Annotated in this window: 49 protein-coding genes (2 of these 49 running past the window's edge); 21 read left to right on the forward strand and 28 right to left on the reverse strand. The window is 68.1% G+C overall.

The genetic code is table 11. The annotated features are described in order from the left end of the window. Positions 1-2,124, reverse strand: partial view of a Tex family protein gene (locus K6142_RS12355; RefSeq protein ID WP_263284405.1) — the 5' portion only. Its footprint begins 96 nt before the window's first position; 2,124 of the gene's 2,220 nt are visible here — the first part of the coding sequence; its start codon is at positions 2,122-2,124; its stop codon lies beyond the left edge, outside the window. Between the two features lie 159 nt (positions 2,125-2,283). Here K6142_RS12355 and K6142_RS12360 point away from each other — a divergent pair, with 159 nt between their 5' ends. Beyond that, positions 2,284-2,520 carry a hypothetical protein gene (locus tag K6142_RS12360; RefSeq protein ID WP_012612017.1) on the forward strand — a complete coding sequence of 79 codons (237 nt, stop codon included), beginning with the start codon at positions 2,284-2,286 and terminating at the stop codon, positions 2,518-2,520. A 126-nt stretch (positions 2,521-2,646) separates the two neighbouring features. Here the strand turns inward: K6142_RS12360 and K6142_RS12365 are convergent, their stop codons facing one another. Further along, positions 2,647-3,120 carry a hypothetical protein gene (locus K6142_RS12365; protein ID WP_190244848.1) on the reverse strand — a complete coding sequence of 158 codons (474 nt, stop codon included), beginning with the start codon at positions 3,118-3,120 and terminating at the stop codon, positions 2,647-2,649. A gap of 560 nt (positions 3,121-3,680) precedes the next feature. Next, the gene (gene tpx / locus K6142_RS12370; protein ID WP_190244849.1) at positions 3,681-4,193 is read right to left on the reverse strand and encodes a thiol peroxidase; all 513 of its coding nucleotides are present in this window, start codon (positions 4,191-4,193) and stop codon (positions 3,681-3,683) included. A 429-nt stretch (positions 4,194-4,622) separates the two neighbouring features. Between tpx and K6142_RS12375 the strand changes: the two genes are divergently transcribed. The 4 genes from K6142_RS12375 (at position 4,623) to K6142_RS12390 (ending at position 10,329) form a co-directional block, all read left to right on the forward strand. Beyond that, on the forward strand, positions 4,623-5,831 hold the full coding sequence (locus K6142_RS12375; protein WP_190244850.1) for an ammonium transporter: 1,209 nt from the start codon (positions 4,623-4,625) through the stop codon (positions 5,829-5,831). Positions 5,832-5,915: 84 nt separating this feature from the next. Continuing rightward, positions 5,916-6,254: a P-II family nitrogen regulator gene (locus K6142_RS12380; RefSeq protein WP_012612013.1), complete on the forward strand. Its 339-nt coding sequence runs from the start codon at positions 5,916-5,918 to the stop codon at positions 6,252-6,254. Between the two features lie 91 nt (positions 6,255-6,345). Continuing rightward, entirely contained in the window at positions 6,346-9,249 is a 2,904-nt protein-coding gene (locus K6142_RS12385; protein ID WP_190244851.1) for a bifunctional uridylyltransferase/uridylyl-removing protein GlnD, read from the forward strand. Between the two features lie 399 nt (positions 9,250-9,648). After that, positions 9,649-10,329 (forward strand): hypothetical protein, encoded by a 681-nt coding sequence (locus tag K6142_RS12390; protein WP_190244852.1) that lies wholly within the window; start codon positions 9,649-9,651, stop codon positions 10,327-10,329. 240 nt (positions 10,330-10,569) lie between these two features. Here the strand turns inward: K6142_RS12390 and K6142_RS12395 are convergent, their stop codons facing one another. From K6142_RS12395 to K6142_RS12415, 5 genes are all read right to left on the reverse strand, one after another. Next, entirely contained in the window at positions 10,570-11,316 is a 747-nt protein-coding gene (locus K6142_RS12395) for an amino acid ABC transporter ATP-binding protein (protein WP_012612010.1), read from the reverse strand. Further along, complete coding sequence (locus tag K6142_RS12400; protein WP_190244853.1) at positions 11,303-12,094, reverse strand: amino acid ABC transporter permease; 792 nt, start codon at positions 12,092-12,094, stop codon at positions 11,303-11,305. The genes K6142_RS12395 and K6142_RS12400 overlap by 14 nt, the downstream gene beginning before the upstream one ends. A gap of 89 nt (positions 12,095-12,183) precedes the next feature. After that, positions 12,184-12,924 carry a basic amino acid ABC transporter substrate-binding protein gene (locus K6142_RS12405; RefSeq protein ID WP_190244854.1) on the reverse strand — a complete coding sequence of 247 codons (741 nt, stop codon included), beginning with the start codon at positions 12,922-12,924 and terminating at the stop codon, positions 12,184-12,186. Between the two features lie 191 nt (positions 12,925-13,115). After that, on the reverse strand, positions 13,116-13,721 hold the full coding sequence (locus K6142_RS12410) for a lysine exporter LysO family protein (RefSeq protein ID WP_190244855.1): 606 nt from the start codon (positions 13,719-13,721) through the stop codon (positions 13,116-13,118). Then, a complete protein-coding gene (locus tag K6142_RS12415) occupies positions 13,718-14,089 on the reverse strand; it encodes a LysO family transporter (RefSeq protein ID WP_190244856.1) in 372 nt (123 codons plus the stop codon). Before K6142_RS12415 ends, K6142_RS12410 begins: the two co-directional genes overlap by 4 nt. A 471-nt stretch (positions 14,090-14,560) precedes the next feature. Here K6142_RS12415 and K6142_RS12420 point away from each other — a divergent pair, with 471 nt between their 5' ends. Continuing rightward, positions 14,561-14,878, forward strand: a complete 318-nt coding sequence (locus K6142_RS12420; protein ID WP_190244857.1) for a cupin domain-containing protein — start codon at positions 14,561-14,563, stop codon at positions 14,876-14,878. Positions 14,879-15,156: 278 nt separating this feature from the next. Here the strand turns inward: K6142_RS12420 and K6142_RS12425 are convergent, their stop codons facing one another. From K6142_RS12425 to K6142_RS12460, 8 genes are all read right to left on the reverse strand, one after another. Beyond that, complete coding sequence (locus K6142_RS12425) at positions 15,157-15,936, reverse strand: VacJ family lipoprotein (RefSeq protein WP_190244858.1); 780 nt, start codon at positions 15,934-15,936, stop codon at positions 15,157-15,159. A gap of 40 nt (positions 15,937-15,976) precedes the next feature. Next, on the reverse strand, positions 15,977-16,690 hold the full coding sequence (locus K6142_RS12430; RefSeq protein WP_190244859.1) for an ABC transporter substrate-binding protein: 714 nt from the start codon (positions 16,688-16,690) through the stop codon (positions 15,977-15,979). Positions 16,691-16,692: 2 nt separating this feature from the next. After that, positions 16,693-17,139, reverse strand: coding sequence for an outer membrane lipid asymmetry maintenance protein MlaD (mlaD, locus tag K6142_RS12435; RefSeq protein WP_012612002.1), 447 nt, complete (start codon positions 17,137-17,139; stop codon positions 16,693-16,695). A gap of 127 nt (positions 17,140-17,266) precedes the next feature. Then, positions 17,267-18,088: an ABC transporter ATP-binding protein gene (locus K6142_RS12440; protein WP_190244860.1), complete on the reverse strand. Its 822-nt coding sequence runs from the start codon at positions 18,086-18,088 to the stop codon at positions 17,267-17,269. Positions 18,089-18,100: 12 nt separating this feature from the next. Continuing rightward, on the reverse strand, positions 18,101-18,904 hold the full coding sequence (locus tag K6142_RS12445) for an MlaE family ABC transporter permease (RefSeq protein WP_012612000.1): 804 nt from the start codon (positions 18,902-18,904) through the stop codon (positions 18,101-18,103). 160 nt (positions 18,905-19,064) lie between these two features. After that, positions 19,065-20,003 carry an SPOR domain-containing protein gene (locus tag K6142_RS12450; protein ID WP_190244861.1) on the reverse strand — a complete coding sequence of 313 codons (939 nt, stop codon included), beginning with the start codon at positions 20,001-20,003 and terminating at the stop codon, positions 19,065-19,067. A 24-nt stretch (positions 20,004-20,027) separates the two neighbouring features. Next, positions 20,028-21,683, reverse strand: coding sequence for an arginine--tRNA ligase (argS, locus tag K6142_RS12455; RefSeq protein ID WP_190244862.1), 1,656 nt, complete (start codon positions 21,681-21,683; stop codon positions 20,028-20,030). A 547-nt stretch (positions 21,684-22,230) separates the two neighbouring features. Continuing rightward, on the reverse strand, positions 22,231-23,193 hold the full coding sequence (locus K6142_RS12460) for an ACP S-malonyltransferase (protein ID WP_190244863.1): 963 nt from the start codon (positions 23,191-23,193) through the stop codon (positions 22,231-22,233). 515 nt (positions 23,194-23,708) lie between these two features. Here K6142_RS12460 and K6142_RS12465 point away from each other — a divergent pair. Beyond that, a complete protein-coding gene (locus K6142_RS12465; RefSeq protein ID WP_190244864.1) occupies positions 23,709-24,485 on the forward strand; it encodes a 16S rRNA (guanine(527)-N(7))-methyltransferase RsmG in 777 nt (258 codons plus the stop codon). 130 nt (positions 24,486-24,615) lie between these two features. Here the strand turns inward: K6142_RS12465 and K6142_RS12470 are convergent, their stop codons facing one another. Beyond that, positions 24,616-24,834: a hypothetical protein gene (locus K6142_RS12470; protein WP_012611995.1), complete on the reverse strand. Its 219-nt coding sequence runs from the start codon at positions 24,832-24,834 to the stop codon at positions 24,616-24,618. Between the two features lie 476 nt (positions 24,835-25,310). Between K6142_RS12470 and K6142_RS16585 the strand changes: the two genes are divergently transcribed. After that, positions 25,311-27,668 carry an STT3 domain-containing protein gene (locus K6142_RS16585; RefSeq protein WP_190244865.1) on the forward strand — a complete coding sequence of 786 codons (2,358 nt, stop codon included), beginning with the start codon at positions 25,311-25,313 and terminating at the stop codon, positions 27,666-27,668. Positions 27,669-27,681: 13 nt separating this feature from the next. Here K6142_RS16585 and K6142_RS12480 read toward each other — a convergent pair whose 3' ends face one another. Further along, positions 27,682-28,149: a 23S rRNA (pseudouridine(1915)-N(3))-methyltransferase RlmH gene (locus K6142_RS12480; RefSeq protein WP_190244866.1), complete on the reverse strand. Its 468-nt coding sequence runs from the start codon at positions 28,147-28,149 to the stop codon at positions 27,682-27,684. Between the two features lie 138 nt (positions 28,150-28,287). Here K6142_RS12480 and K6142_RS12485 point away from each other — a divergent pair, with 138 nt between their 5' ends. After that, entirely contained in the window at positions 28,288-28,935 is a 648-nt protein-coding gene (locus tag K6142_RS12485) for an L-threonylcarbamoyladenylate synthase (protein WP_223290346.1), read from the forward strand. A gap of 440 nt (positions 28,936-29,375) precedes the next feature. On the opposite strand, the gene K6142_RS12490 is transcribed toward K6142_RS12485, so the two are convergent. Then, positions 29,376-30,728 carry a glycosyltransferase family 9 protein gene (locus tag K6142_RS12490; protein WP_190244868.1) on the reverse strand — a complete coding sequence of 451 codons (1,353 nt, stop codon included), beginning with the start codon at positions 30,726-30,728 and terminating at the stop codon, positions 29,376-29,378. A 154-nt stretch (positions 30,729-30,882) separates the two neighbouring features. Between K6142_RS12490 and K6142_RS12495 the strand changes: the two genes are divergently transcribed. The 9 genes from K6142_RS12495 (at position 30,883) to K6142_RS12535 (ending at position 42,817) form a co-directional block, all read left to right on the forward strand. Then, positions 30,883-31,413 (forward strand): NUDIX domain-containing protein, encoded by a 531-nt coding sequence (locus K6142_RS12495; protein WP_190244869.1) that lies wholly within the window; start codon positions 30,883-30,885, stop codon positions 31,411-31,413. A gap of 165 nt (positions 31,414-31,578) precedes the next feature. Further along, entirely contained in the window at positions 31,579-33,063 is a 1,485-nt protein-coding gene (glgA, locus tag K6142_RS12500) for a glycogen synthase GlgA (RefSeq protein ID WP_190244870.1), read from the forward strand. Between the two features lie 75 nt (positions 33,064-33,138). After that, positions 33,139-35,070: a 1,4-alpha-glucan branching protein GlgB gene (glgB, locus tag K6142_RS12505; RefSeq protein ID WP_190244871.1), complete on the forward strand. Its 1,932-nt coding sequence runs from the start codon at positions 33,139-33,141 to the stop codon at positions 35,068-35,070. Positions 35,071-35,278: 208 nt separating this feature from the next. Further along, positions 35,279-36,268, forward strand: a complete 990-nt coding sequence (locus tag K6142_RS12510; protein ID WP_190244872.1) for an isoaspartyl peptidase/L-asparaginase family protein — start codon at positions 35,279-35,281, stop codon at positions 36,266-36,268. Between the two features lie 181 nt (positions 36,269-36,449). After that, the gene (gene pdxA, locus K6142_RS12515) at positions 36,450-37,526 is read left to right on the forward strand and encodes a 4-hydroxythreonine-4-phosphate dehydrogenase PdxA (protein WP_190244873.1); all 1,077 of its coding nucleotides are present in this window, start codon (positions 36,450-36,452) and stop codon (positions 37,524-37,526) included. Positions 37,527-37,529: 3 nt separating this feature from the next. Beyond that, positions 37,530-39,281 (forward strand): hydantoinase/oxoprolinase family protein, encoded by a 1,752-nt coding sequence (locus K6142_RS12520; protein ID WP_190244874.1) that lies wholly within the window; start codon positions 37,530-37,532, stop codon positions 39,279-39,281. Continuing rightward, positions 39,278-41,101, forward strand: a complete 1,824-nt coding sequence (locus K6142_RS12525; RefSeq protein WP_223290347.1) for a glycoside hydrolase family 3 protein — start codon at positions 39,278-39,280, stop codon at positions 41,099-41,101. Before K6142_RS12520 ends, K6142_RS12525 begins: the two co-directional genes overlap by 4 nt. Positions 41,102-41,234: 133 nt before the next feature. Further along, positions 41,235-41,693: a tRNA (cytidine(34)-2'-O)-methyltransferase gene (locus K6142_RS12530; protein WP_190244875.1), complete on the forward strand. Its 459-nt coding sequence runs from the start codon at positions 41,235-41,237 to the stop codon at positions 41,691-41,693. Further along, positions 41,693-42,817, forward strand: a complete 1,125-nt coding sequence (locus tag K6142_RS12535) for a CobD/CbiB family cobalamin biosynthesis protein (protein WP_223380867.1) — start codon at positions 41,693-41,695, stop codon at positions 42,815-42,817. Before K6142_RS12530 ends, K6142_RS12535 begins: the two co-directional genes overlap by 1 nt. A gap of 209 nt (positions 42,818-43,026) precedes the next feature. Here K6142_RS12535 and K6142_RS12540 read toward each other — a convergent pair whose 3' ends face one another. The 3 genes from K6142_RS12540 to K6142_RS12550 all read right to left on the reverse strand — a co-directional run bounded on the left by K6142_RS12540 (position 43,027) and on the right by K6142_RS12550 (position 46,309). After that, positions 43,027-43,293: a DksA/TraR family C4-type zinc finger protein gene (locus K6142_RS12540; protein ID WP_012611980.1), complete on the reverse strand. Its 267-nt coding sequence runs from the start codon at positions 43,291-43,293 to the stop codon at positions 43,027-43,029. 153 nt (positions 43,294-43,446) lie between these two features. Further along, entirely contained in the window at positions 43,447-44,805 is a 1,359-nt protein-coding gene (locus K6142_RS12545) for a hemolysin family protein (protein WP_190244973.1), read from the reverse strand. 238 nt (positions 44,806-45,043) lie between these two features. Next, positions 45,044-46,309, reverse strand: a complete 1,266-nt coding sequence (locus tag K6142_RS12550; protein ID WP_190244972.1) for an NAD(P)/FAD-dependent oxidoreductase — start codon at positions 46,307-46,309, stop codon at positions 45,044-45,046. A 452-nt stretch (positions 46,310-46,761) separates the two neighbouring features. On the opposite strand from K6142_RS12550, the gene K6142_RS12555 reads away from it, so the two are divergent. Continuing rightward, entirely contained in the window at positions 46,762-47,754 is a 993-nt protein-coding gene (locus K6142_RS12555; protein ID WP_190244971.1) for a YheT family hydrolase, read from the forward strand. A 222-nt stretch (positions 47,755-47,976) separates the two neighbouring features. Here K6142_RS12555 and K6142_RS12560 read toward each other — a convergent pair whose 3' ends face one another. The 5 genes from K6142_RS12560 to K6142_RS12580 form a co-directional block, all read right to left on the reverse strand. Continuing rightward, on the reverse strand, positions 47,977-48,342 hold the full coding sequence (locus tag K6142_RS12560; protein WP_012611976.1) for a hypothetical protein: 366 nt from the start codon (positions 48,340-48,342) through the stop codon (positions 47,977-47,979). 225 nt (positions 48,343-48,567) lie between these two features. Continuing rightward, positions 48,568-49,140 carry a hypothetical protein gene (locus K6142_RS12565; RefSeq protein WP_190244970.1) on the reverse strand — a complete coding sequence of 191 codons (573 nt, stop codon included), beginning with the start codon at positions 49,138-49,140 and terminating at the stop codon, positions 48,568-48,570. After that, positions 49,133-51,031 carry a heme lyase CcmF/NrfE family subunit gene (locus K6142_RS12570; protein ID WP_190244969.1) on the reverse strand — a complete coding sequence of 633 codons (1,899 nt, stop codon included), beginning with the start codon at positions 51,029-51,031 and terminating at the stop codon, positions 49,133-49,135. The genes K6142_RS12565 and K6142_RS12570 overlap by 8 nt, the downstream gene beginning before the upstream one ends. A 245-nt stretch (positions 51,032-51,276) precedes the next feature. Beyond that, on the reverse strand, positions 51,277-51,489 hold the full coding sequence (locus K6142_RS12575; RefSeq protein ID WP_190244968.1) for a hypothetical protein: 213 nt from the start codon (positions 51,487-51,489) through the stop codon (positions 51,277-51,279). A gap of 28 nt (positions 51,490-51,517) precedes the next feature. Next, the gene (locus tag K6142_RS12580; protein WP_012611973.1) at positions 51,518-51,754 is read right to left on the reverse strand and encodes an SHOCT domain-containing protein; all 237 of its coding nucleotides are present in this window, start codon (positions 51,752-51,754) and stop codon (positions 51,518-51,520) included. Positions 51,755-52,048: 294 nt separating this feature from the next. On the opposite strand from K6142_RS12580, the gene K6142_RS12585 reads away from it, so the two are divergent. Further along, positions 52,049-53,899 (forward strand): ATP-binding protein, encoded by a 1,851-nt coding sequence (locus tag K6142_RS12585; RefSeq protein ID WP_190244967.1) that lies wholly within the window; start codon positions 52,049-52,051, stop codon positions 53,897-53,899. A 7-nt stretch (positions 53,900-53,906) separates the two neighbouring features. Continuing rightward, entirely contained in the window at positions 53,907-55,277 is a 1,371-nt protein-coding gene (locus K6142_RS12590) for a sigma 54-interacting transcriptional regulator (protein WP_190244966.1), read from the forward strand. 325 nt (positions 55,278-55,602) lie between these two features. Here K6142_RS12590 and typA read toward each other — a convergent pair whose 3' ends face one another. Continuing rightward, positions 55,603-56,882 carry the 3' portion of a translational GTPase TypA gene (typA, locus tag K6142_RS12595; RefSeq protein ID WP_190244965.1) on the reverse strand. It continues 559 nt past the right edge of the window, so 1,280 of the gene's 1,839 nt are visible here — the last part of the coding sequence; its start codon lies off the right edge, out of view — the gene reads right to left on this strand; its stop codon occupies positions 55,603-55,605.

The following is a 56,882-nucleotide window of genomic DNA, read 5'->3' on the forward strand; positions in this document are numbered from 1 at the left end:
CACTTCCGCCGGGTCGCGCACGAAGTGGTCGGACAGCTGGCTGACATGCACCAGCCCGTCGCGGTGCACGCCTATGTCCACGAATGCCCCGAAGGCGGTGACGTTGGTGACGATGCCCGGCAATACCATGCCCGGCTCCAGGTCGTCGGGAGAATGCACCCCTTCGGCGAAGCGGAAGGGGGTGAACGACGGGCGCGGGTCGCGCCCCGGTCGTGCCAGTTCGGCCAGTATGTCGCCAAGCGTGGGCAGGCCCACGCCGTCGGCAACATACTGTTCGGGTCGGATGCGCCCGCGCAGGTCGTCGCGGCGCAGCAGGTCGGCCAGGGCGCAGCCGAGGTCCGCCGCCATGCGGGCCACAAGGGCGTAGCGTTCCGGGTGCACCGCGCTGGCGTCCAGCGGGTTGTCGCCGCGCACGCGCAGAAAGCCCGCCGCCTGCTCGAAGGCCTTGGGGCCGAGGCGCGGCACCTTCAGCAGATCCCTGCGGCTGCGGAAGGGGCCGTTTTCCGCCCGGTGGGCCACGATGTTGCGCGCCAGCACCGGGCCGATGCCGGAAACATGGGCCAGCAGTTCCGGGCTGGCGGTATTGGCGTCCACCCCGACTGCGTTGACGCACGAGGCCACCACCTCGTCCAGAGAGCGGCGCAGGGCGGCCTGGTCCACGTCGTGCTGGTACTGGCCAACGCCCAGCGAACGCGGGTCGATCTTCACCAGTTCCGCCAGCGGGTCCATCAGCCGCCGCCCGATGGAAACGGCCCCGCGCACGGTCAGGTCGTGGTCCGGAAATTCGCGGCGGGCCACGTCGGATGCGGAATACACCGAGGCCCCGGTTTCGTTCACCAGCACCACGTCCACCCCGGCGGGCAGGCCCGCGTTGCGCACGAAGGCTTCCGTCTCGCGCCCGGCGGTGCCGTTGCCCACGGCCACCACCTCCATGGCGTACCTGGCGCAGCAGTCGCGCAGGGTGCGCGCGGCGCGTTCCGCACCGGCATCGCCCGTAAGCGGGTGGATGACCTCGTGGTGCAGCAGGGTGCCTTGCGCGTCCAGGCAGACCAGCTTGGATCCGGTGCGCCAGCCGGGGTCCAGCGCCAGCACGCGGCGCCCGCCCAGGGGCGGGGCCATGATAAGTTCGCGCAGGTTGGCGGCAAACACCCCGATGGCCTGCGCCTCTGCCCGCTCGCGCAGGGCGGTGCGCAGTTCGTTTTCCAGCGATGGGGCCAGCAGCCGCTTCCAGGCATCAGCAAGGGCCGCTTCCACCTGCCCGGCGGCGGTTTCGGGCCGTGGGGCGGTGCCGGGGGCGGCGATGCCCGCCCGGCGGTGGAGGGTGTCCAGGGCCTCGGCGTCGTCGGGGCGCACGGATACGGAAAGAAAGCCTTCGCGCTCGCCGCGCAGCATGGCCAGCAGGCGGTGCGAGGGCATGGCGGCGGCGCGTTCCTCGTGGCCGAACCAGTCGGCGTAGGTGGCGCCCTCCGTCTCCTTGCCGGGCACGGCCCTGGCGCGCAGCACGGCGCGCCGCACGAACAGGTCGCGCAGGGCGCCGCGCAGGGGGGCGGATTCCGCGCAGTTTTCGGCCAGGATGTCCCGGGCACCGGCCAGGGCGGCCTGCACATCGGGCACGGCCAGTTCCGGGTCGGCGCCTTCCGGGGTGGCATGGGACGTTACATGGGGCGCGGCAAGCGCAAGGGCGTCCGCCGTGGGCCGCGCGGTGCGCAGGGCTTCCGCCAGCGGTGCCAGCCCGCGCCGCCGGGCCTTTTCCGCGCGGGTGACGCGCTTTGGCCGGTAGGGCAGGTACACGTCCTCCAGCGCGGTGAGGGTGGATGCTCCGGCCACTGCCCCCGCCAGTTGCGGGGTGAGCAGGCCGCGTTCCTCCAGCGATGCCAGCACCGCCGCCCGCCGCTTGTCCAGTTCGCGCGCCTTTTCCAGGGCATCGCGCACGGCGGCCACCTGCACCTCGTCCAGGCTGCCCGTGGCTTCCTTGCGGTAACGGGCGATGAAGGGAATGGTGGCCCCTTCGTCCAGCAGGGCCATGACGGCGGAAACGCCGGATACCGGCAGGGACAGCGCGGCGGCCAGGGCAGCCGGAGCTGCGGAGATCGGTGCGGCTGGCGCAACCGCAAGAGCGGTCAGACCGGTCGGGGTTGCCGGGGCGGAAGCGGAGGCCTGAAGTTCTGGCGTCACGGGATATTCCTGTTGTTGTCCGGTGCCGGACGATGTAAGCATGTGATTACGTCAAAGGATTGGTTTTCTGCCACAGTCCTGCCATCCGCAACCGTGAGGAGGCCTGCCATGAGCCATACCGAAGCCGACCTGCCCGCCGTCATCCACGAGGCGGAGTTCGTCATCCTGGCCGATGGAACCCAGGTGCGCTACGAGGAAAGCGGCGGCGCGCGCGACGTGTTCGTCAACGACGAATGGACCGCCCGCTCCACGCTGTTTCCCGGTTCGGACTACTGTCTCGAAACCGGGGGCTGCACCTATCTGCTCACCGCCACCGACGACGGGCTCAAGGTCGAGAAGCAGTAGCAGCCGGTGCCCGGCATTCATGCCGAAAAATTGCGGGGCCGCGCATGTGCGCGGCCCTTGGCGTTTGCGGCGCCGGGCTGCGGCCCGTGCGCGCGGCTGCGCCCTGGGCGCCGATGCATGTCCCGCCTACTGGGTTGGCCCCTGCCCGCGCCCGGTAAGCCGGGCGCGCAGGTATGCGCCCAGCAGTGCGCCCGCGTCGCCGGGGTCATTCTCGCCGCCCTGCGCGAGGCCAAGGGCGTGCAGATCTTCCGCCACCTGGCGTTCCATCTTTTCCGATTCCATGAACATCACGTAAACCAGGGCGATGGTGGCGTCGTTGTCGTCGCTGCCGTCGCACAGGGCCGTCAGGTGTTCGTGGGGCACGGTTTCCTGCAGGCGGTCCACGAACATGGAGGCCCACTTGCCATACAACGATTCGGGCAATCGGGGCACCATGGCCGACAGCACCCGCGTGCCCCGTTCATCCATATCGGGCATGGTTACGGCCAGGAAATCCTCCAGGGCCTCGGTGCGGCGCCCGGCATCGCGCGACAGGTGGCGCAGCACGGTGGCGACAAGGTGGTCGCGGGCCTGGTCGGGGGTAAGCGGGGATGCGGACATGCGGACTGCTCCTGCGGCGTGGTGATATCCGGCCTGTGCCTTGTTCGGCCCGCGCGCGGCGCGGCAATGATGCACGGCATGACGAGGTGCGCAGCCTAGCCCAGGCCGGGCCGCCGTGCAAGGCTGGCAGGTCGGCGGGGCCGGTCCGGTCTGCGCGGCGATGGGGACGGTGCGGATGCGCCCCGGCCCGGCCCGGTCCCGTGCGAAGCGGAACGAACCCGCACGCCCCCTGATGAACCCGAACGAGTTGGCGTCACAGGGAATGCCCCCTGCACGCGCCGGACAGTGTCGGACAATGTCGGACAGTGTCGGACAATGTGGACTAGTGCGGGGCAGGGCCGGACAGTCCGGGGCAGTTCGGGACAGTGCGGAGCAGGGCTGGGGCAGGGGCAGGGGACAGGGCGTGGAACATGCCAAAAGAACAATGCGGTTTCGCGTGGGCGAAACCGCATTGTCATTTTCGTAAAAAAGCCTGTTTTCGGGCGTCCTGCGCCACTCCAACCCGTCGGCGCGCATGCCCCGACGGGGGGGGATGGCGTGCGTCGGCCCGTCGCAGGTCGCTACAGGGCGGCGCGTACGGCGGCCAGGGCTGCCTCGTAGTTGGGCTCGTGGCTCACTTCGGGCACGATTTCGGTGTAGGTGACCGTTCCGGACCGGTCCACCACGAAAATGGCGCGGGTCAGCAGGCGCAGTTCCTTGATGACCACGCCGTAGGCGCTGCCGAAGGACAGGTCGCGGTGGTCGGACAGGGTTTCCAGCGCGTCCACGCCAGCGGCGCCGCACCAGCGGGCCTGGGCGAACGGCAGGTCGCAGCTGATGGTCAGGATGCGCACGTCCGCACCAAGGCGGGTGGCTTCCTGGTTGAAACGCCGGGTTTCCATGTCGCACACGCCGGTATCCAGCGAGGGCACGGCAGAGATGAGCAGCACCTTGCCCGCGTAGTCGGCCAGGGAGCGCGGGGACAGGTCGTTGGCCAGTGCGGAGAAGCCGGGGGCCTTGTCGCCCTTGGCCACCGGGGTGCCGGTGAGGGTGAGGGGGGTGCCTCTGAAGGTGATGATGCCGGTACGATCCATGGGTATCCGCCTCCTGCGGAAGGGGGTTCAAAAGGTCCGCCTCGCGAAAGCGAGGAGCCTTGGCGGTGATCCGCGCCTCCTGCGCGGCGCGGCGGCTTCGTGCCCTGGGCATATCCGTGGCGGATGTTGGGCACGGCGGTTCGAAAAGCCATACCACAATGGTTGCGGCATGCAAACCGGAGCGGGATGCTTTTTCAGTGGGTGCTGCAAAAATGTCTATTTTTACAAAAAAGAAACTATAAGATCATCATCTGTTACCAAAATGGAAAAATATAAAAAACCCTGATTTGCGCAATATGCCGAATTCATTGGAAGCGACCTTTTTGTAGCAAATGGCACGCTCCTTGCCTTTACCATGGCATCGTTCGGGTTTGCCCCTGTCCTTTCGGTCCGGCAGGGGGTGTACGTCAACATTTCGAGGAGGTTCACATGAACGCGGCGGATACCGCCTTCATCCTGGTCTGCTCCGCTCTGGTCATGTTCATGACCCCGGGGCTCGCCCTGTTCTACGGGGGGCTCGTGCGTGCGCGCAACGTGCTGTCCACTACCATGCACAGCTTCATTCTTCTGGGCGTGGCCAGCATCGTCTGGGCGGTCATCGGCTACACGCTGGCGTTCGGCCCCGACATCGGCGGGGTCATCGGCGGGCTTGATTTCGCCTTCCTGAACGGCGTGGGCATGGAACCCAGCGAATCGGTCACCAACATCCCGCACCTTCTGTTCATGGTGTTCCAGTGCATGTTTGCTGTGATCACCCCGGCCCTCATTTCCGGCGCCTACGCCGAACGCATCCGCTTCCGTGCCATGCTGCTGTTCTCGGTGCTGTGGCTGGTGGTGGTGTACGCCCCCATGGCCCACTGGGTGTGGGGTGGCGGCTGGATGTTCGGCCTTGGCGCGCTTGACTTTGCCGGTGGCGCCGTGGTGCACATGAGCTCCGCCGCCGCCGCCCTGGCCGCCGCCCATGTGCTGGGCCGCCGCCATGGTTATGGCCGCGAGCCCTTCGTGCCCCACAACCTGCCCATGACCGTTCTTGGCGCGGGCATCCTGTGGTTCGGCTGGTTCGGCTTCAACGCTGGCAGCGCCCTTGCCGCCAACGGCCTTGCCGCCAACGCCTTCGTCACCACGCACCTGTGCGCTGCTGCCGCCGTCATCAGCTGGGTGGCCGCAGAATGGCTGCACACCGGCAAGCCCACCACCCTTGGTGCCGCTTCCGGCGCCGTGGCCGGCCTTGTGGTCATCACGCCCGCCGCTGGCTTCGTGGCGCCCATGCCCGCCATCATCATGGGCCTCATCGGCGGCGCCCTGTGCTACGGCGGCGTGCTGATGAAGCATGTCTTCAAGTACGACGACGCCCTGGACGTGGTGGGCGTGCACGGCGTGGGCGGCACCTTCGGCGCCCTGGCCACCGGCATCTTCGCCACCAGCGCCGTGAACACCGCCTCCGGCCTGCTCGAAGGCAACCCCTCGCAGCTCTGGATCCAGTTCATCTCCGTGGTCGCCACCTGGCTGTTCTGCTACGTGGCCAGCCGCATCCTCTTCCATGTGGTTGACGCCCTTGTCGGCCTGCGCGCGGATACGGAATCGGAGATCGCGGGCCTCGACGTCAGCGAGCACAACGAGACGGGTTACCAGCTCTAAGCTTGCCGCTGCCGCCGTTGTCGCCTACAAGGCGGAAGGGGTCATCCCTTCCCTGAACACGAACCGAGCTTCAGGATGGACATCATGAAGAAACTTGAGATCATCATCCGCCCCTTCAAGCTGGACGAGGTCAAGGAAACGCTGGCTGGCCTCGACGTGAAGGGCATGACCGTCACGGAAGTAAAGGGCTTCGGTCGCCAGCGCGGCCACAAGGAAGTGTACCGCGGTGCCGAATACCAGGTGGACTTCATGCCCAAGGTCAAGATCGAAGTCGTCGTCGACGACGCGCAGGTGAAGCCGCTGGTCGATGCGGTGGTCAAGGCCGCTCGCACCGGCAAGGTGGGCGACGGCAAGATCTTCATCTCGCCGGTGGAAGACGTGCTGCGCATCCGTACCGGTGAAACCGGCGTGGAAGCCATCTAGCCGCAACATACAGCAATCCATGGGCGGCGCCTCGGCAGCGAACGGGGCGCCGCCCGTCCATACCCACCCTCCAGCCACCCCCGATTCTTCCATGACGCAGGCACACGGGCCATCTTCCTCCGCTCCCGCCGGCAGTTCCGGCACGCCGCGCGATGCCGCATCGGTGCTGCGCGAAGGGCGCGCCGCGCTGCTCGAAGGCCTGGACGCCTCCCTGCCCCCCACGGACGCGGCACCGCAGGAAAATGCCTGCGCGGCCCGACCCGACGCGTACTGCCGCGACACCGCGCCCCCGTTCTCGTCCATGAGCGCGTCGCGTTTCGAGCGGGCCTACAGCCGCCTGCTGGACGACTATTTTCGCCTTCGCTTCGCCGAACTGCGCGGCGGCCACGACAAGGTGGCCCTGGTGGCCGTGGGCGGCTACGGCCGCGAGGAGCTGTGCCTGGGGTCGGACATCGACATCCTGATCCTGTGCGGTCGTTCCATCCCGCCGCAGGCCATCGACCTGGCCCAGCCGCTGTTTCTGCCCCTGTGGGACGCGGGCTACACCCTTGGGCACGGGTTTCGCACCATAGGCGACTGCGTGAAGCTGGCCGCCAAGGATCACAAGGTGCTGGCCAGCCTGCTGGACGCGCGGCTGATTACCGGCAACGAGGCCCTGTTCCGCGAGATGGTGGACCGCCTGAACGACAAGGTGCTGCCGCGCCGGGGGGCCTCGTTCCTGTCATGGAACGACGAGGAGCACGAACGCAGGCGCGCCTCGCACGGCGACGGCGCCGTGCTGCTGGAGCCCAACCTGAAGGAAGGGTTGGGCGGCCTGCGCGACTACCACCGCATCCTGTGGCTGGGCCGCATCCGCAACGAGGCGGGCACGGTGGAGGAAATCCTGGCCCAGGCCGGGTTTTCCGCGTCCGATGCCGCCCTGCTGCGCGAAAGCGTGGGCTTTCTGCACGACGTGCGCAACCTGCTGCACCATCTTTCGCACCGCAAGAACGACCAGCTGTTCCTGGACCTGCAACCGGAAATCGCCGCGCGCCTCGGCTTTCGCGAATGCGGCAACCTGCTGGCCGTGGAATGCTTTCTGGGCCGCCTGCACCGGTGCATGTCGCACATCAAGGCCCTGTCCGCCGCCTTCCGGGGCATCCCCGGCGGGCCGGTGCATCCCGACCAGCCCTGTCCCGAGGTGGAAGGCCCCGTGGTCATGGCGGGCGGCACGCTGCACATCTGCCTGCCCGACCCGGCGGTGGTCACCCCCGGCCTGGCCCTTTCCGCCTTCGTGCGTGCCGCCCAATGGCCCGGTCCCGATGCCCCCGCCCCAGACTGGAATACCCGCAAGGCCATGGAGCAGGCGCTGCAACAGGCCCTGTCCGGCAAGGAGGGCGCCCTGTCCGGGCCCGAGGTGGGCGCGGCGCTGATGCGCATCCTGGGGTCCGGCAAGGCGTTTCCCGTGCTGGGGCACATGGACGAGACGGGTCTTTTGCCCGCCATCCTGCCCGCCTATGCCGAAGCGCGCGACCGGGTGCAGTTCGACGGGTTTCACACCTATCCCGTGGGCATGCACACCCTGTTCGTTATCCGCCAGCTGGAATCGCTGGCAAGTGAAGATTTCGAGCCGTTTTCCGGCTTCTGGCGCGGCGGTTGTCTGAGCGTTCCGGAAGGGCAGACCGGCATGGGCGAAGGCGCCGCCCGCATGCCCGCGCAGCCGTCCGGGCATGACGCGGATGCCGCGCGCGACAGGCTGTGCCTGCTGCTGGCCGCACTGCTGCACGACCTTGGCAAGGGCGGGGCCGACGCCTCGCACCATTCCGAGGTGGGGGCCGAGATGGCCATGCGCCTGTTGTCCGAGTGGGGCGCGCCGCCCGAGATCATCGACGATGTGGTCTTTCTGGTGCTGCACCACCTGCTGCTCATCCGCACCGCCCAGCGCCGCGACCTCAACGATGAATCCGTGGTTGCCCAGTGCGCGGGCACCGTGGGCAGCCTGCGCCGCCTGAACATGCTCTACCTGCTCACCCACGCCGATTCCATGGCCACGGGCCACAAGGCGTGGAACCGCTGGACCGCCAGCCTGCTGTACGAACTGCACGGCAAGGTGGCCAACATGCTGCGCGACGGGCAACTTGCGGGCACGCAGACCGCCCAGGCCATCGCGCGCACGCGCGACATGGCGCGGGCCCTGGTGCGCGAGCGGCAGTCGGCGCTGCACTACACGCTGGAAACGGCGGGGCTGTATCTGGATGCCATGCCCTCGCGCTATCTGCTGGCCATGCCGCCGGAAGACATCGTGCGGCACATGTCGCTGGTCTATCAGCTGAACCGCGACGTGGCCGAATCCCGCCGCCGCCTGCCCGAGGACAGGGCCGAGCGGGGCGTGGTGGTGCTGGAGGGCAGGCCGCTGCACGGCGGGCGCGACAGCGAGCTGTGGGAGGTGCTGGTGGCCGCGCGCGACCAGTCCGGGCTGTTCGCCACCATTGCCGGGGTGCTTTCGCTGCACGGTTTGAACGTGTTCGGGGCCGATGCCTATGTGTGGAGCGACGGCACCGTGCTGGACATCTTTCATGTTACCGCGCCGCCGGACCCGCTGTATGCCAGGGATTTCTGGGGCAAGGTGCGCGGGGCCGTCCATTTCGCGCTGACGGGCAAGCTGTCGCTGGATTACCGGCTGGAGCAGGCCCGCGCGTCCAACGCGCTGAAGCACAAGGTGCCCAGTGTGCTGCTGGATGCGGTGCGTCGTCCGCCAGAGGTGCGCATCGACAACGAGTTGTCGGACTTCCACACCGTGGTGGAGGTGTTTGCGCCGGACCGGCCCGCGCTGCTGTATGATGTCGCCCGGGTGTTGCAGGCGTTGCAGCTGGACATCCTGTTCGCCAAGATCGCCACCTTGGGCAACCGCACGTCGGACAGTTTTTCGGTGCGCACGGTGTACGGCCAGAAGATCACCGACGAGCAGCAGATGGACGAGGTGCGCGCGGCCCTGCTGCACGTGGTGTCGCAGTAGGGACTGCATTTCTTCCTGCGGAGCGGTCGCCTTGCGGGAGCAGTTCGTCCGCAGCCATCTTCGTTTTTTTAAGCCTCCGGCGGGCAGGGGGCCTTGTGCGCGTTGCGATCAGTATCCGCGCTTTGCGGTCCCTATCCGCAAGGTTCGCTGCACTCACCTAACGGCTAGGGCAATGCTCGAAGACTCGCATAACGGCGACCGTCCCCTGTACCCTCGTTTCGTGCGTTCCTGATGCCGGTGCATCCCTTGGGAACGCACGTTTTTTTTGTTATCCAGCGTGGGCGACGCGACAATGCGGGGCAGGGCGAAGGTGCAATGCCCCGCGAACTGATTTGCGCGGCGGTCGCGCGGATGGGAACAGGGCCGGGCAGGCGGATTTTCACGGCACACGGAGGCAGCATGTTCGAGCGGTATGCCGCGCAGGTGGACGAGTGGCGCGACGTTCATTCCGGGGTGGACTTCATCAACAGCCGCAGGCAGGGCGAGGCCGAGGCGCGCGCGCTGCTGGATGCGGCCTATGGTCCGGGCGGCAGCGGGGTCATGTCTGCCGAAGACTTCCGGGCCCTGTGCATGGCCGTGAACCGCGAATGCATCGAGGGCAGCGTGCCCAAGCGCATCACCTGCACCCGATTCGGGGCGGGGCTGGCCAGCCTGTTGCGGCTTGCGCCGCGCATGGGCGAGCTTGGCCCGTGGCTGTCCGGGCTGTGGGCGCTGCCCGTTGCCGGTAGCGTGGACGCGGTATTGGGCGAGGCCTTTCGCCTGCACGAGGCGCGCAGGGTTGCGGGCGTGGGCGTCCTTGCGCTGTCGCTGCTGCTGTACCTGAAGTCGGGCGCGAATATGGGCACGGACAACGAGACCGACGACGCGGATTTCTTTCTGCCGTGCACCCCGGCCCTGTGGCGGGGGCTGGCCTTCCTGAAGGGGCAGGCGGTGCGTGAGGGCTCCGGCCCGCGCACGCAGGCCGACTACCGGCGTTTTTTGCTCGACGCTCATGCCCTGCGCGAGCGGTTCTGCCTGCTGCCGCTGGAGGTGGACTTCGCGCTGGCCCGCGCCGAGGCCTTGCGCGTCGCCGGTCGTTGAGGCGGGCCGCTGCCCGTCATCGCGGACCATTCCTGTTTTTGCGGAGTAATCCGGGCCGGGGCCACGTTCCGGCCCGGTGGCATTTCCGCTCCGGTAGATTGCGCAGCCTTGTCTGGCGGCCAGCCATCAGGCCGGGTATTCCCTGACTGCCGGACAATGCGGCAGGCACGCAAAAACGGGCCGCCCCTTGTGGAGCGGCCCGTTCGCATTCGTCCCGTTGCCTGCGGCGCGGCGGGCGCGCTACAGAATCTGGTTCAGGAACTTCTGGAGGCGCGGGTGCTTGGGCGCGCCGAAGAAATCCTGCGGCGCGTTTTCTTCCAGCACCTGGCCGTGGTCCATGAAGATGATGCGGTCGGCCACTTCGCGGGCAAAGCCCATTTCGTGGGTCACGCAGACCATGGTCATGCCTTCGCGGGCCAGGGTGACCATGACGTCCAGCACTTCGCCGATCATTTCCGGGTCCAGCGCGCTGGTGGGTTCGTCGAACAGCATGATCTTGGGGTTCATGGCCAGGGCGCGGGCAATGGCCACGCGCTGCTGCTGCCCGCCCGAAAGCATGGCCGGAAACACGTTGGCCTTGTCGCTGATGCCCACCTTCTTCAGCAGTTCCAGCGCCCGGCTTTCCGCCTCGGCGCGCGGGGTCTTGCGCAGCCGCATGGGGGCCATGGTCAGGTTCTGCAGCACGGTCTTGTGCGGAAAGAGGTTGAAGCTCTGGAAGACCATGCCCAGTTCCTGGCGGATCTTGTTGATGTCGTTGTCGGGCGAGTTCACGTCCTGCCCGTCCACGATGATGGTGCCCTTGTCCACCGTTTCCAGCCGGTTGATGGAGCGCAGCAGGGTGGACTTGCCCGAGCCGGACGGACCGCAGATGACCACCTTTTCGCCGGGCATCACGTCAAGGCTGACGTCGTTGAGGGCCGTCAGCTCGCCGAAGAACTTCCAGGCGTGGCTGATGCGGATGATGGGTTCGACGCTATCGGCGGTCATAGTAGTTCAACCTCGATTCCATGATGCTGACGCCCTTGGACAGGAACAGCGTGATCAACAGGTAGATGAGGGCGACCATGGTGTACGTCTCGAAGTACAGGAAGCTCTCCGAGGCGAATTCGCGCCCGCGACGCAGGATGTCGGCCACGGCGATGATGGACACCAGCGAGGTGTCCTTCAGCATGGCGATGAATTCGTTGCCCACCGGCGGCAGGATGGTGCGCCACGCCTGCGGCAGGATGACCATGAACATGGTCTCCGCCCGGTTGAAGCCCAGCGAGCGGGCGGCTTCGGTCTGGCCCTTGGAGATGGAGTCGATGCCCGCGCGGAACACCTCGCCCATGTAGGCGCCGTAGCACACGCTGAGGGCGATGATGGCGGCCAGCAGGTCCGGCACCTTCAGGAACCGGCCAAGGGCGTAGTAGATGTAGAAAAGCTGCACCAGCAGGGGAATGCCCCGCACCACTTCCACGTAGGTGGAGGCCACCAGGTTGATCAGCCGGTTGCGCGACAGGCGGCCAAGCCCGGTGATGAGCCCGATGGGGATGGAGCACAGGATGGACAGCACGGTCACCTTGAAGGTGACGGCAATGCCGTCGGGCAGGAATTGCAGCAACCGCCAGTAGGGTTCGGGCCTGCTCGTGCACAGGTAGACGAGCGCGGCCAGCGCGCCCACGAAGGAGATGGACCATGCGGTTATGATCCGCCGTTCCTTCGGGTCCGGTATGATCGCGCCGTCGGTGATGACGATGCGGACGTTCTGGGGTTCGTTGGTCATGGCGTCTCTGAGGCTTTGGCGTTGAAAAACGGGGGACCGGCGTAATACCGCCAGTCCCCCATGGTGCGCAAGTATCTAGCCGGGCACGGCTAGCGGCCGATCCACTTTTCGCGGAGCTGCTTGTCGATGCCCTTGGCCTTCACGGCGGCGATGCCCTTGTTCAGAAGGTCCAGAACTTCCTTGTTCCCCTTCTTCACGGCGATGCCGTAGAATTCCTTTTCCTGGGTTTCGATGACGAAGGCGATCTTCATCTTGGCGGCGTACTGTTCCTGCTGCAGGGCGTAGCTGGCGGCAACGGGGTCGTCGCACACCACGCCGTCGATGCGGCCGTTGAACAGGTCTTCCATGGCCAGGCCGATTTCGTCGTACGACTTGGGGGTGACGCCGGCGGTCTTCTTGATGGTGAAGTAGCCGGTGGTGCTGATCTGGCCGCCAAGGGTCTTGCCCTTCATTTCGTCCAGCTTGGTGACGTTGGTGGTCTTGGGCACCACGAGGGCCTGGCGCACTTCGTAGTAGGGGGCGGTGAAGTCCATGGCGTTCTTGCGTTCGTCGGTGATGGACACCGAGGAGACGATGGCGTCGTAGCTGCCGGATTCGAGCCCGGCGAAGATGCCGTCCCAGGCCACGTTCTTGTGCACTATCTTGAAGCCTGCTTCCTTGGCCATGGCGTCGGTGTAATCGACGGAGAAGCCGACGAGGTTCTTGTTCGCGTCAACGAATTCCATGGGCGGCCAGGTGGCGTCCTGGGCAACGACAATGGTCTTCTCGGCAAAGGCCACGTTGGCGGTGACCAGCAGGGCCGCAAGGGTGAGGACGATCTTCTTCAGCATCCCGGATTCTCCTCTGGACATGTGGTTGGTGTGACGGACGGACTTCCCTTTCTGGAGTATAAGTGGGCAAATTGTCAATGAATGAGTGAGGAAACGCCAGCCCCTGGCGGCTTGATTGACACATTTGTCACCACTTCGCAGGGGCGACCCGCCGGGAGGGCGCGCATTCACGCGGCCTCGTGCGGGCATCCCTACAGCCAGGTGAAGATGGCCGTCACCAGGATGGGCACGGCCACGGTCAGCACCATGCCGCTGAATACGGCGATGATGCCGTAACGCTCACCGGCGTAGCGGGCGATGATGGGCAGGCTGGTGTCCATGCTGGTGGCCCCGCCCGCCATGACCGGGGCCAGCCCGCCGAACAGGCGCACCAGCAGGGGGGCGGACAGCAGGGTGACCAGCTCGCGCGAGATGTTGGCGATGAGCGCCATGGAGCCGAGGGCCGCGTCGCCCATTTTCGTTATCATGATGCTGGACAGGCTGTAGTAGCCAAAGCCCGCGCCCACGCCCAGCACGTCGCGCAAGGGCATGTCGCCCAGCAGGGCCCACGCCGCCAGCGAGCCGCCAAGGGTGCCGATGCCCACGAACAGCGGCACCAGCGCCACCTTCACGTGCAGTTCGCGCAGGATGCGGAACGAGCGGGTATCGAACCCGATGCCCATGCCCACCACGAACAGCAGCATGTACAGCGCCCACGAGGCCAGGTCGCCCGCCTGGTCGGCCCTGGGGATGATGTCCAGCTTGCCCAGCAGCACGCCGGACAGGAAGAAGCCGAGAATGATCAGGCTGCCCTTCATGGCCGGTTCTCCGAATGGTCATCCGCGCGCGTTGTGGCTGATGGCGTGGCCGCACCCGTGTCCGGCGAGGCCGGGTGGGCGGCACCGGGGCCGTCCAGGGCGCCGCGCAGCAGCACATGTTGCAGCAGCCACCCAGCCGCCACGCTGCCCGCCAGCGACGCCATGCTGATGACCACGGCCCGCAGGCCGATGTCGCCCGCCTTTGCCACCAGCGCGTCGTCCGACCCCAACGACAGGCCCAGCAGAAACAGCAACGTGTAAATGGACCAGGTGGTCAGCCGGTCCACGGCGCCGACAACGGCGGGACGCGTGCGCAGCAGGTAGCCTGCGGGCACGCCCACGACGATGCAGCCAATTTCGACGATCATGAAAACTGTCCTTGCGCGGCGTTGCCTGGGCACGCCGCCATGATGCGCGGCAACGGGCCGCCGATTCAGGGAAAGGCCAGCGGTAGCCTGCCCGTACCGGACTGTCAACCCGGCGCCCGGCAAGGCCGGACGGGTAGAGCCGAGCCGAAGGAGGCGGGACGAGCCGTGATGCGTTGGGCCGAGTTGGGCCGAGCCGGGGGGCGGATCGTACGGAAAGACGGGAACGTACAGGAACGGGCGGGGTGGCGGCGGGGCGTCATCCGCCGGGTCGATGCAAAAAAAAGCGAAAAAGCCCATCACCCGTGATGTGCGTCACGCATGGCCCGCACGGAGAACCTATTGTATGGGCGAGGGCGGAGGCAACCACTCCGCCCCGCAACAGGACCGCACCGGGCGCATACCGCCGCCCGCTACAAACCAGGCCCGCTACAAACCAAGCCGACAATGAACCACGACGAAAAGGAGCCCACCATGCGCCACATCCGTCTCGACGACATGCGCACCTTCAAGGACGCCGGGTTCGCCATGAACCTGGTGCACGACTCGGAAAACTTCAAGATCATCAATTTCAATTTCAGGGCCGGGCAGGAACTGCCCGTGCACAGCCATGACATCGACGGCGAACTGGCCATCACCGTCATCGAGGGCGAAGGCGAATTCCTGGGCGCGGACGGCGCTGCCATCCCCGCCAGGCAGGGCGACATGCTGGTCTCGGAAATCCGCGTGCCCCACGGGGTGCGGGCAAAGACCGAGATGCGGGTTGTTGTCGTTATCGCCCCTCCCATCTAGGGCAAACCGTCGTTTTGCACGCTGGCATCATCAAACAGCGCCTGCCATGACGGTCGAATACCAGAAAAGTATACTCCCGCCATGGCAGGCGCGTTTTCCTTGCCAGCGCACAAAAATCCTGGTTTGCCCTATGCGTCGCGCAGGTGGGGTCGTCTCCTCGCCATCTGCATTTTTCGGATAAGCAGTAGGAACGCCGATTCCCTATTCCCGCGAACGACAAAGGGAGGCCCCATGGGGCCTCCCTTTGTCGTTCGCGGATTGAATTGGCGCCTGCCTGACTACTTGGCCACCTTGGCGCGGCGCATCTGGATGTAGGCGTTGCGCACCGAGGTGTACGGCTCCACCGCGCTCTTGGTCACGGCTTCGTAGCTGTTGATGGTCTCGTCCGCCTTGTTGAATTCGCCGTAGGCGCGAGCAGAGAAGTAGGTCAGGTCGTCGTCCACCATGTAGCCGAACGGTTCGGCGAAGTAGTCGCCCGCAAGGCCCACGCTGTCGCGCAGGGTGCTGGGGCCGATCAGCGGCCAGACGATGTAGAAGCCTTCGCCCGCGCCCCATACGCCCAGGGTCTGGCCGAAGTCTTCCTTGTCCGGTTCCACGATGGGCTTGTCCTTCTTGGCCACGTCGATGAACCCGGCCATGCCCACGGTGGAATTGATGATGAACCGTCCCATTTCCACACCGGCCTCCCTGGGCTTGCCCTGCAACAGGCAGTTCAGGAAGCGGATGGGAAAGGCGATGTTGTGGAAGAAATTGCGGACGCCGCTGCGCAGTTCGTCCGGCGTCACCGCCACGTAGCCCTGGTGCGCCGGCTTGATGACCTTGAGCAGCAGCACGTCGTTGACGGCGAACCACATGCGGTTCCAGCCTTCCAGCGGATCGGCCACCATGTCTTCGTTGTTGGTGTCGTAGTCGTCCAGGTCCGCCGTGACCGTGGGCGGGGCATGGGGCGTGCCTTCGTCGGGCGTGTCGGCTCTGGCGGCCGCCGGGGCCAGCAGCAGGGCACAGGCAAGGCACGCCGTACACAGCGCGATGTTGATGCGGAACGAACCTGCGGCCATGTGCATTCCTCCGAAGGCGGGTTCTTGTTCGTGCGGCGGACTACTTGCCGGGCTGGCCCGGCTGGCCCGATTGGCCCGATTGGGCAGGCTGCTTGCGCACTTCGTCGGCCTTGATCCGCACCCTTTCGATGAGCTGGTCGGCGGTGCCCTTTTCCAGCAGGTCCTGGAACTGGGTGCGGTAGTTCTTCACCATGCTCACGCCCTCGATGATCACGTCGTACACCACCCAGTTCTGCTGGCGATTCTGGAGCATGCGGTAGGCCACGGGCACCTGCTTGTCCTTGATCACCACGGTGGTCTGCACTTCGACCTTGTCGCCCTTGCCGCTGACAAGCTCGCCGGTGAACAGCACCTGCTGGCCGGTGTAGCCGTCGAACTTTTCAAGGTAGGTGGCCCGCAGCAACGAGGCGAACGCCTCGGCAAAGCGGTCCTGCTGGTCGGGAGTGAACGAGGGCCAGTTCATGCCCACGGTGCGGGCCGAGAATTCGCGAAAATCGAAGATGTGGCGGATTTCGTTCTCCACCTTGTCCATGAGCGCGGGGCGCTGGGCGGGGTCGGTGTAGCCCGGCTGCTTCACGATGTCGAGAATGCGGTCCACCGAGGTCTTCAGGGCCTCGCGGGCGGCACCCGCGCTGTCTGCGGCGGCAAGGGCAGGGGCGGACCAGCCGAGCAGGATGCACAGCAGGCCGCAGGACAGGGTCTTGAAAAGCGGCGCGGCAAAAAGGGCCCCGCGCCGGAAAGCGTGCATGAACATGCCTAGACTCCTCCGAACACGTACTTGCTGATCAGCGATTCGATGTCGATTGCCGATTCGGTTTCCGTGATTTCGTCGCCTTCGCCAAGCTGGTCCGGAGAACCGCCGGGCGAAAGCTTGATGTACTTGTCGCCAATGAGGCCGCTGGTCTTTACCGAAGCGATGACATCGTCGGTCAGGTGCACGCCTTCGCGCATGCGCAGGCTGACCACAGCCACCGGCTTGTCCGGCGCCAGGTTGATGCCCGCCACGCGCCCCACGGGCACGCCCGCGATTTCCACCTCCGCCCCCACGCGCAGGCCGGTGATGGAGGTGAACCGGGCGTGCACGGTGTAGCCCTTGTCGGACAACAGTTCCATGCGCCCCAGCTTGATGGTGAGGTAGCCGACGCACAGCAGCCCGATAAGCACGAAGATGCCGACCGATGTTTCTCGCGAATACTTTTTCATGCTGCCCTTCCCGTATCCGTTGGGGGCTTTGGTTGACAGTATTTGTCGCGCCTGCCGCAGCGGCCAGGCGTCACCGGCTCTGCCAGGCGTTAGCGGCTCTGCCAGACGCCAGCGGTTTCGCCAGGCGTCAGCGGTCCAGCCAGGCGTCGAGGGCCTGCTGCACCTCCGGCGCCAGCGATACCTCGGCCCGCTGGTCCTCGTCGGCCCGCCGGTCCAGAAAGCTGCGCACGTACGGATCGTTGGACGCGCGCAGCGCATCCACCGGCCCCGCGAAGGCCGCCGTGCCGTCGTGCAGCATGAGCACGTAGTCGGCGATGGCGTCCAGGCTGCGCAGGTCGTGGCTGACCACAACAATGGTCATGCCGGGAAAATTGGCCTGCATGTCCAGCAGCAGATGGTCCATGCGCGCGGCGTTGACCGGGTCCAGACCCGATGTGGGCTCGTCGCACAGCAGGATGGGCGGGTCCATGACGATGGCCCGCGCCAGGCCCGCGCGCTTGCGCATGCCGCCGGAAAGCTGGTTGGGGTAGTAGTCCGCGTAGTCGGCCAGGCCCACCAGAGCCAGCTTGTGCAGCACGATCTGGCGGATGGTGGCCTTGGGCAGGCCGGTGTGCTCGCGCAGGGGCAGGGCCACGTTGTCGCCCAGCGTCAGCGAACCCAGCAGCGCCCCGTCCTGGAACAGCACGCCCATGCGCCGCCGCACCTTGCGAAAGTCGCGCCCGGCAAGGGCGAACAGGTCGCGTCCGCCCACCGAAAGGGTGCCCGCCATGGGGCGTTGCAGGCCCAGCACGTGGCGCAGCAGGGTGGACTTGCCGCAGCCCGAGCCGCCGATGATCATGGAAATTTTGCCCGCGGGCAGCAGCGCGTTCACGTCGCGCAGCACCACGTGGTCGCCGTAGCCCACCGCAAGGCCGTCAAGCCGTATGTCCCATCCGGTAGTCGCGCGCATGGACATGGCCTCTTACAGCAGGAACGAGGTCAGCACGTAGTCGGCCACAAGCACGAACACGCACGAAAGGACCACGGCGGAAGTGGTGGAGTTGCTGACACCCTCGGGCCCCACGCCGTCGCGGCGCATGTGGGTGAAATAGCCCTGGTAGCAGCTTACCGTGGCCACGATGACGGCGAACAGCACAGACTTCATGAAGCCGCCGGTGATGTCGGCCATCTCGACGCTGGTCTGGATGCGGTAGAAGTACACGCCCTCGTTGATGCCCAGCAGGGTTACGCCGGTGACGTACCCGCCAAGGATGCCCACCACGTCGAAAATGGCCGTCAGCAAAGGGAAGGAAATCAGCGAGGCGGCGATGCGCGGGGCCACCAGGTAGGCCATGGGGTTGATGTCCATGACGTCCAGCGCGTCGATCTGGTCGGTGATGCGCATGACCCCGATTTCGGCGGCCATGGACGACCCCGCCCGGCCCGTGACCATGATGGCCGTCAGCACCGGCCCCAGCTCGCGGATCAGCGAAAGGGCCACGGCGGCGCCCAGCAGCCCTTCGGACCCGAACTTGACCAGCGTGTAGTACCCCTGCAGGCCCAGCACCATGCCGGTGAATACCCCGATGAGCAGGATGACGAACAGCGACTTGGAGCCGATGACGAACACCTGGTTCAGGATCTTGGGGATCTGCTTGGGCGAGGCGAAGATGAGGCGCAGGCCGTCCGCCAGGAACAGGAACATGGCCCCCATCTCGCCCAGCAGGCGCAGGGTTGCGGCGCCAAGGGCGGTAACGGGGGCGAGTATGCCGGGGCCTGTGCTCATGCTGTCCTCTTCCGGTGGCGCGGCGGTGGCCGCGCCGGGCCCGTGTGATTCGCGGGCGGTTTGAAGCGCTGCGGGCAGGGGGCGGGAGTGGTCTCGTCCGATCCTGACGCCTTTACATCATGCCAAGGTAGTCCTGTCGCAACATGCCGTCAAGGCTGCCCTATCGGGAAACCGGCGTCTTGCTGCGCAGGATGACCTTGTCGATGCCGTGCTTGGACAGCGCGGCGCGCAACTGGCGCGTGTCCTCGGGCGTGCCCCGGAACAGCGCATTCAGGCGGTACCACGATACGCCGTTTTCCACCGAGGAATCCATGCGCACCTTGATGCCGGAGGCCTCAAGCTTGGCCTTCAGGGCGTTGGCGGGGTCCGCCGCCTTGTAGGCCGCCACCTGGTACACGTAGTCGAAGCGGTCGCCGTCGGCGGGCTTGGCCTCCGTTGCCTTGGTATCCTTGGTGTCCTTGGAATCCTTGGACTCCCGGGCGTCTTTCGGCGCGGCGGTGGACGTCGCGGTCTTTCTGGTGTCCTTTTGGGCGTCCTTTTTGGTGTCCGCCTTGGTATCGGGCTTGGCCTCGGTCTTCTGGGCGGCCCTGGAATCCGTCTTGGTATCGGCCTTGGCGGTCTTGGTGTCCTTTTTGGCGTCCGCTTTCGTGTCAGTCTTGGTATCGGGCTTGGTATCGGGCTTCTGGTCCTTCTTCCCGTTTTTGGCCACGATTTCCGAAGCGTTCACCGACACCCCCGCGTTGCCGGAAACCGGGGCGGGCTTGGCGCGCAGCGAATCCATGAACTGAAGCTCTTCCGGCTTGATCACGCCGCCGGGCATGGGGGTGGGGCTTGCCCCGGCGCTCGCGTTGGCGGCGGGCTTGGGCATGATGCGGTCTATGCCCAGGCGTTCTTCCGGGTTGTAGCCGCGCCCCACGATGACCCCGAGCACGAACACCCAGCCGAAGCCGATGATGGCCACGATGCCCGCCGAAATGAGCGAGGGCAGGGTGACGTTGATGGTGTAGACGCCCTTCTTGCGTCCGCCATCCTTCGTCCCCTGGCCGCCACGCCCGTTTTGCGGGCCCGGTCCGTTCTGCCCTTGTCTGGGTGCTGCCATGCCTTGTTCCCGCGCTGCGGCGCGCTACATGGCCTCTGGCGCTTCGACGCCAAGCAGGTTCAGGCCGTTGGCCACGGCCTGGCCCACGACGCGCAGCAGGGCAAGGCGGGCCACGATGGTTTCCGCGTCGGCGGCGTTCAGCACCGGCACCTTGGCGTAGTAGCTGTGCAGGGCGCCCGCCACTTCCATCAGATAGAAGCTGACGTGGTGCGGGGCCAGCCCTTCGGCGGCAGCGGAAAGGGTGTCGGGCATGCGGTCCACAAGGCGCAGCAGGTCCAGTTCCTCCGGCAGGGTCAGCGGGGCCAGCGCCGCCGCGTCCAGCCGCGCGGGCAGGACGATGGAGCGTTCCGCCGCCTTGCGCAGCACCGCGCACACGCGGGCGTGGGCGTACTGCACGTAGTACACCGGGTTGTCCATGGAGCGCTGCTTCACCAGTTCCAGGTCGAAGTCGAGGTGGCTGTCGCTCTTGCGCGAAAGGAACATGAACCGCGCGGCGTCGGCGCCCACTTCCCTGACCACGTCGTGCAGGGTCTCGAATTGCCCGGCGCGGGTGGACATGGCGATCTGCTCGCCGTTCTGCAACAGGTTCACCAGTTGCACCAGGATCACGTCGAACTGCTCGGGCCGCTTGCCCAGCGCGGCCACGGCGGCGCGCATGCGCGGCACGTAGCCGTGATGGTCGGCGCCCCAGATGTCCACCACGAGGTCGAAGCCCCGGTCGTACTTGTTGTCATGGTAGGCGATGTCCGAGGCGAAGTAGGTCAGGGTGCCGTCGGACTTGCGCAGCACCCGGTCCTTGTCGTCGCCGAGGGTGGTGGTGCGGAACCACAGCGCGCCGTCCTGCTCGAAGGCAAGGCCGGCGGCCTTCAGCCGCTCGAAGGTCTTTTCCACCGCGCCCTCGCGCACCAGCGAAAGCTCGGAGAACCACACCTGGTGCTCCACGCGGAAGTCGGCGAGGTCCTGCTTGATGCCGTCCATGATGGAGCTCATGGCGTATTCGAAGCAGCGGTCCTGGCCCTCGGCTTCGGGCAGGTCCACAAGGCCGGGGTCTTTGGCCAGCATCTCGGCGGCGATGTCCTTGATGTAGTCGCCGCGATAGAAATCTTCGGGCAGGGTGAACGGACGACCGGAAAGCTCCAGCGCGCGCAGCCAGACGGAAAGGCCCAGCAGGCGCATCTGCCGACCGGCGTCGTTGATGTAGTATTCGGTGGTCACGTCGTACCCGGCAAAGCGCAGCACGCGCGCCAGGCAATCGCCAAGGGCGGCTCCGCGCCCGTGGCCGATGTGCAGCGGCCCGGTGGGGTTGGCGGACACGTACTCCACCTGCGCCTTGCGGCCCGCGCCCACGGTGGTGGCGCCGTAGCGGTCGCCCGCGGCTTCAACGTGCAGCACGGTTTCGCGCCAGAAATCGGGCGAGTAGGTGACGTTCAGGAAGCCCGGCCCGGCGATGTCCACGGAGGCGATGGCCGGGTCGGAATCGCGCAGGGCACCGGCAAGGCGCGAGGCCAGCTCGCGCGGGGGAACCCCCGCGTCTTTGGAAAGCACCAGGGCGATGTTGGCGGCAAGGTCTCCGAACGACTTGTCGCGGGGCGGTTCAAGGGTGGCCTTTTCGGGCCAGGAAAGCCCCATGTCCTTCACGATGGCCTGAAGGGAGGCCAGCAGCTGCTGACGTGCGCGCATGGATGTATGGTGTCCTGTTGGCTTGTGGGATTGTGCCGTCTGTGTGGGCGGCGGCTGGCCGCTGTTCGCTGGCTGCCGTACGAAAAATGTGCGGATTCCGCCGTGCGGAAGTGCCGAAGCGCACCGGACTTTGCCGGACATCACTGGATATCGCCGGATATCACCGGACCTCGCCGGACTCCGCCGCAGATCGCCGGATGGCCCGAGGTTGTCCGCACCGGCCTGCAAAGGCCCGCAAGCGGCCTGTCGCGCGGGTGGGCGGGTACGGAGCCGCAAGGGCGGGGCGCTTGTCCGAAGTGGGTCGTGTACCAGAAAACGGCGCGACTGCAAAGCCGTCGGCACGCGCGGCAGCGGCGGGGTGCACGCGGCGCCGGGGCGGGGAACATGGCGGTGACGCGCTGCGTGTTTGCCGCGATGCAGGCAGGGCCAGCCGGGGTGCCGCAACCGGGAAGGGGGCCGCGCATGCAAGGGGCCGGGTGCGCATGCGCACCCGGCCCGTGGAATGTCTGCCTGTTCACCCGCGCAAGCGGGGAGCGGTGGTACGCAGCTAGAACGACAGCGCGTCGGCCTGTTGCAGGCTGCCCGCGCCCTCCGCCGTCCAGCCGCCTTCCTCGGCGGCGGGCACGCCCGACGCGGCAAGTATGGGGCCCACCATCTTGGTCAGCACGCCCTTGGGGCCGGATTCCACCCAGCGGCGCACTCCGGCGTTCCACTGGTTGGTCACGGTGGCGATCCACTGCACGGAGGACGTCATCTGCCGGGTCATGACCTCGTGCAGCGATTCGCCGTCGGTGACGGCCTGGCCGGTCACGTTGCAGTACACGGCAAAGCGCGGGCGCGACCAGGTGACCGTGCGCATGGCCTTGGCCAGTTCCTTCGCCGCCTCGTCCATGAGCGGGCTGTGAAAGGCCCCGCTGACGGGCAGGACGAGCGCGCGGCCCTTGCGGTCCTTTACCCTGGCGGCGGCATCGGCGATGGCGTCGCGCGTGCCGGACAGCACCAGCTGGCCCGGCGTGTTGTAGTTGGCGATGCGGATCATCTGGCCGGTGGCTTCGGCGGCCTCCGCCACCACGGCGTCCACGTCGGCCTGCGAAAGCTTGAGCACGGCGGCCATGGCCCCCTTGCCGTCGGGGTCGGCCTCGGCCATCAGGCGTCCGCGCAGGGCCACCAGTTCCAGGGTGCTGTCCACGGAAAGCGCGCCGGAGGCGGCGGCAGCCGCGTATTCACCCAGGCTGTGCCCGGCGGCGCAGGCCGGGCTGACGCGCCCGGCAAGGCGCAGCCACAGGGACAGGTTGACCACGGTCAGCGCGGGTTGCAGATTGCGGGTATCGGCCATGGCCTTGTCGTCGCCGCCGTCCCAGTAGATTTCGCGCAGGGGCAGGCCGCTTGCGCGTTCGGCCTTCTTCCACAGGTCCATGGCCTCGGGCATGGCGTCGGCCACGTCGCGGCCCATGCCGGGTTCCTGCGAGCCCTGGCCGGGGAAAAGGATGGCGATGTCGGTACGGTTCATTGGGTGTCGCTCCAGACGTGGGAATGGTGCCGGGTGCATGCCGGCGATGCGGTGTGCGGTATGGTGCGCGGGCGGACGCGGTGGCCGTCCCCCTCAGGACGGTGCCCGGCGGTGCCGGGCGCGTTGCCCGTTCGCTGCCCGTTCGCTGCATAGTCAAACACGCGCGCGGACGCAAGTGGTGCTGCCGTTTTCGCCCGCGCGGCCCAATGCGCGAGGGAGAGGACGGGTGCGGAAGCACAGGAAAGCTGCCCCGTTGCGTATAGTTGCCCGACGCCGTTCCGGCGCCATTGCGCCATTGCGCCATTCGCCCGGCGGGCCCTGTCGGGACTGGTCGGGCCCTGTCGGGACAGGTCGGGACAGGACGGGCCAGTCGGGACCGGTCGAACACGTCGGCCTCTGTCGGGTCCATTGCCTGACTCTTGCCGGTGCTTGCCAGCGCGCGCCGGGGCGGCTACAAGGCCGCCAACTCCCGCATCCGGCGCGCCGCGCCGACAGGGTCACCATCAGGAGACGCCATGCCCCCCGCAGATGTCCACGTATCGTTAAAAGAGCTGACCCGGCTGTGCGCCGAGGCCGGGTTCGGTCCCGACAGCGTGCCCGAGGCCGCGCAGAAGTCCCTGGCGGGCTATCTGGAACTGCTGATGAAGTGGAACCGGGTCATGAACCTGGTGGGCACGCACACCTGGCAAGCCACCTTCCGCACCCTGATCGTGGACAGCCTGCACCTGGCGCGCTTTCTGCGCACGCTGCCCCTGCCCGAGGCGCCGGAAACGTGGGATCTGGGCGCGGGGGCCGGGCTGCCGGGCATTCCCCTGCGTGCGGTATGGCAGGCGGGCATCTACCATCTTGTTGATGCGCGCGAGAAACGCACCCTGTTCCTGTCCAACGTGCTGGCCCGCCACCCCCTGCCGGGCACCGTGGTGTTCCGGGGTAGGGTGGAGGAGTTCATGCCCACGCGTCCCAAGGCGGATTGCGTGGTGAGCCGCGCCTTTCTGCCCTGGCCGGCGGTGCTGGAACTGGTGCGCGGCCACATGGCCCCCGGCGGCATGGTGGTGTTTCTGGCCAACGAAGGCGCGCCCGCAAGCCTGCCCCCCGGCTGGAGAGTGGCTGTGCGGGCGGAATACGGGGTGCAGGCCCCGCCGCCGCACGGTGCGGGCGGGATGTCCGGACGGGCCGGGCACAACGGCCATAGTGGGCGGATCGGGCGGAACGTGACCGGCGGTGCGGCCGGGAAGGGCGGCACGGAGCCCGCCTTCACCACGCGCCATCTGTGGGCGCTGGCTTTGGAGTGATGCCGACGCCGGGGCGGGTGGCCCTGGGCTGAACCCGGAAGGTGCGGCGGCTGCCTGCACGCTGCCATTGCCCGGGCGGTGCGTTCGCGCAATGGCCTGCGCGTGCCCCCGGCGGGGAATGGCGGACGGGCTATTTTTCGGGCGGGGTGCCCATCAGCGCACCCAGCTGCGACTTGCGGAAGATCAGCCGGGTGGCGGCGGCGTCGGCCTTGTCCGCCACGTCCATGAGGCGTTCGAGGAATTCGAGGATTTCGTGCCGCCGTTCTTCGGGCGAATATTCGAATTCGTCATCCAGGCGTTCCGACGACAGGTATTCCTCGATTTCGTCGAGATACTTCATGTTCAGCATGGCGGCGTCTCCATGGGCCGACGGGGCTGACCCGGCGGTGCAGTGTGGTGGCGGCGCGCGGTCCGGCGCATGGGCGTCCGGCGGCGTGCCCGTGCGCATGGACCTGGCGGTTCGGGCGGGTTGTTGCCCGCGCGGCTGTTTGGTTCGCGCAGTGCTCTAACGTATTTCGCGGCGCAGGTGAAGCGGTTGCTCGCACCCTGTGTCGCCCCCCTGTCACCTCATTGTCGGACGCAGCCCCGGCGTGCCCGTTCGGTCAGGCTTGCCCGTTCGGTCAGGTTTACCCGTCAGGTCAGTTTCCTGTCCGGCCCGGGTTTACCTGTTCGGCCCGGGTTTACCTGTTCGGCCATGACGTTGCCGCGTTCGGGTGGCACCGGTTTTCACGCGGGCGCCCCGGCCCGCTGGCGATGCGCCACCGTTTCGCGTATATCCCCCCTGCGCGGTCCATTGGCCGCAACCCTTTTTCACGGCAGGAAGCCATGAGCGTGCACACGCCCGAAACATCTCCCCTTGCCTCCTCCAGCGCCGGGCACCCGGAAGCCGGGGGCAACGGCGAATCCCATACCCTGCCGGACGGCGGGCAGCGTCCCCCGGTGGGGCGGTCCCCGCGAACCCCGCAAGCTGGGCTGCGCGCCGCCGCCGTGGCGCTGTGTTCACCGGGCGGACGCGCCGTGCTGCTGGCCCTGCTGGCCTTTGGCGTGGCCTTTGCCATGCGCATGCTGGAATACCCGGCCTGGCAGACCCCGGAATACCAGTTGGACGGCGAATACCTGCTGGCCACGCACGACGCCTATCACTGGACTGCGGGGGCCGACGGCTTCGAGTTCGGTGCGGGGCACCCCATGTCCGAACTGGTGCGCTATGTGGCCCTGCTCACCGGGTCCACCTCCGGAGGGGTGGGCTTCTGGCTGCCGCCGGTCATGGGCAGCCTGCTGGCGGTGGCGGTGTTTGCCTGGGCCGCCGCGCTGGGCGGCATGGAGGCGGGGCTGTGCGCCGGGGTGCTGGCGTCGCTGGCGCCCGGCTTTCTGGCCCGCACCCTGCTGGGCTACTGCGATACCGATCTGGTGACCCTGCTGTTCGCCCTGATGGCCGCGCTTGGGCCGGGCCTGTGGCTGGCCCCGCGCCTGCGCACCCTGCCGGAGATGGCCGTGGCCCTGTACCGGCGGCTGCGGCGCGGGAGCAAGCGCGCCGCCACGGCTTCCGGAACAGCTGCGGACGGGGCTGCTGGCGCGACTGCTGGCACGACTGATGACGCATCGGGCGTCGACGATGCCCTTGCCCCCCACTGGATGGCGCTGCTGCTGTGCAGCGGCCTTCTGGGCTGGTGGTCGCAGGAGTGGCATTCCATGTTTCCGTACCTGGTGCGCTACTACGCACTGCTGGTGCCCGGCCTGGCCGTGGTGTTCGGCAGGCGCGGCGGCCGGGCCGACCTGATGGTGGGCGGGCTGCTGTACGCCCTGCCCATGCTGGGCGGCTGGCCGGGTTTTGCCGGGGCGGTGCTGCTGGCGGTGGGGCTGCGCGGTCCGTGGCCCTTCCTGCGGGCGCTGGCCGAACGGCGGGTGGTGCACGCCGCTCTGTGGCTGGTGGTGCTGTGGCTGGTGGCCGATGCCGAAGTGTTCCAGACCATGCTGAATTCGGCCCAAAGCTACATCAAGCGGGCGGGCGATGCCGTGTCCCAGGCCGACGGCGACGTGCTGGTCTACCCTTCGGTGGCCCAGAGCATCATCGAGGTGCAGGATCTTTCGGTGGCGGAGGTGCTGGCCTACTTCCACCCGTGGATGCCCGCCGCGCTGGCGGGGCTGGCCGGGTTCGGCATCGCGCTGGTGGCGCGCCCGGCGGCGTTGTTCCACCTGCCGCTGGCGGTGCTGGCCTTCCTGTCCATCAAGCTGGGCGGGCGCATGGTCATGTTCGGGGCTCCGGTGATGGCCCTTGGCATCTGCATGCCGGTGCACTGGCTGGCGGGCCTTGTGCTGCGCGACAACTTCTACCGCACCGCCGGGCGGCTGCTGGTTTCCGCCGTGCTGCTGGTGGTGCTGGGCGCGCCGTACCTGGAGGTCATCCCGGCCATGACCCAGGGGCCCATCCTTAACCGGCGGCACGCGGCTGCGCTGAAATTCCTGCGCACCAACACGCCGGAAGAAGCCATGATCTGGAACTGGTGGGACTGGGGCTATTCCACCCACCACTTCGCGCACCGTTCGACCATCGCCGACGGAGCGAGCCATGGCGGGCCTTCGCTGTTCGTGCCCGCCGCCGTGTACGCCTCGGACAACCCGCGCTTTGCCCGGCAGCTCATCAAGTACGCGGCCAGCAAGGGCAACATTCCCGGCAACGTCTTCGAGGGCATGAACAACCACGACGCCGACGACCTCATGCGCAAGCTGGCCGCCCGAAAGGAACCGCTGGTGGCGGCGCAGGGCAGGCAGTATCTGGTGGTCAGCTTCGACATGCTGCGCCTGGGCTTCTGGATAACAACCTATGGCCGTTGGAACTTTCTGGCCAAGGAAGGGCGCGGCTACCAGATAGCCTCCATCAGCAAGCCGCTGCAATTCAGCATGGAAAACGGCGTGGTGCTGGTGCAGAACATGGACCCGGTGTACGCGGAATCCATCGACGTGCTCGACGATACCGGCCTGCAACGCCAGATGTACTTCCGGTTCAACGGGCGGCACTTCATCTTCAACCGCACCACCGGCGACAAACTGGTCATCGACGACGACATGTACAACACGCTGATGGTGCAGCTGCTGCTGTCGTCACCGGAAGACCCGCGCTTCACGCCGTATTTCAGGCTGGTGTTCGACAACGTGCATACGCGCGTGTACGAAGTATTGTGACAGTGTCCTGCCGCTAGTGGTGATACGGGGAACCGCGCAGGATGCAGTCCGCCCGGTACAGCTGTTCCAGCAGCACCACCCGGGCCATCTCGTGGGGTAAGGTCATGGGGCCAAGGCAGACGCGCAGGGTGGCCCGCTTCAGGACGGCATCGTCCAGGCCGTAGGCGCCGCCGATGACGAAGCACGGCACCGCCGTGGCGTTTTCCGTCAGCCGGTCCAGCAGCGCGGCGAACTCGCGCGAGGTGTGGGCCTTGCCGCGTTCGTCCATGCATACCACGATGTCGGCGGGGCCAAGGGCGGCCAGCAGGCGCGCGCCTTCGTCGGCGTTGCGTTTGGCGGGCGGCAGGGCGGCGTCGCCGTCGCGGACCAGGGTTTCGGTCACGCGCCAGGTGTGGCGCAGCCGTTCCAGGTAATGCGCGGCGGCCTGCTGCCAGAACGGCGTCTTCAGCTTGCCCACCGCCAGCAGGCGCAGTGATTTCACGAAACCTCCGGATGCGTATCTTCTCGGGCCATGGTCTACCCCGGCGCGGCACGGGCGGCAAGCCGCATGGCGCGGCGGGGCATTCGGCCAGATTCCATGCTTTTTCCTGTCATGCCTGACCCAACAACGGATTGCCTCATGCTCGACCTGGATGATGCCGCCGCGCTGTTGCGCGCGGGACGGGTGGTGGTGTTTCCCACCGAGACCTTTTTCGGAGTGGGGTGCCTGGCCACCCATGCCGGAGCCGTGGACGAGGTGTACCGGGTGAAGCGCCGCGCCCATCGCCTGGCCCTGCCGGTCATCGTGGGCCATGTGGACCAACTGGCGCAGGTGGCGGCCCCCATGGGCCCGGTGGCGGAAGGGCTGGCCCGGCGGTTCTGGCCGGGGCCGCTGTCCATCCTGCTGCCCGCGGCGCCCGGCGTGCCCGAGCCGCTTACAGGTGGTACGGGGCGCGTGGCCGTGCGCCTGACCCCGCATCCCGCGGCCCGCGAATTGTGCCTGCGGGCCGGTGGGCCGCTGGTGGCCAGCAGCGCCAACATCAGTGGGCGCCCAGCCGTGACGCGCGCCGTGGACCTTGATCCGGAACTGCTGGCCGAGGTGGCCGGGGTGATGGACCTGCCCCCCGCACCACCCGGCGGACTGCCCTCCACGCTGGTGGAAGTGCTGGATGGCGTCTGTTGCGCTACCGGCGGCTGTACTGGTGAGGGCGCGCCGCGCCTGCGGGTGTTGCGTGCCGGGGCCGTATCGGCGCAGGCCTTGCGCGATGCCGGGTACGCGCTGGAGTGAACGGGTGGGGACAATCCTGCCGGGAGTACAAAAAATTTTTGCGGGGCCGTGACGGCAAAAGGGCCGCAAAACCGCATGGGACGGGCGCTGCACGGCGGCGGGAAAGTGGGTGGCAAAAAAGTTGAACTGTTTGGCCAAACGGTCCGTGCCGGTTCGCAGGCGGATGTTTCTTGCAAAAGCATGAAAAATCATGTGGATGCGAAGATGTCTGAAGGCGAAGCTGCCTGTGTTCAACCGCCTCGACGAGTTGGCACACCGCTTGCTATATCCTGATCACCTTCCTTTCTTTGCAGATAACCGGTCCTACAGGGGTGTGGGACCGGTTTTTCTTTTGTGCCCCGTCCGCCATGGTCGTGTGCTGGCGTGGTTTCTGCCTTTCGGGGATATGTCGTGTGCTTCCGCCACGGACCTCCTGCCTGCCGTGCCTATTTGTCTTTATTTCAAGATATTCCAAGCAATTCAAGGGTGTTGGTCAGTGTTGTCCGCACGGTGATGGCGGCCATGCACGGGCAGGGACCGTGGGGGTCAGTGGTGCCGTTGCGCCCTGTGTTCCCGGGGGGGCTGCCGTTGCCGTGTCCCCAGCCGCAGGCAAGCCTGCGCAGGGTGGCGGAGCAGGGCGCGCATTCCAGCGGGCTGGCCAGCGCCACCGCCCCGTGCGGGCACCATGCACTGGCGGGGGCCGGGCCGAACAGGGCCAGTACCGGCACTCCGTGCAGTGCGGCAAGATGCAGCGGCCCGGAATCGTTGCCGATCACCAGACGCGCGCTGCGCAGCAAATGCGCCAGCTCGTCGTGGTCGGCGGGGGTGACAACGGGCACATCACCTCCCTCCGGCATCAGGGAGCCCCGATCAAGGCCGCGTTCCAACTCCGCCGGACCCAGCACGTACAACGGATTGTACCCGGCACGACGCAGTTCACCGGCCACGACGGCAAACCGTCGGGGAGGCCACTGTTTGGCCCGGTGTCCCGCGCCCGGCACCAGCACAACGGTGCGCGAATCCCCGCCGTCCCAGCCGCCGAACAGGGTTTGCCAGGTGCCGTGCCAGTTCTCGTCCCAGCGGGGCGGCCAGGGCAGGGCGGACGGAACCACATGTTCAAGCCGGTTGCGGAGCGTCTCGGTGACATGCCGGGCTTGACCAGTCGGCCCGATCTGCCCGATCTGCCCGATCTGCCCGATCTGCCCGATCTGCCCGATCTGCCCGATCTGCCCGATCTGCCCGATCTGCCCGATCTGCCCGATCTGCCCGATCTGCCCGATCTGGCTGACATGGCTGACATGACTGGCATTGCCGGGGTGCGCAGCGGGGGCCATTGCCGGGGCTTCCGCGCCAGTGGCATCGCCGCCCGTGCCGCCGCCGCCCGTGCCGCCGCCGTCCATGCCGCCCCCGTCCACACCGGACGACAGGCAGGGCAGGGGCAGCACGCGCGGGTGGGCGGCCACCGAGGAGCGGTCCAGGCAGAACCACGCCAGCGTGGCCCCGGCCAGGGCTTGCGGCCAGACGGCTATTTCCGGCTCGCCGTACAGGCCGTCCAGCGCCCTGCGCATGTCCGGGGGGCAGGGCGCATAGCCCAGCGGGGCCAGCCAGCGCATGCGTTCCATGTTGCCTGCGAACAGCAGGCGCGGGGCATCGCCGCCCTTGCCGCCCTGGGCCACGGCGTGTTCTGGCCCGGCGCCGTCCGGCCTGGTGCCCGGCGTACCCGCCCCCCTCGCCAGCGCCAGCAGGGCGGGCCAGGCGCACAGGAAGTCGCCCAGCGCGCCGTTGTGCACGGCTATCAACTTGTCACTTTTCATCTCTGCGCGTACTCTGGGAAAGTGGTGTCATATCCTCGCCGCCTTCCGGGACAGTCCGTTCCGGCCTGCGGCGGCGGGACGGAGGGGCGGACAGCCCGCCCGCAACCCCGTCACGTCAACCTCGTCACAACCGGCAAGAACGGTCACGCCCGTCATGGAACATCGCGTCCCCTGCCCGCACTGCGGCGGCTCCGTGGTCATGTACCGCAACCCCGCGCCCACCGTCGACATCCTCATTCACGAGCCGGGGCGGGGCATTGTGCTCATCCGGCGGCGCAACGAGCCGCCCGGCTGGGCACTGCCCGGCGGGTTCATCGACTACGGCGAATCGGCGGAAGCGGCGGCGGTGCGCGAGGCCCGCGAGGAAACCGGACTGGACGTGGAACTGACCGGCCTTGTGGGGGTGTATTCCGAACCGGGGCGCGACCCGCGCCACCACACCCTCAGCGTGGTCTATGCCGCGCGGGTGCGCGGCGGTGCCGGGGCGGGACCGGCGACCGGGGATGCTGCTCCCGTGGCGGAGGGCCCCAGTGCCGCTCCCGTCGCGGGTGACGACGCGGCGGATGCCCGGTTCTTTATGCCGGACGATCTGCCGCACCCCATGGCCTTCGACCACGCGAAGATCATCGCCGACTGGCTGCACGCCCGGGGTTGTTGCCCAGGGCACGCGGCGGACGGGGCCTGAGAAGCCCCGCGCCGCCCGCGCAGGCAGACCAAACGTGCCGCGCCGTCTGGCGGGGCAATGGTTTTGCCGGGGCCCACGCCCCGGCATGATCGGGACGCACGCGCCGGATGGCGCGCAACGCGTCGCGCGGGTACGCCGCGCGCGCAAGGGGAGGAACGCGCGATCATGCGACGTGAGGTCGTTTTCGTCACCTCGGAAATGTATCCCTTCTCCAAGAGCGGGGGACTTGGCGACGTGCTGGGCGCGCAGCCCCTGGCCCTGCACCGCATGGGCGTGCCCACATCGGTGATCACGCCGTTCTACGGTCGCCTGCGCACGGCGGACTACGGCATCCACCTGACCATTTCCGACTGTCACGTGGGCTACCCGTGGGATCCCATCACCTGCGACATCTACGAGGCCGACTACCACGGCATGAAGGTGTACTTCGTGCACCGTGGCGAGTACTTCGACCGCCGCTATTACTACAACGACCACAAGGGCGACTATTTCGACAACTGCGAGCGGTTCATCTTCTTCTGCCGCGCCGCCATGGCGCTGCTGCGCCGTCTGGGCACGCCGCCCGCCGTGCTGCACGCCAACGACTGGCAGAGCGGGCTGGTGCCCGCCTACCTGCACTTCTGGCGGCAGACCGACCCGTTCTGGGCCGACACGCGCAGCGTCATGACCATCCACAACCTGGCCTTTCAGGGGCGGTTCGCCTCTCGCCTGTTCACCGGCTGCGGCCTGCCGCCGCAGGCATGGACCATGAGCGGGGTGGAATTCTGGGGCGACTTCAACCTGCTGAAGGCGGGCATCGCCTATGCCGACATGGTCACCACGGTCAGCCCCAGCTACGCCCGCGAAATCCTGGGCCCTGCCTACGGCTGCGGGCTGGAGGGCATCCTTCAGGCCCGCCAGCACGCGCTGCACGGCATCCTCAACGGGGCCGACTATGGCATCTGGAACCCGGCGCAGGACAAGTTCCTGCCGTGCCGTTACGGGCCTCCGGACGGCTCCGGAGCGGTCGATCCGCAGGGCTTTGCGGGCAAGCAGCGCTGCAAGACGGCCCTGCTGGACGAACTGGGCCTTGCGCCGGAACTGGCCCGCCGGCCCGTGCTGGGCTTCATCGGGCGGCTGCGCGGGCAGAAGGGCATAGACCTGCTGCTGGACATCGTGCCCCGGCTCATGGAGCGCAACGTGGGCGTGATCATTCTGGGCGAGGGCAACCTTGCGCACGAGGCGCGGGCGCTGGACCTGATGGAAACCTACCGGGGCAGGCTGTGCGCCATCGTGGGCTACACGGAAGACCTGGCCCACCGCATCCAGGCGGGCAGCGACATATTCCTCATGCCCTCGCGCTACGAACCCTGCGGCCTGACCCAGATGTACGCCCTGCGCTACGGCACCCCGCCCGTGGCCACCGCCGTGGGCGGCCTGCGCGACACCATCGTGCCGTGGCCGTCGCCAGAGGCCACCGGCTTCACCTTCGGGCGGAGCGACCCGCAACTGTTCCTCGAAGCCATCCTGGATGCCGTGCACTACTGGGAGCACGACACCGAAGGCTGGCGCGCCATGATGACCCGCGCCATGCACCAGGACTTTTCGTGGGAGCGGGCCGGGCGCAGCTACGTGAACCTGTACCGGCAACTGGGGTTCGACTTTTCCTGATCTCGGCCCGCCATTGCCGTAACCCGTCCGCCCCTTCCCGAACCGGTCGACCCCAAGCCACGGAACGCACACGCCATGCAGCTTACCTACCCCGCCTTCATCGAGCCCTTCGACCTGTACATGTTCGGCAAGGGCGAACACTGGGACCTTTACCGGGTGCTCGGCGCGCATCCCGTGGCGCAGGACGGCGCGGAAGGCTACCGGGTGGCCGTGTGGGCGCCCTCTGCCCGCGAGGTGTATCTGGTGGGCGATTTCAACGACTGGCGCTGGGGCGAATACCCGCTGTACCCGGTGGGCGTTTCCGGCGTGTGGGCGGCCTTCGTGCCCGGCATGCGCAAGGGCGCGCTGTACAAGTTCGGCATCCGCACCGGGGAGGCGGGCGACGGGCGCATCGTCTACAAGACCGACCCCTTTGCCCTGTACGCCGAAATGCGTCCCGGCGTGGCGGCAGTGGCCTGGGACATCGACAATCACCAGTGGGCCGACGGCGACTGGATGCAGCGCCGCGCCGAGGCGGGGACGCCGCTGCGGCAGGCCGTGTCCATCTACGAGGTGCACGCGGGCTCGTGGCAGCGCAAGACCGACGGCACGGGGGTGGGCGGCCATCCCTTCCTGTCGTGGGACGAACTGGGCGACGGGCTGATCCCGCACGTGCAGAACCTGGGCTTCACCCACATCGAGCTGCTGCCCGTGGCGGAACACCCGCTGGACCAGTCGTGGGGCTACCAGACCGGGCACTACTATGCCCCCACGTCGCGCCACGGAACGCCGGAAGACTTCAAGCGCTTCGTGGACCGCTGCCATCAGGCGGGCATAGGGGTCATTCTCGATTGGGTGCCCGCGCACTTTCCCAAGGACGACTGGAGCCTTGGCCGCTTCGACGGCACGGCCCTGTACGAGCATCTGGACCCGCGCCGGGGCGAGCACCCGGACTGGGGCACCTTCATCTTCAACTACGGTCGGCACGAGGTGCGCAACTTCCTGCTGGCCAACGCCCTGTACTGGCTGCGCGAATTCCACATCGACGGCCTGCGCATGGATGCCGTGGCCTCCATGCTCTACCTCGACTACTCGCGCGAGGACGGCGACTGGCTGCCCAACGACCACGGCGGGCGCGAAAACCTGGACGCCGTGGAATTCCTGCGCCAGCTCAACGTGGTGGTGCACGGGCAATTCCCCGGGGCCATGACCATAGCCGAGGAATCCACGGCCTGGGCCGGGGTTTCGCGCCCGGTGTACACCGGCGGCCTCGGCTTCACCTTCAAGTGGAACATGGGCTGGATGCACGACACGCTGGACTACTTCCGGCACGAGCCGGTGCACCGCGCCTACCACCACAACGCGCTGACCTTTTCGCTGCTGTACGCCTTCACCGAGAATTTCGTGCTGCCGCTCTCGCACGACGAGGTGGTGCACGGCAAGGGCGCGCTGCTGTCCAAGATGCCCGGCGACGCGTGGCAACAGCAGGCCAGCCTGCGCGCGCTGTACGCCTACATGTGGGCGCATCCGGGAAAGAAGCTGCTGTTCATGGGCGGCGAGTTCGGCCAGTGGAACGAATGGGACGAAAGCCGCGCGCTGGACTGGTGCCTGTACCAGTTCCCGGCGCACGGGGGCATCCACGCCCTGCTGCGCGACCTGAACTCCATCCTGCGGCGCGAACCGGCCATGCACGTGCACGACCACGACTGGACGGGCTTTCGCTGGATGGACTTTTCCGACTGGGGCGGCTCGGTGATCAGCTTCGTGCGCCAGTGCCCGGACGGGGAGGGCGCGCCGCCCGTGCTGTGGGTGTTCAACTTCACCCCGGTGGTGCGCGAATACTACCGGGTGCCCGCGCCCAGGGGCGGCACATGGCGCGAGGTGCTGAACACCGACAGCGAATACTACGGCGGCTCCAACGCGGGCAACGGCGGCGCATTGCAGGCCCGTACCGACGAGTGGGGCGGCGGGCATCACCTTGTGCTCACCCTGCCGCCGCTGGCAGGGGTGGCGTTGATGCCCGGGTAGCCCGAGCGCTACGCCGAAGGCGCGGTTATCCGCACGGCATGAAAGAGAATGTCGTTTCTCCGCATGCCCGTGCGGCCTGCCTTCCCTCCCGCTTTCCCCCTCTGCCTTTCCCCTTCACCTTCGGGCCGCAATTGCGTAGATTCCGCCCCGTCCTCGCAGAGTGCATGAGGCACGCCGCGCGGGCGCATTCGGAACCGCAGAGACACACATGACCGAACCGAGAATCATCGTGCACGGCGGCGCGTGGACCATCCCCGCCGACCGGCGCAAGGCCCATGTCGACGGCTGCCGCGCGGCGGTGGACGCCGTGTGGGGCGAGCTGCGACGCGGCATGCCCGCGCTGGAGGCCGTGCGCCTGGCCGTCAACGTGCTGGAGGCCGACCCCACCTACGACGCGGGGCGCGGGGCCGTGCTGAACGCCGATGGCCGGATCGAACTGGACGCCGCCATCATGGACGGGGCCACCCTGAACTTCGGGGCCGTGGCGGCGGTGCGCAACTTCCTGCATCCCGTGGACATCGCCCGCAAGGTCATGGACACCGAATTCTGCTTCCTGGTGGGCGAGGGGGCGGAACGCTTCGCGCGCGAGGCGGGCATTGGTGCCATCGACCCCGCCGAACTGGTGGTGGAGCGGGAGGTGCGCCTGTACAACGAACTGCGCGCCCGCGCGGGCTTTTCCACCCATGACGCCTTCCGGCCCCAGGCCGGGGCGAATGGCGCGGCGACGGAAGCCCCTGCCGCGAACGGCGCGGCGTGCCGTTGCCCGGAACCGGACATGCCCAGGGGCACCGTGGGCGCCGTGGCGCTGGATGCGGCGGGCAACATCGCCGCCGCCACCTCCACCGGCGGCACGCCCATGAAGCGCCCCGGCCGGGTGGGCGATTCCCCCTTGTGCGGCGCGGGCACCTACGCGGACAACGAAACCGGCGGGGCTTCGGCCACCGGCTTCGGCGAAGGCATCATCCGGGTGCTGATGACCCGCTCCGCCTGCGATTTCCTGCGCGATGGCGGAGCATCCCCCGCCGATGCCGCGCGCAGGGCCATCGAACTGCTGCACCGCCGGGTGGCGGGCCACGCCGGGCTTATCATGCTGGACAGGCAAGGCCGCTACGGCGTGCATTGCAACACCGAGCACATCGCCCATGCCTACGCCCTGCCGGGGGGCGGCATCCACGCGGATGTGGAATTGCGGCGCTGACACCGGAGCGCCTTCAAGGGGAAACACGCATGCATGACGGCGGCGGGCCATGGTCCGCTGCCGTCTTTCACATGCGGTCGCCCGCCCATCCCCGGCACTGCCCGGTCCGCCATCAGGCCAGCGGGCGGCCCCGGCCATACGCATATGGACAGCCCGCGCGAATGCGCATAGCCTGTGCGGCATGCGTGCGGAACCGTTGCTGATAACCCTTGGCGACGCCAACGGCCTCGGGCCGGAACTGGCGTGCCGCCTGCTGTCCGGCCATCTGCCCGGCCACCTGCCTCCCTATCTGGCAGACCGCGTCTTGCTGCTGTTGGGAGCGGAAGCCTCTCTGCGGGCGCATCTTTCGTTCGCGGGGGGCACCCCCTTCTGGACACGGGTGGACGACCCGGCGCGGGTGCTGGCCCCGTCTGGCGAGTCAGCCTCCCCCGGCGTGTACCTGTACGAGCCGCCGGGGCTTGCCGACATCCGCGTGCAGGTGGGCCAGGCCACCCCGGACGGCGGCAGGGCGGCTGGCGTGGCCCTTGCCACGGCCTGCGACCTGCTGCTGGCTCCTGCGCCTGCCGGCGTGCCCTCTCCCGGCGGCCCGCCCCTTCAGCGCGGACCCCGCGGACTGGTCACCCTGCCGCTGCACAAGGCTATGCTGCACGCCGCCGGCTATGACGTGCCCGGCCATACCGAATACCTTGCCCGGCGCGCTGGCCTTGGCGACGACGAGGTGTGCATGCACCTTGGCGGCGACGTGCTGCGCGTCAGCCTGGTGACCACCCACCCGCCGCTGCGCGATGTGCCCGGCCTGATCACCCGGCAGCGGGTGCTGCACTGCCTGCGCCTGACGGCGGCCCACGCGCGGGCCATCGGGGCTGACGGCTCGGTGGCGGTGTGCGGGCTGAACCCCCACGCCGGGGAATCTGGCCGCATCGGCAGCGAGGAAATCGATACCATCGCCCCGGCGGTGGCCGACGCGGTGGCCGAGGGGCTGGACGTCATCGGGCCGCTGCCCGCCGACACGCTGTTCGTCAAGGCGGCGCGCGGCGCCTACGCCGCCGTGTTGGCCATGTACCACGACCAGGGGCTGGCACCCCTGAAGATGCTGCATTTTTCCGACGCCGTGAACGTGACCCTGGGGTTGCCCTTCGTGCGCACCTCGGTGGACCACGGCACGGGCTTCGACATCGCCGGAACCGGCACGGCGGACACCGGCAGCTTTGCCGCCGCGCTGCGCCTTGCCTGCACCCTCTGCGACGGAAAGGACTGAGCCATGTACCTGGGAATCGACGTCGGCGGCACGCATACCGATGCCGTGGTCATGGATGGCCGCACCATGGCGGCCAGCGCCAAGGTGCCCACAGACCACCACGACCTGCTGGCCTCGGTGCGCGCGGCCATGCAGGGCCTGCTGAAGCCCCATGGGGGGGTGGAGCCGGGGCGCATCACCCGCATGAACCTCAGCACCACGCTGTCCACCAACGCCATCGTGGAAGGCAAGACCGAGGACGTGGCGGTGGTGGTGTCCGCCGGGCCGGGCATCGACCCGGAACACTTCCGCGTGGGGCGGTTCTACTTTCCGGTGGGCGGGTCCATCGACCACCGTGGCGAGGAGATTGCCCCCCTCGACCCGGCGGAGATGGCGCGGGTGTCCACCGCCTGTTGCGACGCGGGCGTGCGCCTGTTCGCGGCGGTGGGCAAGTTCTCCACCCGCAACCCCGCGCACGAGACGGCCATGGGCGAGGCCCTGGGCGCGCGTAGCGGCGGCAGTCCCGCAAGCTGCGGCTGCGGCGACTTCGTCTCGCTGGGGCATCGCCTGTCGGGCCAGCTGAACTTTCCGCGCCGGGTGGCCACGGCCTACTACAATTCGGCGGTGTGGCGGGTGTACAACCGCTTTGCCGACGCCATAGAGCAGTCGGCCCGCGAATTCGGCATCACCGCGCCCATCCACATCCTGAAGGCCGACGGCGGCACCATGCCGCTGGCCGTTTCGCGCGAGCTGCCGGTGGAATCCATCCTGTCCGGCCCGGCGGCCAGCGTCATGGGCATCATCGCCCTGTGCGACATCCGCGAAGACTGCGTGATCCTGGACATCGGCGGCACCACCACGGACATCGCCGTGTTCGCCTGCGGATCGCCGGTCATCGAGAAGGACGGCATTGAGGTGGGCAGCTACCCCACGCTGGTGCGCGCGCTGAAGACGCGGTCCATCGGCGTGGGCGGCGATTCGCGCCTGCACGTGGCCGCCGGGGCGGTGCGCGTGGGGCCGGAACGGGCCGGGGCCAGCATGGCCCTGGGCGGCACGCGGCCCACGCTCATCGACGCGCTGAACTACCGTGGCCACGCCGCCGTGGGCGACGTTGCCGCCTCCGCGCGGGGCATCCGCGAACTGGCCGGGCTGTGGGACCTGTACCCGGAACGGCTGGCCGACGACGCCATTGCGGAAGCAGTGGCGCGCATCCGCGCCGCCGTCACGGACCTGGTGGACGAGGTCAACGCCCGCCCGGTGTACACCATCATGGAACTGTTGCAGGGCAGGGCGGTGGAGCCCGCCGCCGTGTACCTGATGGGCGGCCCGGCAAGGGTGATGCAGCCGCTGCTGGCCCCGGCGCTGGGCAAGCGGGTGGAGGTGCCCGACGACTTCGCCGTGGCCAACGCCATCGGCGCGGCGCTGACCCGCACCACGGCGGAACTGGAACTGTTCGCGGACACCGAAAAGGGGGTGCTGTTCATCCCCACCCTGGGCGTGGAGCGCAAGACGAGTCGGGGCTTCGACCTGGAACGGGCCAAGGCGGACGCGCGCGACGCCCTGCTGGAACACCTTGCGGGCCTTGGCGTTACCGGCGGCGAGGCGGCGGTGGAGGTGGTGGAGGCCTCGTCGTTCAACATGGTGGGCGACTACGGCACCGTGGGCCGCAACATCCGCGTGAAATGCCAGGTGCGGCCCGGCATAATGGGTGAGCAGGGCAGCGGCGGCAGGAACACCTGCGGCTGCAAGCCCTGCGCCGACGAGGCCGGAGCGTGACGAAGAAATTCTCGAGGGGTGCGATGGAGGCGACATGCCTGCGCCGCGCCCGTGTGCTGCTGTGTGCCGGGGCGATCCTGCTGGCCTGCGCCGTGCTGCCGGGCGGGGGGAACCAGGGGAACTGCGAGGGCAGGGCGCCCGGTGTGCCCGGTATGCCCGGTGTGTCCGGTGTAATGGACGTTGCCGGTGGCCTCGTGGCCTCCGGGGCCATGGCCGCCACGGGTACTGCTGCCGCCAGTGCCGCAGTTGACGGCCCCACGGCGCCGGTGGTTCCGGCACCGAAGGTGGCCGCCCCCAAGGCGCCGTCCGTTCCCGGCGTGTCCGTTCCCGGCGTGTCGGGCCCTGCCAATGTGGTCGGCCCGGCGGCCCCCAAGGGGGCGGCGGGCAAGTCCGCGTCCGGGGCAGGCCAGGGTCAGGGACGGGTGCAGGGCGGGACACGGAGCCACGGCGAACCCTCCCTTTCCGACATGATCGGCCAGATGCTCATGGTGGGTTTTCGCGGGGCAGAGGCACAGGCCGTTGCCGCACGCGCGGGTGATGTGATGGGCCTGGGCGGCCTGATGCAGCCGCTCTTTCCCGCAGCGGCCAGCGCGAAGAAGGCAGGTACTGCCAACGCGACAAAAACAGGCGCGACCGCTGCGGCCACCGCAACCACCACAGCGGGCACGCCCGGTACATCCGCCACATCCGGAACCTACGGCGTGAACGAGGTGCTGGACGACGTTCGCGCCGGGCGCGTGGGCGGGGTCATCCTGTTCGACCGCGACGTGACCACCCGCAGCCCGGAACGCAACATCATTTCCCCCAAACAGGTGCGCGCGCTGTCCGCCGCATTGCAGGCCGCCGCCGGGGCATCCCCCGCCGGGCTGCCGCTGTTCGTGGCCGTGGACCAGGAAGGCGGGCGCGTGCAGCGGCTGAAGCCGGAGCGCGGCTTCACCCAGTATCCTCCGGCGCGCCAGCTGGGGCAGGGCACAACGGGCGAAACCCGGCTGCGCGCCGTGGCCATGGGCCGCGAACTGGCCGACGTGGGCGTGAACCTGAACTTCGCGCCGGTGGTGGACGTGGACGTGAACCCGGACAGCCCGGCCATAGGCAGGCTGGGGCGGGCCTACGGGAGCGACCCGCGCGTTGTGGCGGCCCACGCTGCGGCGTTCATCAACGGCATGGCCCAGGCGGGCGTGGTGTCGTGCCTCAAGCATTTTCCCGGCCACGGCAGCGCCCGGGCCGATTCGCATCTGGGCGTCACCGACGTGTCCGCCACCCGCAGGCCCGAGGAACTGTGGCCCTACCGCGCCCTGCTGCGCCCGGCGGGCAACGCCTGGGCCGGCGGCTGGGGCGGCATGGTCATGGTGGGCCACCTGTACGACAACCGGCTGGACGCAGCGCACCCGGCCACCCTGTCGCGGGCGACCATCGACGGGCTGCTGCGCCGCGACATGGGGTGGCGGGGCGTGGTCATCACGGACGACTTGCAGATGGGCGCCATCACCGATCGCTACCCGCTGGAAGAGGTGGTGTTCCGCGCGGTGGACGCAGGGGCGGACATCCTGCTGTTCGGCAACAACCTGCGCTGGCAGCCGGACCTGACCGCGCGGGTGCATGCAACGCTGACCGGCCTCGTGCAGTCGGGCCGCATTTCCGAAGACCGCATCCGCCAGTCGTACCAGCGCGTCACCCGGCTGAAGGGGCTGCTGCGCGCGGGCGATGCCACGCTGGGCGGCAGCGGGCTTGGCGTGCCCGAGTTGCCGGATGTTGAGGGAGTTACCGGGGCAAAGATGCTGGACTCTGATGGCAATGTAGGCGTTATGCAGCAAAATTGATAACTAGCTGAGCGTGGCCAATTTTACTCCCCCCACCCTTTGAAAAGTTTGGGAGGATGGGGGTCCGGGGGAAGGAACCTTTTCCAAAAGGTTCCTTCCCCCGGTATGGTCTTTTCAACATACAAGGCGTTACATGCACATCGTTTTGTACCATCCGGAAATTCCGCCCAACACGGGCAACGTGGCGCGGCTGTGCGCGGCCACGCGCACCCAGCTGCACCTCATCGAGCCGCTGGGCTTCAGCCTGGATGACCGCTACCTGAAGCGGGCCGGGCTGGACTACTGGCCGCACGTGAACCTTTCCGTGTGGCCGGACTGGCAGGCCTACCTTGACGGGCCGGGGCGCGAACGCCGCCTGGTCATGACCAGCGCCCGCGCGGGCGCGGCGGTCCACCGTTTCGACTTCACGGAGCGCGATGCCCTGGTGTTCGGGCCGGAGACCACCGGCCTGCCCGCAGAGGTGCTGGACGCCACGCCGCATCACGTGCGCATCCCCATCTGGGGCGAGGTGCGCAGCCTTAACCTGTCCACGGCCACGGGCATCGTGCTGTACCAGGCGCTGGCGCACACCGGGGCGCTGGAAGGCCGCTGATGGATTTCCTGTGGGGCGCGTGGGGGGCGTGGGGCCTGCTGGCCGTGCCGCCGCTGGCCCTGCTGCTGGACCTGTGGCTGGGCGACCCGCGCGGCCTGCCGCACCCGGTGTGCGGGGTGGGCCGCATGCTGCGCCGGGCGGAGGTCATGGCCCGCCGCCATGCCGATGGCCTGCCGGAAGGGGAACGCCCCGCCGCGCTGCGCCGGGCGGGCGTGCTTGCCGTCATGGTCGTGGCGGGGGGCGTTGCGCTTGCCGTGTGGGGGCTGGTGCGCCTGCCCGTGCTGGCCCCGTGGCCGGGCGCGCTCGCGGCCGTGTATTTCGCCTGGGCCGGGCTGGCCTTGGGCAGCCTGCTGCGCGAGGGGCGGTGCACCTTGCACGCCATCGAGCACGGGACGCTGGACGAGGCCCGCGCGGCGGTATCCATGCTGGTCAGCCGCGACACGGCGCAACTGGACCGCCCGGACCTGCGCCGCGCGCTGGCGGAAACGCTGGCAGAGAATTTCAACGACGGCTTCGTGGCCCCGCTGTTCTGGTTGCTGCTGGGCGGCCCCGCCGCGCTGTGGGGCTACAAGGCGGTGAGCACCATGGATTCCATGTGGGGTTACCGCACGGACCGATGGCGCGACCTTGGCCGGGCCTGCGCCCGGCTGGACGATGTGCTGGCGTGGCTGCCCGCGCGGCTGTCCGCGCTGTTCCTGTGGCTGTCGGCCCCGCTGGTCCTGACGGATAAGGGACCGGGCGGGGCGCGCGGGGGCTGGCAGGGCTTCGGCCCCATGGCCCGCGATGCCCGCAGCATGGAATCGCCCAACGCGGGGTGGCCCATGAGCGCCGCCGCGTGGCTGCATGGCGCGCCCATGGGCGGGCCTACTCCCTATTTTGGGGTGGTGAAGGACAAGCCGGTGCTGGGGCCGCGCCCGTCGTGGAATGTGGCCGGTTGCACTGTCGCGGATGCCAGCGGCACCGCCTCCACGTCTGCTCCCGTCCCTGCTCTCGCATCTGGCCCCGCCCCGACGTGGGATGCCGAACGGCTGCAAGGGCTGCTGCGCCATCTGCGCGTGGCCGGGCTGGCGGCGACGGGCTGCCTGTGGGCCGGGGCGCTGCTGCTGCGCGTGCTGGTGATGTAGCAGGCAGGACGGGATAGGGCGGAACTGGGCAGGACTGAACGGAACTGGGCAGGGCCGGGCTTGTCAGCACAGAGTCGGGTCGGGCAGGGCACCGGGCAAAAAGCCATCGGCCGGAAATGCAAAGGGAGGCGCTTCGCAAAGCTCCTCCCTTCCTTTTGGCATCGGCATCGATACCGGACGTGCTCCGTTCCCCGGCAGGGCAACTGCCGTCAGCGCAGCTGGCTGTCCTTGCTGCCCTTGCGGTTGTACAGCGAGACCGTCTGGCGGTCCCGGTCGGCCTCTTGCTGGCAGGACACGCACAGGCGCACACCGGGCAGGGCCTTACGCCGGGCTTCCGGAATGGGGTCGCCGCATTCCTCGCAAAAGTCCAGACCCGGTCCCTTGGGCAGGCTGTCGCGTGCCCGCTGCACCTCGTCGGCGATGGAGTCGCGTATCTGATCGTTGACGGCGTTGTCGCCCGCCCAGCCGGTGGCCATGGTGTCTCCCCGCGCGGGCGTTTCTCCCGCGCATGGACAGTCTGTAATGCCTGCTCCCGCGCTGGCAAGGGCTGGTGGCGCGCGGGAAGTGAAGGAAGCCGCACGGGCCCCCACCCGGCGGCGTGGACCGCCCGCGCTGCGGGCAACGGGTCGCTACGGCGCGTCGTCGCCCACGTCGTCGGCGCGTTCCGGATCGGGGATTACCAGCACGCGGTCGATGCGGCGGCCATCCATGTCCACGATCTCGAAGCGGTGGCCGCGCCAGCGCAGGGCATCGCCCATGGCGGGCATGCGCCCCAGCCGGTGCAGCATGAACCCGGCCAGGGTTTCGTAGGAGCCGGGCCGGTCGTCGGGATCCTCCGCAGCGCCCAGCCCCGCCAGCGAGCACATCTCGTCGAAGGGCAGCAACCCGTCCAGCAGCCAGCTGCCGTCCTCGCGGCGCACCGCCGCCGGGTCTGGGGCGCCGCCTTCGTCGGGCAGTTCGCCCACCACGGCTTCCAGCACGTCGTTGGGGGTGACCACCCCCTGCACCTCGCCGTATTCGTCCACTACAAGGGCGAAGGGCAGGCCTTCGGAGTGGCGGAACAGGTCCAGCAGGGTCAGGGCGCGGGCCGTTTCGGGGATGTACAGGGGCTGCCGGATGAAGCCGTCCACGGGAATGTCCGGGGTGACCAGCCGCGCGGCCAGGAAGTCGCGCGCCTTCAGCACCCCTGTGGCGGCGGCGATGTCGCCCCGCGCCACGGGAAAGCAGGAATGGGACGACTGCGCGATGCGCTGCATGTTCTCCGCGTCGGGCATGTCCAGGTCCAGCCATTCCACCTGCGAGCGGTGGGTCATCAGCGACCCCGCCCGCCGGTCTCCCAGCCGGAAGATGCGTTCCAGCATGTCGCGCTCGGCGTGTTCCACCACGCCGGATGCCGCGCCTTCGCCGATGAGCCCCCGGATGTCCTCTTCCGTCACGGCCCTGTCGCCGCCCTCGGGCAGGCGCAGCAGGCGCGAGGCCGCGCGCGACGAGGCGCTGAGCAGGTGCACCAGCGGCAGGGCCAGGCGCAGCATTAGCGCCATGACCGGCGCGGTGCGGCGGGCGCAGGCCTCCGGGTTGCCGAAGGCCATGCGCTTGGGCACCAGTTCGCCAAGAATCAGGGTGAAATAGGTGATGAGCAGGATCACCAGGCCGAAGCCCAGCGGGCCGCTGTAGGGGCGCAGCACGTCCACGCGGGCCAGCGCGGCGGAAAGGTGCTCGGCCAGCGCGGCGCCGCCGTAGGCACCGGTAAGGATGCCCACCAGGGTGATGCCGATCTGCACTGTGGAGAACAGCCTGTCGGGCTCGCGCAGCAGGCGCAGGGCCGTGGCCGCGCCCTTGACGCCGCGTTCCGCGTCCTGGCGCAGTCGCACCTTGCGCGAGGCCACCAGCGACATTTCCGCCAGCGAAAAGAACCCGTTGATCAGGATGAGCAGGAGAATGACGCCTGCCTCGAAGTAGATGGAGCCGGATGTGCCTGTGTCGTCCATGGGGGTGTGTGGTGTGCGTGGGCGCGCTGCGCCAGGTGGGCCGGGCGGGCCGGGCGTGTGTGGTGGCCACCGGAAGGGCCTGTGGAGTGGGGGCGCGTGTCATGTCCGGTCTTCGTCATCGGACCGCGCACGTGTCATTCCATGATGTTAGGACGCGGATGCCCCGCAGGCAAGGGCACAGGGGGGAAAATCGTGCAAATGCCGCGCAAGGGGGAGGGCGCAGGGGCGGCGGCGGGGGCTACGCAACCTCGCCCGCAGCCTTGCCGCTGGCCCACGCCCAGTGCAGGTTGTAGCCGCCAAGCTGCCCGGTGACGTCCAGCACCTCTCCGGTGAAGAACAGGCCGGGGCGCAACGCGCTTTCCATGCTGCGCGAGGAAATCTGGTCAACGCGCACGCCGCCAGCCGCCGCTTCCGCCTTGCGCATGCCCTCGGTGCCCGTGGGCACGGCGGAGTGGGCGTGCACGGCCTGGTGCAGGTCGGCGCGGGCGGCCCTGGACAGTTCCGCGATCTTGCGTCCGGCCAGATCGGGCCCCACCAGCCGTTCCGCCAGCCGGTCGGGCAGCAGGCGACCGAGCAGGGTGCGCACCAGCAGTTTGCCGTGTTCCGGGGCGCGCAGCCGTTCGTCCAGGCTTTCGCCGGGCAGGAAGTCTATCTCCACCGGCTGGCCGGGCTGCCAGTGGCAGGAGGCCTGCAAGGTCGCCGGGCCGCTGATGCCCCGGTGGGTGAACAGCAGGGGCAGGGTGAACGCCGCCCCTGCCGTGGTCACGCGGGCGGGCAGGGCAATGCCCGCAAGGCCGTGCAGCGGCCACTGCGGGGCCATGACCAGTGGCACCAGCACCGGGCGCGGCGGCGCCACCGCGTGGCCGAACTGGCGGGCGAGGCGATGGCCCATGTCCGTGGCCCCTATCTGCGGCCAGGCCGCGCTGCCCGTGGCCACCACCAGCGATGCGGCGCGCAGCCGGGTGGTCTTGCCGGGGGCGTCAGGCGTGCCGCCGTTCGCGCTTCCGGGCGTGCCGCCTTGCGTGTCGGCGTTTCCATCGGCGGCAGCGGCCTGCGCCGGGGCGATGGTCACCACGAAGGCGTCACCGTCGTGCTCCACCCCTTCCACGCGCTGGCCCAGCAGAAAGCGGCAGCCCGATGCGCGGCAACGCTGTTCCAGCAGGTCGGCCACGTCGTCGGCGGAGCGCAGGCAGAACAGTTGCCCGTGTTCGCGTTCTTCCCAGGCGATGGCGTTTTCGGAAACCAGGCTGACCATGTCCCACGGGGTGAACCGGGCCAGGGCGGACTTGGGGAAGTGGGGGTTGCCGCCCACGTAGTGCCGGGCGTGCATTTCCAGGTTGGTGAAGTTGCACTTGCCGCCCCCGGCGATGCGCACCTTGCGTCCGGTGGCGCGGGCGTGGTCCACCAGCGTCACGCGGCGGCCCCGCGCGGCGGCGGTCATGGCGCAGAACAGGCCGGAGGCTCCGGCCCCCAGAATCAGCACGTCGGTATCGGTGCGGGTCACGTGGTGTGGTGTGCCGGGATGCGCCCGGCGCCGCCAGAAGGTTGGGAGATGGCGCGGAATGCGCCCGTGGCGGCACTCCTACCCGAGGCCGCGCCGCTTGTCACCCCGCGTGGCAGGGGATGATGCGTGTACCCTGTTGCCCCCTCAGTCTGCCAATTCGGCCATTCGGGCAAGTCCGCCCATTCGGGCAAGTCCGCCCATTCGGGCAAGTCCGCCCGGTCCGGTCCGGCTATCCGCCCTGTCGGCCTGTCGTCAGGATCACCGTATTCGCCCTTCGCACTGGTGCGCAGCCGCCCATCGACAGCCGTGGCCGGGTGCCGTATGGTCGCGCTCCGCGTCCGTGCGGGTGCCGCCAATTCGACCGCCAGCAGGCTTCACGCGCCCTTTCCGCGCAAAGATTCCCCCTCGAAATTCCCCCGAAAGCTCCCCCGAAGCTCCAAGGATCGCCGCCCATGCCCGTCTCCTTCGCCTCCAGCTACCGCGCGCCGTTCTTCCTGCGCAACGGGCACGCGCAGACCATCTTTCCCGTGCTGTTCCGCCCCCGCCCGGAGGTGGAGCAGCGCCGCGAACGGCTGCATCTGCCCGACGACTTCATCGACCTGGACCTGACCTCCGCCGATCCCTTTGCCCCGTTCCGGGGCGTGGTCGTCATCTCGCACGGGCTGGAAGGCAATTCGCGCCGCCGCTACGTGCAGGGCATGGCCAGTGCTCTGGCCGCCAACGGCTGGGACGTGGTGGCCCGCAACTTCCGGGGCTGCGGTGGCGAAACCAACCGCCAGCCGCACATGTACCACAGCGGCGAGACGAATGACCTGCACGCCACCGTGCAGTTCTGCCTAGCGCGGGGCTACCGGCGCATCGCGCTGGTGGGCTTCAGCATGGGCGGCAACCAGACCCTGAAGTATCTGGGCGAGAACCCCGACCGCGTGCCGCCCGAGGTGATGGGCGCGGCGGCCTTTTCCGTGCCGTGCGACCTGGTGGGCGCGGCGGCCGTGCTGGACCGGCCCGCCAACCGCATCTACATGGAATACTTCCTGCGCTCGCTGCGGGTGAAGATGCGCGAAAAGGCTGCCCTGTTCCCCGGGCGGTTCGACCTGACCGGGCTGGACGCCATGCGCACCTTTGCGGAGTTCGACGAGCGGTTCACCGCGCCGCTGCACGGCTTTGCCTCGGCCATGGACTACTGGACGCGCAGCGGCTGCCTGTCGGTGCTGCACGCCATCCGGGTGCCCACCCTGCTGGTCAACGCCTGCGACGACCCCTTCCTTTCGCAGGGCTGCTTCCCCGAGGCAGAGGCGGCGCGCAACCCGGCGCTGCATCTGGAAATGCCGCGCGACGGCGGCCACGTGGGCTTCGTGACCCTGAACGGCGACAACCGCTACTGGTCCGAGGCGCGGGCGGCGGACTTTCTGGGGGGGCTGGGCGCGGAGCCGGTAGGGCATTGAGCGGAACCGTCGAAACGACGGGCGCTCACCATCCTTTTTCCATTCCGTGAACATGACGCGACGACGGGACGATGCACGCGCATCGTTCCGTCGTCGTTGCGTTCCGGGCGAAAGCGGAAGATTCGGCGGGATGGGCGGACGCGGGGCGTCCCGGCGGGGCAGGTCGTCAGTACGCCAGTCAGCGGGCCAACCGGTGCGCCAACCGGTACGCCAGTCGGCCCACTAGTTGAGCCGCTTGTTGTGCTCGGGCATGACGGCCAGCAGGGTGTCCTTGTCCAGCGCCTCGGAGCGGGCCAGCAGGCTCTGGCCGCGCAGGGCGGAGGCCCCGATGCGCCGCATCACCGACTGGTAGGCGGGGTGGGCCCGGTCGGGCAGGTTGTCCAGAAAGCCGTGGCGGTTCATCAGGGTCAGCAGGCTGCGCACCGCTTCGGCCATTTCGGCCATCTCGGCGCACAGGTCGGCGCGCAGATCCATGTCCAGCGCGGGCTTGGTGCCGTCGGTACGGGTGGCCTCGCCAAGGCGGCGGAGCATGTCCTGGTCTTCGTTGGTCAGGTTTTCAGCGGCCTGGCGCATGATGTTTTCTTTCATGAGTGTGCCTCCTTGGCTTGGAATAGCCGAAGCAGGAAGCATGCCATGCATCCATCATGGCATATTTGCAGTGTTTTTTTGTTGCCGCGTCAGTTTTTGGACGAAAGGAAGGACTCGGGCGCGGCAACCTGCGCGGCTGTCGGCGGCATGTTCCTGCGCGACCCCGTGCGGCCCTTGCTATCCGGCGCGGCGGTCCCCCACGGGGCCGCCGCGCCGGGCGCGTTGTCATTTCAGGCTGGCGAGTTCCTTGTTGATTTCGGCCAGCAGCCCCTTGTCCTTGGGCTGCGCCGCCAGCGCCTTTTGCAGGTGTTCGCGCGCCAGGTCCGGCGCGTTCTTTTCGTATTTCTGGATCATGGCCGTGTAATAGTGGGCCACGGCCGATCCGGGCGTCAGCCTGATGATGGCCGCATAGTCGGCCAGGGCGTCATCGAACCGTTGCAGTTCCAGCAGGCCGTGTGCCCTGTGGTAGTAGGCGTCGTCGTCGCCCGCATCGAGTTCGATGACCTTGCCCCAGAAGGTCACGGCGTTGGGCCAGTCCTTGGCCCGGCTGAACAGTTCCCCCAGCTTGGAAAGCGATTCCGCATCACCGGGGTTTTGTTGCACCTTTTGCATCAGGGCCGCGATTTCGCCCGCGTCGGCGCCGGCCTGTCTGGCTTTTGCCGCTTCCTGCCGCCCCGGCCCGGTGGGCCCGCGCAGAAAGGCTGTCAGGAACGTGGCGGCCACGGACAGCGCCACCAGCATGATGACGATTTTTCGCGCATGCAGCGCGTGCACGGCGGTACCTTCCGTATTACGCATCGGAGCCCTCCTGCGGCGCGCCTCGGCGGCGCAGGGCAAAGAACGGCAGCAGGCAGATGGCCAGGCTGCCTATCCACACCCAGTTGACCATGGGGTTGATGTTCACCTTCAGCGGGGTAACCCGGTCACCGTCAAGGTCGTGGATGGTGGCGTACAGTTCCTCGCCCAGGCTGAACAGGATGGAAACCTCGCTGCTGGGGTGGCTGAAGTTGCGGTACACGCGGCTCTGCGGGGTAAGCTGTCCCACGGGTTTGCCGTCCTTGCTCACCGATATGACCGCCTCGTCGATGGCCATTTCCGGCGTTTCGCGCTGGCGTTTTTCCACGTAGACGAAGTCGTAGCCGCCGAAGGAAAACTTTTCTCCGGGCGACAGCGGGGCTTCGTGGCTCTTCTGGAACGGGCCGGACACAGCCACGCCAAGGACGATGACCGCAAAGGCCAGGTGCGAGCCGTGGCTGCCCATGAACCAGCGGGTGCGGGCGGCGCCGGGGTTCCGCAGGGCCAGCAGGATGCACGAGACGGTCACGGCGGCGGCAGAGGCCACGCCCGCCGCCGACAGCAGGGGTTGCACCCCGCCCCACCAGCCTACGGCCACGATACCGGCCCACGTGCCGGCCACGGCCAGCAGCGCGCCGGGCTGGCGCACCCCGCCGGTCCAGCCCAGCCACGGCGCCACGGCCAGCAGCATGGCCATGGCCGTGAACAGGGGCAGGCAGATGGTGTTGTAGAAGCCCTGGTTCACCCCGACGGGGTTGGCCTGCCACAGTTGGCTTATCACCGGCCAGATGGTGCCCAGCAGCACCACGCTTCCCAGGGCGGAAAGCAGCCAGACCAGCAATACCACCGCGCCACGCCTGCTGGCGGGGCCGGGAGTTTCGCCGCCCTTGCCGGGCCGGGGCGCCACGCCCAGCACGGCCAGCGTGATGACGATGCCGGCAAGCATGGCCAGCAGCAGCGGCCCGCCCACGCCGCCACCGCCGAAGGCGTGCAGCGATTCCACCACCCCGCTGCGTACCAGGTACGTGGCGAAAAGGCACAGCAGCAGGTTGAGGCAGGCCAGGAATACGTTGGTGCGGCGCAAATCGCCCAGCCGCCGTTCCACGAGCATGGTGTGCAGCAACGCCGTGGCCGAGAACCACGGGATCAGCGAGGCGTTTTCCACCGGGTCCCACGCCCAGTAGCCGCCCCAGCCCAGTTCCATGTACGCCCACCAGCCGCCCAGCAGTATGCCGGCGGTCAGCAGCACCCACGAGGCGATGTTCCAGTTGTGCGCGACGTCTATCCAGCGCTTGCGCTCTTCGGACATGACGGACGCCAGCGCCAGGCAGGCGGGAATGGCGAAGCCCGCATACCCCGCGAACAGCAGCGGCGGGTGCAGGATCATGCCGATGCTGCGCAGCAGCGGGTTCAGCCCCTGCCCGTCCGGCGGAGGACTGGCGTTGATGACGAACGGGTTGTTGGGTCCGGTGAGCAACAGCAGGAAGAACGCCAGCAGCGGCAGGAAGAACAGCCAGAAGTGGGTGCGCGTGCGGGGTGCAAGGCCTTGGTAGGCGCCGGAAAACATGAACAGCAGCCCGGCAACGGCCATGCACAGCGCCCAGAACAGCAGCGAGCCCGCCTGCCCGGCCCAGAACGCGGTGATGGTATAGAACAGGGGCAGGGTGCTGTCCGTGTACTGGGCCACGTAGGCCAGCGAAAAGTCCCGCCCCAGCAGTGCCCGCAGCAATACGGCAGAGGAGAGGATAACCAGTGACGTTGCGCCAAGGTATGTCCGCTCCAGCCATGGCAGGGCGCGGTCCCTGCCGTGCCATGCCTCCAGGCAGGCTAAACCCGCCGCCAGGACGACGAGAAGCAGGGCGATGAGCATCGCCCCGTTGGCCATGAGATACATCCATCCTCCAATGTCCGGAACAGCCCGGACATGCTGAAGGCGGAACGCGATGCGCCCCGCCGTTTACCGTCGTCCCGCCGTTTACCGTCGTCCCGCAGGTCTGCCGGGCCGTGTGCCATGCCTGATGAGGAACGTTGTCCGCATGCGGATTCCCCTTCCTTCACCCGTCCCTGCCGCACCATGCGGCAGGGGCGGGCGGAAGGCGTGGTGGGAAATCCGAAGGCGGCATGTCCGCAATGCGACCGTCAGCCGCAGCGGGTATGCGGGCCTGAAGGAGGGGCGACGGCATGGTTTCCGTCCGCCGGGGCCTCCAGGACCGTCACGGAAAGGGCCACGCTTGTGCGGTCGTGCGTGGCGTCCGGGTCATGCGCGGCGCCAAGGTCGCCAAGAGTCAGCGCGGCAGCCATGGCCGCGCTGATGGCCATGGCCGCCGCGACGTTTCCGAGGCATTCGATCATCTGTGTTCACGGGGTCCGTCGGCGGGCATTAAAAGGCGCCCTTCAAGGTGTTGTATTCCTCCAGGGTTATTTCCCCACGCGCCAGCCGACGGTTCAGGATGTCCATGGAATCGTTCCGATCCGCCCGGCAGTCTGCGGCACGGCGGCTTCTGGCCACGAAAAGGCATGCCAGGGCCACCAGCGCGATGCCCGCCACGACAAGCGACGAATCAACGTGCAGGTTGTGCCAGAAGGCCCCAGAAAAATGGTGCGGGTATCCGGACATGGGTGTCACCTCCGTCCTGCCTGTTGCAGGGGTGCGTGCCGCGTGCGCACGGCATGGATGTTGCGGACGAGCCACAGGCCCGCCGCCAGCGGCGTCGCCTGCTGGCGGTTTGGCTAAGGCAGGAGTCGTGCCAGCGTGTGCGTTGAATTTTAACATCATGAAATGAAAAAGAATTATGAACAGCCTGCCAGGTGGCCGCAGTTCAGCCGCCCCGGCGGCATGGGTAATTCGGTTACGGGTGGGTTGGATGGTGTGGGTAAAAAGGTTACATATCCCCGCCGACAGGAGGAACCGATGGTATTGAACCCCGACATGCCCGACCGCAAGGGCGCGGCATCTCGCCTTTCGCCGTGGCTGGTGGTGGGCATGGCCATGATTCTGGCGCTGGCCGTGGTGGTCCTTGCGGTGCGCAACACCCAGCGTGAGCGACGGCACATGTCGCAGAATCTCATGGACCGGGCGGAAGCGCTGATCTGGGCGCTGGAGGCGGGCACGCGGATCTGGATGGGCAAGAGCGGGGGCGGGCAGCATTTGCAGGCCCTGCTGGCGGAAACCGCCAGGCAGCCGGGCATCGCCTACATGGCCGTGGTGGACGGGCGCGGCGTCATCATCGCCCACAGCAACAGGGACAGCATAGGGCAGCCCCTGCACGCGGCGGAGGACGGCGGCATTCCCGCAACCACGCAGGAGAGGCAGTGGCGCACCATTGAAACCCCTTCCGGCAAGGTTTTCGAGGTGTACAAGGTGTTCTCGCCGTCCCTGCCGCTGCTGCATGATGCCGGGCACGCCCCCGGCTCCAGTTGCACGGACGGTGGCGGGTCTTCTCCGCCAACCCCTTCGGGATATGGCGAAAGTGGGGCGGAACGGCACGACATCTTCGTGGGGCTTGCCGTGGCGCCGTTCGAGGAGGCGCTGACGGAAGACCTGCGCAATGCGGCCATGTTCGCCCTGCTGGTGGTCACGCTTGGCTTCGGGGGATTCATCTCGCTGTTCTGGGCGCAGAACTACCGGCTGTCGCGCAGGCTGCTGCGGGATACGCGGGCGTTCGCGACGGAGGTTGTCACCCAGCTTCCCGTGGGTCTGCTGGTCACTGACGGGGATGACGCCATCACCATGGCCAACGCCTCGGTGGCGGCCATGCTGGGGCAGAAGCAGGAGCGGCTGGAAGGTTCCCCCCTGGGCGGCAGGTGGGGCGTGGACTGGCGTGGGGCCTGCGACGACCTTGCCGCGGGAAAGCCCGTCATGGAGCGGGAATGCGAACTGGTGGCGGAGGACGGAAGGGTGGTCCCCGCAAGCCTCAGCGCCTCGCGCATCGTCAATGAAGACGGCGAATTCCTGGGCCACCTGTTCATCCTGCGCAACCTGGAGGAAGTGAAGCGCCTGCAAGACCAGTTGCGGCGCAACGAACGGCTGTCCGCGCTGGGCAACCTGGCTGCGGGCGTGGCCCACGAGATCCGCAACCCCCTCAGTTCCATCAAGGGCTTCGCCACCTATCTCGCGGGGCGGCTTCAGGACGACGGCAAGGGCAGGGATGCGGCCCGGCTCGTCGTGCAGGAGGTGGACCGGCTGAACCGCGTGGTCTGCGAACTGCTGGAGTTCGCCCGTCCCGGCGTGCCGGACCTGCGTGAGGTGCACGTGGACACGGTCATCGAGCGGTCCGTGCGACTGGCCGCAACCGATGCGGCGGCACGGGGCGTGGATTTGCGCTGCGAGCCGGGCCCCGCGCTGCCTTTGGCCTTCCTGGATGCGGAGCGGTTCACCCAGGCCCTGCTGAACCTGTTGCTGAACGCGGTGGAGGCCACGCCGCCGGGCGGAAGCGTGGAGGTGCGCGCCGCCGCCCGGTCGGAAAAAGGGCCGGAAAAAGGGCCGGAAAAAAGGGCGGAGAGGGGGCCGGGCGGCAAGCCGGATGCAGGGCCCCGCGCATGGCTGGACGTTCAGGTGGCCGACACCGGACGGGGCATGTCGCCAGACGTGCTGAAGGAGATATTCAACCCCTATTTCACCACCAAGCCCTCCGGAACGGGATTGGGGCTGGCCATCGTGCACGGGGTGGTGGAAGCGCACGGCGGGTCCATAAAGGTCGAGAGCCAGCCGGACAGGGGAACCACCGTGACCATATCGCTGCCGCTGCGGCGGCCTGCATGAGGAAGGCATGACCAGAACATCCGGCACGCGGCTGCTGGTGGTGGACGACGACGCCACGCACCGCGGCATGTTGCAGACCCTGCTGGCCGACTGGGGCTACCGCACCGAATGCGCCGGTGACGGCGAAACCGCCGTCACCCTGTGCAGGGAAGCCCCGTTCGACCTCATCCTGATGGACCTGCGCATGGGCGTGCTGTCCGGCATCGGCGCGCTGCGGGAAATAAGGGCCTACAACCCGGCCATCCCCATCCTGATAATGACGGCATATTCCAACGTGGAGTCCGCCGTGGACGCCATCAGGTCCGGGGCCTACGACTACCTGACCAAGCCGCTGGACTTCGAGGAACTGCGCCTGACGCTGGAACGCGCGCTGGACCACGCCGCCCTGCGCGACGAGAACGCCGCGCTCAAGACCACGCTGGCCGCATCGTTCGATCCGGCGGGCATCATCGGGCAAAGCCAGTCCATGCACCGGCTGATGGACATGATGGCCTCCATCGCGCCATCGGAAGCCACGGTGCTGGTCACGGGCGAGTCCGGCACCGGCAAGGAACTCATCGCGCGGGCCATCCACGCCAACAGCCAGCGGCGGCATGGCCCTTACGTGACGGTGAACTGCGCGGCCCTGACGGAAACGCTGCTGGAATCCGAGTTGTTCGGGCACGAGAAGGGCGCGTTCACCGGTGCGGAAAAACGGCGCGAGGGGCGCTTTCAGTCTGCGGACAAGGGGACCATCTTCCTCGACGAGATAGGCGAGACCTCGCTGCCCATGCAGGCCAAGCTGTTGCGCGCCATTCAGGAGCGCGAGATACAGCGCGTGGGCAGCGACCAGACGCTTCGGGTGGACGTGCGCATCATCGCCGCCACCAATCGCGACCTGAGGGCAGAGGTGGAAGCGGGGCGCTTCAGGCAGGACCTGTACTACCGGCTCAACGTGGTCACCCTGCACGTTCCGCCCCTGCGCGAACGGGTGGAGGACATCCCGCTGCTTGCGGGGCACTTCTTGCGCAGGTTCACCGAAAAGAACGGCAAACGGGTGAAGGGCTTCACGCCGCAGGCCATGGACAGGTTGCTCAAGCACGACTGGCCGGGCAACGTGCGCGAACTGGAGAATGCCGCGGAGCGTGCCGTGGTGCTGCTGGTGGGGGAATACATCAGCGAACGGGAACTGCCCCACGCCATCGCGGGGGAAGATGGGGACGCGACGTGCGCGGTGCCCCGGTTCAATGGCATGACGCTGGAGGAAATCGAGCGGGCGGCCATACTGGACGCCATGGACGTCTCGGAAGGCAACAAGAGCGAGGCCGCCCGGCGGCTGGGGATTACCCGCAAGACCCTGCATGCCAAGCTGAACCGCTACGCCGACGACGAACAGTGACGCAGGGGGGCGGGGTGTCGGCCCGTTCGGCGACCCGTTTGGCGACCCGTTTGGCGACCCGTTTGGCGACCCGTTGGCAGGATGGTCCGGCGGCCTGCTGGCTGGCTTGCCCGTGCGATTGTCCGGCGGCTTGCCCGGGGCCTTGTCCGGTGTCTTGTTGGCGCTCCGTTGGCCAGCTTGCCCGGCGCACCTGCCCCCGGCGCGCTGCCGCCAGCAACGCAAAGGCGGCCGGAACCCTTTCGGATTCCGGCCGCCGTGCCTTTCGATGAACATGTCGCCCGGCTGTGCGCCGCGCGGCCACGCCTTCTCTCTGCGTGCCTTTCGGCTACTTGCTCTTCTTTTTGGCGGCTTCCATCTGGTAACGCTTCTGGGCGGCCAGGATGGTCTTGCGCAGACGGATGGACAGGGGGGTCACCTCCACCATTTCGTCCTCGCGCACGAAGTGCAGGGCGCGCTCCAGGGTCATGGGCCGCACGGGGGTAAGGATGACGTTCTCGTCCTTGCCCGAGGCGCGCATGTTGGTGAGCTTCTTTTCCTTGGTGGGGTTCACGTCGATGTCGTTTTCGCGGTTGTGCTCACCGCAGATCAGCCCTTCGTACACCGGGTCGCCGGGCACGCAGAACATTTCGCCGCGCGGCTCCAGGTTGAACAGGGCGTAGGCCACGGCGTTGCCCGAACGGTCGGACACCAGCGAACCGGTGAACCGGGTGGGGAAGTCGCCGCGATACGGCTCGTACCCTTCAAGGTACGAGTTCATGATGCCGGTGCCCTTGGTGTCGGTAAGGAATTCGTCGCGGTAGCCGATGAGCCCGCGCGAGGGCACGGAAAACTCCAGCCGCACGCGGCCCGTGCCGTTGTTGGCGCAGTTGGTCATGCGGCCCTTGCGGATGGACAGCTTTTCGGTGACCACGCCCATGAACACCTCGTCGCAGTCCACGTACAGGTGCTCGATGGGCTCCAGGCGCTCGCCGTCCTTCTCGCGCATGATGACTTCCGGACGGCCCACGCACAGCTCGAAGCCTTCACGGCGCATGGTTTCGATAAGGATGGCCATCTGGAATTCGCCGCGGCCCTTCACGATGAAGCTGTCACGCTCCTCGGAATCTTCCACGCGGATGGCCACGTTGGACAGCGCTTCGCGCAGCAGGCGTTCGCGGATCTTGCTGGACTGCACCAGCTTGCCTTCGCGGCCCGCCAGAGGCGAGGTGTTGATGGTGAAGCGCATGGCCACGGTGGGCTCGTCCACACGGATGCGGGGCAGGGCGCGCGGGGCTTCGCGGGTGCAGATGGTGTCGCCGATCTTCACGTTCTCGATGCCCGCCACCACCACGATGTCGCCGGGGTCGGCCTCGTCGGCGTCGCGCAGTTGCAGCCCTTCGTAGACTTGCAGGCGGGTGACGCGCAGGGGGTTTTCCTTGCCGTCCTCGTCGATGCAGACCAGGCTGTCCTTGGCCTTGACCGAGCCGTGGAACACGCGGCCCACGGCCATGCGGCCCAGGTAGTCGGAGTAGGCAAGGTCGGCCACCAGCATCTGGAAGGGTTCCGCCGGGTCGTACATGGGACCGGGCATTTCCTTGACGATGGTTTCGAACAGCGGCGAAAGGT

This window comes from Nitratidesulfovibrio sp. SRB-5 (assembly GCF_019931275.1).
Lineage (GTDB): Bacteria > Desulfobacterota > Desulfovibrionia > Desulfovibrionales > Desulfovibrionaceae > Cupidesulfovibrio.

Excerpts from the sequence above, each read along its gene's own strand:
- K6142_RS12360 (WP_012612017.1), top strand. The coding sequence starts at position 2,284 with ATGAGCCATACCGAAGCCGACCTGCCCGCCGTCATCCACGAGGCGGAG.
- K6142_RS12485 (WP_223290346.1), top strand. The coding sequence starts at position 28,288 with ATGCTCGACCTGGATGATGCCGCCGCGCTGTTGCGCGCGGGACGGGTG.
- K6142_RS12365 (WP_190244848.1), bottom strand. The coding sequence starts at position 3,120 with ATGTCCGCATCCCCGCTTACCCCCGACCAGGCCCGCGACCACCTTGTC.
- glgA (WP_190244870.1), top strand. The coding sequence starts at position 31,579 with ATGCGACGTGAGGTCGTTTTCGTCACCTCGGAAATGTATCCCTTCTCC.
- K6142_RS12575 (WP_190244968.1), bottom strand. The coding sequence starts at position 51,489 with ATGATCGAATGCCTCGGAAACGTCGCGGCGGCCATGGCCATCAGCGCG.
- K6142_RS12405 (WP_190244854.1), bottom strand. The coding sequence starts at position 12,924 with ATGCTGAAGAAGATCGTCCTCACCCTTGCGGCCCTGCTGGTCACCGCC.
- K6142_RS12420 (WP_190244857.1), top strand. The coding sequence starts at position 14,561 with ATGCGCCACATCCGTCTCGACGACATGCGCACCTTCAAGGACGCCGGG.
- K6142_RS12410 (WP_190244855.1), bottom strand. The coding sequence starts at position 13,721 with ATGAAGGGCAGCCTGATCATTCTCGGCTTCTTCCTGTCCGGCGTGCTG.
- K6142_RS12375 (WP_190244850.1), top strand. The coding sequence starts at position 4,623 with ATGAACGCGGCGGATACCGCCTTCATCCTGGTCTGCTCCGCTCTGGTC.
- K6142_RS12545 (WP_190244973.1), bottom strand. The coding sequence starts at position 44,805 with ATGGACGACACAGGCACATCCGGCTCCATCTACTTCGAGGCAGGCGTC.
- K6142_RS12445 (WP_012612000.1), bottom strand. The coding sequence starts at position 18,904 with ATGAGCACAGGCCCCGGCATACTCGCCCCCGTTACCGCCCTTGGCGCC.
- K6142_RS12495 (WP_190244869.1), top strand. The coding sequence starts at position 30,883 with ATGGAACATCGCGTCCCCTGCCCGCACTGCGGCGGCTCCGTGGTCATG.
- K6142_RS12590 (WP_190244966.1), top strand. The coding sequence starts at position 53,907 with ATGACCAGAACATCCGGCACGCGGCTGCTGGTGGTGGACGACGACGCC.
- K6142_RS12440 (WP_190244860.1), bottom strand. The coding sequence starts at position 18,088 with ATGCGCGCGACTACCGGATGGGACATACGGCTTGACGGCCTTGCGGTG.
- K6142_RS12530 (WP_190244875.1), top strand. The coding sequence starts at position 41,235 with ATGCACATCGTTTTGTACCATCCGGAAATTCCGCCCAACACGGGCAAC.
- K6142_RS12510 (WP_190244872.1), top strand. The coding sequence starts at position 35,279 with ATGACCGAACCGAGAATCATCGTGCACGGCGGCGCGTGGACCATCCCC.
- pdxA (WP_190244873.1), top strand. The coding sequence starts at position 36,450 with ATGCGTGCGGAACCGTTGCTGATAACCCTTGGCGACGCCAACGGCCTC.
- K6142_RS12470 (WP_012611995.1), bottom strand. The coding sequence starts at position 24,834 with ATGCTGAACATGAAGTATCTCGACGAAATCGAGGAATACCTGTCGTCG.
- glgB (WP_190244871.1), top strand. The coding sequence starts at position 33,139 with ATGCAGCTTACCTACCCCGCCTTCATCGAGCCCTTCGACCTGTACATG.
- K6142_RS12390 (WP_190244852.1), top strand. The coding sequence starts at position 9,649 with ATGTTCGAGCGGTATGCCGCGCAGGTGGACGAGTGGCGCGACGTTCAT.
- K6142_RS12465 (WP_190244864.1), top strand. The coding sequence starts at position 23,709 with ATGCCCCCCGCAGATGTCCACGTATCGTTAAAAGAGCTGACCCGGCTG.
- K6142_RS12520 (WP_190244874.1), top strand. The coding sequence starts at position 37,530 with ATGTACCTGGGAATCGACGTCGGCGGCACGCATACCGATGCCGTGGTC.
- argS (WP_190244862.1), bottom strand. The coding sequence starts at position 21,683 with ATGCGCGCACGTCAGCAGCTGCTGGCCTCCCTTCAGGCCATCGTGAAG.
- mlaD (WP_012612002.1), bottom strand. The coding sequence starts at position 17,139 with ATGAAAAAGTATTCGCGAGAAACATCGGTCGGCATCTTCGTGCTTATC.
- K6142_RS16585 (WP_190244865.1), top strand. The coding sequence starts at position 25,311 with ATGAGCGTGCACACGCCCGAAACATCTCCCCTTGCCTCCTCCAGCGCC.
- K6142_RS12450 (WP_190244861.1), bottom strand. The coding sequence starts at position 20,003 with ATGGCAGCACCCAGACAAGGGCAGAACGGACCGGGCCCGCAAAACGGG.
- K6142_RS12430 (WP_190244859.1), bottom strand. The coding sequence starts at position 16,690 with ATGTTCATGCACGCTTTCCGGCGCGGGGCCCTTTTTGCCGCGCCGCTT.
- K6142_RS12560 (WP_012611976.1), bottom strand. The coding sequence starts at position 48,342 with ATGAAAGAAAACATCATGCGCCAGGCCGCTGAAAACCTGACCAACGAA.
- K6142_RS12555 (WP_190244971.1), top strand. The coding sequence starts at position 46,762 with ATGCCCGTCTCCTTCGCCTCCAGCTACCGCGCGCCGTTCTTCCTGCGC.
- K6142_RS12540 (WP_012611980.1), bottom strand. The coding sequence starts at position 43,293 with ATGGCCACCGGCTGGGCGGGCGACAACGCCGTCAACGATCAGATACGC.
- K6142_RS12400 (WP_190244853.1), bottom strand. The coding sequence starts at position 12,094 with ATGACCAACGAACCCCAGAACGTCCGCATCGTCATCACCGACGGCGCG.
- K6142_RS12585 (WP_190244967.1), top strand. The coding sequence starts at position 52,049 with ATGGTATTGAACCCCGACATGCCCGACCGCAAGGGCGCGGCATCTCGC.
- K6142_RS12425 (WP_190244858.1), bottom strand. The coding sequence starts at position 15,936 with ATGGCCGCAGGTTCGTTCCGCATCAACATCGCGCTGTGTACGGCGTGC.
- K6142_RS12460 (WP_190244863.1), bottom strand. The coding sequence starts at position 23,193 with ATGAACCGTACCGACATCGCCATCCTTTTCCCCGGCCAGGGCTCGCAG.
- K6142_RS12395 (WP_012612010.1), bottom strand. The coding sequence starts at position 11,316 with ATGACCGCCGATAGCGTCGAACCCATCATCCGCATCAGCCACGCCTGG.
- K6142_RS12415 (WP_190244856.1), bottom strand. The coding sequence starts at position 14,089 with ATGATCGTCGAAATTGGCTGCATCGTCGTGGGCGTGCCCGCAGGCTAC.
- K6142_RS12535 (WP_223380867.1), top strand. The coding sequence starts at position 41,693 with ATGGATTTCCTGTGGGGCGCGTGGGGGGCGTGGGGCCTGCTGGCCGTG.
- K6142_RS12380 (WP_012612013.1), top strand. The coding sequence starts at position 5,916 with ATGAAGAAACTTGAGATCATCATCCGCCCCTTCAAGCTGGACGAGGTC.
- K6142_RS12580 (WP_012611973.1), bottom strand. The coding sequence starts at position 51,754 with ATGTCCGGATACCCGCACCATTTTTCTGGGGCCTTCTGGCACAACCTG.
- K6142_RS12565 (WP_190244970.1), bottom strand. The coding sequence starts at position 49,140 with ATGCGTAATACGGAAGGTACCGCCGTGCACGCGCTGCATGCGCGAAAA.
- tpx (WP_190244849.1), bottom strand. The coding sequence starts at position 4,193 with ATGGATCGTACCGGCATCATCACCTTCAGAGGCACCCCCCTCACCCTC.
- K6142_RS12385 (WP_190244851.1), top strand. The coding sequence starts at position 6,346 with ATGACGCAGGCACACGGGCCATCTTCCTCCGCTCCCGCCGGCAGTTCC.
- K6142_RS12570 (WP_190244969.1), bottom strand. The coding sequence starts at position 51,031 with ATGTATCTCATGGCCAACGGGGCGATGCTCATCGCCCTGCTTCTCGTC.
- K6142_RS12490 (WP_190244868.1), bottom strand. The coding sequence starts at position 30,728 with ATGAAAAGTGACAAGTTGATAGCCGTGCACAACGGCGCGCTGGGCGAC.